The 55,062-nt window shown below is 67.7% G+C and carries 54 protein-coding genes (2 of these 54 running past the window's edge); 33 read left to right on the top strand and 21 right to left on the bottom strand.

The window, feature by feature from the left end; genetic code table 11:
- Positions 1-657, bottom strand: partial view of an ABC transporter ATP-binding protein gene (locus tag ACP26O_RS00510; RefSeq protein ID WP_011655601.1) — the 5' portion only. 123 nt of this gene lie to the left of the window's left edge; the window shows 657 of its 780 coding nt (coding positions 1-657); the start codon lies at positions 655-657; its stop codon lies off the left edge, out of view.
- 422 nt (positions 658-1,079) lie between these two features.
- Positions 1,080-2,765 (bottom strand): GMC family oxidoreductase, encoded by a 1,686-nt coding sequence (locus tag ACP26O_RS00505; protein WP_175665559.1) that lies wholly within the window; start codon positions 2,763-2,765, stop codon positions 1,080-1,082.
- A 173-nt stretch (positions 2,766-2,938) separates the two neighbouring features.
- Between ACP26O_RS00505 and ACP26O_RS00500 the strand changes: the two genes are divergently transcribed.
- Both ACP26O_RS00500 and ACP26O_RS00495 read left to right on the top strand, forming a co-directional pair.
- Positions 2,939-3,838: a LysR family transcriptional regulator gene (locus ACP26O_RS00500; RefSeq protein WP_175661319.1), complete on the top strand. Its 900-nt coding sequence runs from the start codon at positions 2,939-2,941 to the stop codon at positions 3,836-3,838.
- A 195-nt stretch (positions 3,839-4,033) separates the two neighbouring features.
- Positions 4,034-4,567 carry a class IV adenylate cyclase gene (locus ACP26O_RS00495; RefSeq protein WP_006751335.1) on the top strand — a complete coding sequence of 178 codons (534 nt, stop codon included), beginning with the start codon at positions 4,034-4,036 and terminating at the stop codon, positions 4,565-4,567.
- A gap of 54 nt (positions 4,568-4,621) precedes the next feature.
- Here the strand turns inward: ACP26O_RS00495 and ACP26O_RS00490 are convergent, their stop codons facing one another.
- Positions 4,622-5,107 (bottom strand): Lrp/AsnC family transcriptional regulator, encoded by a 486-nt coding sequence (locus ACP26O_RS00490; RefSeq protein ID WP_006408082.1) that lies wholly within the window; start codon positions 5,105-5,107, stop codon positions 4,622-4,624.
- A 106-nt stretch (positions 5,108-5,213) separates the two neighbouring features.
- Here ACP26O_RS00490 and phhA point away from each other — a divergent pair, with 106 nt between their 5' ends.
- Both phhA and ACP26O_RS00480 read left to right on the top strand, forming a co-directional pair.
- A complete protein-coding gene (gene phhA, locus ACP26O_RS00485) occupies positions 5,214-6,140 on the top strand; it encodes a phenylalanine 4-monooxygenase (protein WP_175665560.1) in 927 nt (308 codons plus the stop codon).
- A gap of 178 nt (positions 6,141-6,318) precedes the next feature.
- A complete protein-coding gene (locus tag ACP26O_RS00480) occupies positions 6,319-6,627 on the top strand; it encodes a 4a-hydroxytetrahydrobiopterin dehydratase (protein ID WP_175665561.1) in 309 nt (102 codons plus the stop codon).
- Positions 6,628-6,724: 97 nt separating this feature from the next.
- Here the strand turns inward: ACP26O_RS00480 and ACP26O_RS00475 are convergent, their stop codons facing one another.
- Entirely contained in the window at positions 6,725-6,955 is a 231-nt protein-coding gene (locus ACP26O_RS00475; RefSeq protein WP_041491056.1) for a DUF3717 domain-containing protein, read from the bottom strand.
- Positions 6,956-7,077: 122 nt separating this feature from the next.
- Between ACP26O_RS00475 and ACP26O_RS00470 the strand changes: the two genes are divergently transcribed.
- Entirely contained in the window at positions 7,078-7,770 is a 693-nt protein-coding gene (locus tag ACP26O_RS00470; protein ID WP_006401494.1) for a response regulator, read from the top strand.
- A 116-nt stretch (positions 7,771-7,886) separates the two neighbouring features.
- Positions 7,887-9,371, top strand: coding sequence for a sensor histidine kinase (locus tag ACP26O_RS00465; RefSeq protein WP_105830761.1), 1,485 nt, complete (start codon positions 7,887-7,889; stop codon positions 9,369-9,371).
- Positions 9,372-9,462: 91 nt separating this feature from the next.
- Here ACP26O_RS00465 and ACP26O_RS00460 read toward each other — a convergent pair whose 3' ends face one another.
- From ACP26O_RS00460 to mnmC, 7 genes are all read right to left on the bottom strand, one after another.
- Positions 9,463-9,993 carry an SET domain-containing protein gene (locus ACP26O_RS00460; protein WP_175665562.1) on the bottom strand — a complete coding sequence of 177 codons (531 nt, stop codon included), beginning with the start codon at positions 9,991-9,993 and terminating at the stop codon, positions 9,463-9,465.
- A 180-nt stretch (positions 9,994-10,173) separates the two neighbouring features.
- A complete protein-coding gene (locus tag ACP26O_RS00455; protein ID WP_011655593.1) occupies positions 10,174-11,286 on the bottom strand; it encodes an NADH:flavin oxidoreductase/NADH oxidase in 1,113 nt (370 codons plus the stop codon).
- 215 nt (positions 11,287-11,501) lie between these two features.
- Positions 11,502-12,212, bottom strand: a complete 711-nt coding sequence (locus tag ACP26O_RS00450; RefSeq protein WP_105830794.1) for a glutamine amidotransferase — start codon at positions 12,210-12,212, stop codon at positions 11,502-11,504.
- Between the two features lie 28 nt (positions 12,213-12,240).
- A complete protein-coding gene (locus ACP26O_RS00445; protein ID WP_043173297.1) occupies positions 12,241-12,879 on the bottom strand; it encodes a MarR family winged helix-turn-helix transcriptional regulator in 639 nt (212 codons plus the stop codon).
- A 505-nt stretch (positions 12,880-13,384) separates the two neighbouring features.
- Entirely contained in the window at positions 13,385-14,500 is a 1,116-nt protein-coding gene (locus ACP26O_RS00440; RefSeq protein WP_006751345.1) for a YbdK family carboxylate-amine ligase, read from the bottom strand.
- 14 nt (positions 14,501-14,514) lie between these two features.
- Positions 14,515-15,729, bottom strand: a complete 1,215-nt coding sequence (locus ACP26O_RS00435) for a cation:proton antiporter (RefSeq protein WP_175665563.1) — start codon at positions 15,727-15,729, stop codon at positions 14,515-14,517.
- Positions 15,730-16,404: 675 nt separating this feature from the next.
- Entirely contained in the window at positions 16,405-18,363 is a 1,959-nt protein-coding gene (mnmC, locus tag ACP26O_RS00430; protein WP_175665564.1) for a bifunctional tRNA (5-methylaminomethyl-2-thiouridine)(34)-methyltransferase MnmD/FAD-dependent 5-carboxymethylaminomethyl-2-thiouridine(34) oxidoreductase MnmC, read from the bottom strand.
- 390 nt (positions 18,364-18,753) lie between these two features.
- Here mnmC and ACP26O_RS00425 point away from each other — a divergent pair, with 390 nt between their 5' ends.
- Positions 18,754-19,032, top strand: coding sequence for an HU family DNA-binding protein (locus tag ACP26O_RS00425; protein WP_006401505.1), 279 nt, complete (start codon positions 18,754-18,756; stop codon positions 19,030-19,032).
- 135 nt (positions 19,033-19,167) lie between these two features.
- Here ACP26O_RS00425 and ACP26O_RS00420 read toward each other — a convergent pair whose 3' ends face one another.
- Complete coding sequence (locus ACP26O_RS00420; RefSeq protein ID WP_175665565.1) at positions 19,168-20,478, bottom strand: GTP-binding protein; 1,311 nt, start codon at positions 20,476-20,478, stop codon at positions 19,168-19,170.
- 171 nt (positions 20,479-20,649) lie between these two features.
- On the bottom strand, positions 20,650-21,099 hold the full coding sequence (locus ACP26O_RS00415; RefSeq protein ID WP_126226889.1) for a lytic transglycosylase domain-containing protein: 450 nt from the start codon (positions 21,097-21,099) through the stop codon (positions 20,650-20,652).
- 369 nt (positions 21,100-21,468) lie between these two features.
- Here ACP26O_RS00415 and gspD point away from each other — a divergent pair, with 369 nt between their 5' ends.
- The 3 genes from gspD to gspF are packed head-to-tail and all read left to right on the top strand — an operon-like array spanning position 21,469 to position 26,520.
- A complete protein-coding gene (gene gspD / locus ACP26O_RS00410) occupies positions 21,469-23,802 on the top strand; it encodes a type II secretion system secretin GspD (protein ID WP_175665566.1) in 2,334 nt (777 codons plus the stop codon).
- Entirely contained in the window at positions 23,799-25,298 is a 1,500-nt protein-coding gene (gspE, locus tag ACP26O_RS00405; protein ID WP_175665567.1) for a type II secretion system ATPase GspE, read from the top strand. Before gspD ends, gspE begins: the two co-directional genes overlap by 4 nt.
- Before the next feature lie 4 nt (positions 25,299-25,302).
- Positions 25,303-26,520 carry a type II secretion system inner membrane protein GspF gene (gspF, locus tag ACP26O_RS00400; RefSeq protein WP_011655584.1) on the top strand — a complete coding sequence of 406 codons (1,218 nt, stop codon included), beginning with the start codon at positions 25,303-25,305 and terminating at the stop codon, positions 26,518-26,520.
- Between the two features lie 30 nt (positions 26,521-26,550).
- On the opposite strand, the gene ACP26O_RS00395 is transcribed toward gspF, so the two are convergent.
- Positions 26,551-26,961 (bottom strand): hypothetical protein, encoded by a 411-nt coding sequence (locus ACP26O_RS00395; protein ID WP_006759195.1) that lies wholly within the window; start codon positions 26,959-26,961, stop codon positions 26,551-26,553.
- A gap of 177 nt (positions 26,962-27,138) precedes the next feature.
- Here ACP26O_RS00395 and gspG point away from each other — a divergent pair, with 177 nt between their 5' ends.
- The 8 genes from gspG to ACP26O_RS00355 are packed head-to-tail and all read left to right on the top strand — an operon-like array spanning position 27,139 to position 33,111.
- A complete protein-coding gene (gene gspG / locus ACP26O_RS00390; protein WP_006751354.1) occupies positions 27,139-27,591 on the top strand; it encodes a type II secretion system major pseudopilin GspG in 453 nt (150 codons plus the stop codon).
- Between the two features lie 43 nt (positions 27,592-27,634).
- Positions 27,635-28,183, top strand: coding sequence for a GspH/FimT family pseudopilin (locus tag ACP26O_RS00385; RefSeq protein ID WP_175665568.1), 549 nt, complete (start codon positions 27,635-27,637; stop codon positions 28,181-28,183).
- Positions 28,180-28,587 (top strand): type II secretion system minor pseudopilin GspI, encoded by a 408-nt coding sequence (gspI, locus tag ACP26O_RS00380; protein ID WP_081467163.1) that lies wholly within the window; start codon positions 28,180-28,182, stop codon positions 28,585-28,587. Before ACP26O_RS00385 ends, gspI begins: the two co-directional genes overlap by 4 nt.
- Positions 28,565-29,269 (top strand): PulJ/GspJ family protein, encoded by a 705-nt coding sequence (locus tag ACP26O_RS00375; RefSeq protein ID WP_011655581.1) that lies wholly within the window; start codon positions 28,565-28,567, stop codon positions 29,267-29,269. The genes gspI and ACP26O_RS00375 overlap by 23 nt, the downstream gene beginning before the upstream one ends.
- Positions 29,270-29,271: 2 nt before the next feature.
- Positions 29,272-30,393: a type II secretion system minor pseudopilin GspK gene (gene gspK / locus ACP26O_RS00370; RefSeq protein ID WP_175665569.1), complete on the top strand. Its 1,122-nt coding sequence runs from the start codon at positions 29,272-29,274 to the stop codon at positions 30,391-30,393.
- 24 nt (positions 30,394-30,417) lie between these two features.
- Entirely contained in the window at positions 30,418-31,788 is a 1,371-nt protein-coding gene (gene gspL, locus ACP26O_RS00365) for a type II secretion system protein GspL (RefSeq protein ID WP_175665570.1), read from the top strand.
- On the top strand, positions 31,785-32,291 hold the full coding sequence (gene gspM, locus ACP26O_RS00360) for a type II secretion system protein GspM (RefSeq protein WP_012362733.1): 507 nt from the start codon (positions 31,785-31,787) through the stop codon (positions 32,289-32,291). Before gspL ends, gspM begins: the two co-directional genes overlap by 4 nt.
- Positions 32,292-32,322: 31 nt before the next feature.
- On the top strand, positions 32,323-33,111 hold the full coding sequence (locus tag ACP26O_RS00355; protein ID WP_175657355.1) for a type II secretion system protein N: 789 nt from the start codon (positions 32,323-32,325) through the stop codon (positions 33,109-33,111).
- Between the two features lie 30 nt (positions 33,112-33,141).
- Here the strand turns inward: ACP26O_RS00355 and ACP26O_RS00350 are convergent, their stop codons facing one another.
- Positions 33,142-34,704: an efflux transporter outer membrane subunit gene (locus ACP26O_RS00350; RefSeq protein WP_175665571.1), complete on the bottom strand. Its 1,563-nt coding sequence runs from the start codon at positions 34,702-34,704 to the stop codon at positions 33,142-33,144.
- Positions 34,705-34,986: 282 nt separating this feature from the next.
- Positions 34,987-35,271, bottom strand: a complete 285-nt coding sequence (locus ACP26O_RS00345; protein WP_175665590.1) for a multidrug ABC transporter ATPase — start codon at positions 35,269-35,271, stop codon at positions 34,987-34,989.
- Positions 35,272-35,445: 174 nt separating this feature from the next.
- Between ACP26O_RS00345 and ACP26O_RS00340 the strand changes: the two genes are divergently transcribed.
- Together ACP26O_RS00340 and ACP26O_RS00335 are read left to right on the top strand one after the other, a co-directional pair.
- Positions 35,446-35,934, top strand: a complete 489-nt coding sequence (locus tag ACP26O_RS00340; protein ID WP_006750437.1) for a MarR family winged helix-turn-helix transcriptional regulator — start codon at positions 35,446-35,448, stop codon at positions 35,932-35,934.
- A gap of 175 nt (positions 35,935-36,109) precedes the next feature.
- Positions 36,110-37,672: a DHA2 family efflux MFS transporter permease subunit gene (locus tag ACP26O_RS00335; protein WP_006750436.1), complete on the top strand. Its 1,563-nt coding sequence runs from the start codon at positions 36,110-36,112 to the stop codon at positions 37,670-37,672.
- A gap of 49 nt (positions 37,673-37,721) precedes the next feature.
- Here ACP26O_RS00335 and ACP26O_RS00330 read toward each other — a convergent pair whose 3' ends face one another.
- Complete coding sequence (locus ACP26O_RS00330) at positions 37,722-38,648, bottom strand: LysR family transcriptional regulator (protein WP_012362727.1); 927 nt, start codon at positions 38,646-38,648, stop codon at positions 37,722-37,724.
- A gap of 140 nt (positions 38,649-38,788) precedes the next feature.
- Between ACP26O_RS00330 and ACP26O_RS00325 the strand changes: the two genes are divergently transcribed.
- The 11 genes from ACP26O_RS00325 to ACP26O_RS00275 all read left to right on the top strand — a co-directional run bounded on the left by ACP26O_RS00325 (position 38,789) and on the right by ACP26O_RS00275 (position 50,104).
- Positions 38,789-39,265: a CidA/LrgA family protein gene (locus ACP26O_RS00325; protein WP_175661304.1), complete on the top strand. Its 477-nt coding sequence runs from the start codon at positions 38,789-38,791 to the stop codon at positions 39,263-39,265.
- A gap of 13 nt (positions 39,266-39,278) precedes the next feature.
- Positions 39,279-40,001, top strand: a complete 723-nt coding sequence (locus ACP26O_RS00320; RefSeq protein WP_011655573.1) for an LrgB family protein — start codon at positions 39,279-39,281, stop codon at positions 39,999-40,001.
- Positions 40,002-40,175: 174 nt separating this feature from the next.
- Positions 40,176-40,712: a flagellar basal body-associated protein FliL gene (gene fliL, locus ACP26O_RS00315; protein ID WP_011655572.1), complete on the top strand. Its 537-nt coding sequence runs from the start codon at positions 40,176-40,178 to the stop codon at positions 40,710-40,712.
- Positions 40,713-40,734: 22 nt separating this feature from the next.
- Positions 40,735-41,733, top strand: coding sequence for a flagellar motor switch protein FliM (fliM, locus tag ACP26O_RS00310; RefSeq protein ID WP_011655571.1), 999 nt, complete (start codon positions 40,735-40,737; stop codon positions 41,731-41,733).
- Positions 41,726-42,217 (top strand): flagellar motor switch protein FliN, encoded by a 492-nt coding sequence (gene fliN / locus ACP26O_RS00305; protein WP_175665572.1) that lies wholly within the window; start codon positions 41,726-41,728, stop codon positions 42,215-42,217. Before fliM ends, fliN begins: the two co-directional genes overlap by 8 nt.
- Entirely contained in the window at positions 42,214-42,780 is a 567-nt protein-coding gene (gene fliO, locus ACP26O_RS00300) for a flagellar biosynthetic protein FliO (RefSeq protein WP_175665573.1), read from the top strand. Before fliN ends, fliO begins: the two co-directional genes overlap by 4 nt.
- Before the next feature lie 36 nt (positions 42,781-42,816).
- Complete coding sequence (fliP, locus tag ACP26O_RS00295) at positions 42,817-43,578, top strand: flagellar type III secretion system pore protein FliP (protein ID WP_011655568.1); 762 nt, start codon at positions 42,817-42,819, stop codon at positions 43,576-43,578.
- 16 nt (positions 43,579-43,594) lie between these two features.
- Positions 43,595-43,867, top strand: coding sequence for a flagellar biosynthesis protein FliQ (fliQ, locus tag ACP26O_RS00290; protein ID WP_006750427.1), 273 nt, complete (start codon positions 43,595-43,597; stop codon positions 43,865-43,867).
- Between the two features lie 28 nt (positions 43,868-43,895).
- On the top strand, positions 43,896-44,678 hold the full coding sequence (fliR, locus tag ACP26O_RS00285) for a flagellar biosynthetic protein FliR (RefSeq protein WP_011655567.1): 783 nt from the start codon (positions 43,896-43,898) through the stop codon (positions 44,676-44,678).
- A 372-nt stretch (positions 44,679-45,050) separates the two neighbouring features.
- On the top strand, positions 45,051-47,069 hold the full coding sequence (locus ACP26O_RS00280; protein ID WP_175665574.1) for a site-specific DNA-methyltransferase: 2,019 nt from the start codon (positions 45,051-45,053) through the stop codon (positions 47,067-47,069).
- Entirely contained in the window at positions 47,069-50,104 is a 3,036-nt protein-coding gene (locus ACP26O_RS00275; RefSeq protein ID WP_175665575.1) for a type III restriction-modification system endonuclease, read from the top strand. The genes ACP26O_RS00280 and ACP26O_RS00275 overlap by 1 nt, the downstream gene beginning before the upstream one ends.
- A 225-nt stretch (positions 50,105-50,329) precedes the next feature.
- Here ACP26O_RS00275 and ACP26O_RS00270 read toward each other — a convergent pair whose 3' ends face one another.
- The 4 genes from ACP26O_RS00270 to egtB all read right to left on the bottom strand — a co-directional run bounded on the left by ACP26O_RS00270 (position 50,330) and on the right by egtB (position 53,752).
- Complete coding sequence (locus tag ACP26O_RS00270) at positions 50,330-50,704, bottom strand: hypothetical protein (protein WP_011655559.1); 375 nt, start codon at positions 50,702-50,704, stop codon at positions 50,330-50,332.
- 237 nt (positions 50,705-50,941) lie between these two features.
- Positions 50,942-51,244 carry a hypothetical protein gene (locus ACP26O_RS00265; protein WP_105830777.1) on the bottom strand — a complete coding sequence of 101 codons (303 nt, stop codon included), beginning with the start codon at positions 51,242-51,244 and terminating at the stop codon, positions 50,942-50,944.
- A gap of 284 nt (positions 51,245-51,528) precedes the next feature.
- Positions 51,529-52,542 carry an L-histidine N(alpha)-methyltransferase gene (egtD, locus tag ACP26O_RS00260; protein ID WP_011655557.1) on the bottom strand — a complete coding sequence of 338 codons (1,014 nt, stop codon included), beginning with the start codon at positions 52,540-52,542 and terminating at the stop codon, positions 51,529-51,531.
- A complete protein-coding gene (gene egtB, locus ACP26O_RS00255) occupies positions 52,526-53,752 on the bottom strand; it encodes an ergothioneine biosynthesis protein EgtB (protein WP_175665576.1) in 1,227 nt (408 codons plus the stop codon). Before egtB ends, egtD begins: the two co-directional genes overlap by 17 nt.
- Before the next feature lie 575 nt (positions 53,753-54,327).
- On the opposite strand from egtB, the gene ACP26O_RS00250 reads away from it, so the two are divergent.
- Both ACP26O_RS00250 and ACP26O_RS00245 read left to right on the top strand, forming a co-directional pair.
- Positions 54,328-54,804: a carboxymuconolactone decarboxylase family protein gene (locus tag ACP26O_RS00250; RefSeq protein WP_175665577.1), complete on the top strand. Its 477-nt coding sequence runs from the start codon at positions 54,328-54,330 to the stop codon at positions 54,802-54,804.
- Positions 54,804-55,062, top strand: the beginning of a protein-coding gene (locus tag ACP26O_RS00245) for a sigma-70 family RNA polymerase sigma factor (protein WP_175665578.1). It continues 623 nt past the right edge of the window; 259 of the gene's 882 nt are visible here — the first part of the coding sequence; its start codon is at positions 54,804-54,806; its stop codon lies off the right edge, out of view. The genes ACP26O_RS00250 and ACP26O_RS00245 overlap by 1 nt, the downstream gene beginning before the upstream one ends.

Here is a 55,062-nt window from a genome sequence, read left to right as displayed (position 1 = left end):
GATCGTGTCGGAGATGCCGGCGATCACGTTCATGTTGTGCTCGACCATCAGGATCGTGCGGCCGCTCGCGACCTTCTTGATCAGCGCGGTCACGCGGTCCACATCTTCGTGGCCCATCCCTTGCGTGGGCTCGTCGAGCAGCATCAGTTCGGGTTCCATCGCGAGCGTCGTCGCGATCTCGAGCGCGCGCTTGCGGCCGTATGCGAGCTCGACGGTCGGCACGTGCGCGAAATCGGTGAGGCCGACCTGCGTGAGCAGGTCCATCGCGCGATCGTCGAGCCGCTTCAGCGTGCGCTCGCTGCGCCAGAAATGGAATTCGGTGCCGAGCGAACGCTGCAGGCCGATGCGCACGTTCTGCAGCGCGCTCAGGTGCGGGAATACCGCCGAGATCTGGAATGAACGGATGATGCCGCGGCGCGCGACCTGCGCCGGGCGCTCGTCGGTGATGTCGATGCCGTTGAAGACGATCTGACCGGCCGTCGGTGTCAGGAACTTGGTCAGCAGGTTGAAGCAGGTGGTCTTGCCTGCGCCGTTCGGTCCGATCAACGCATGGATCGCACCGCGGCGCACACGCAGGTTGACACCGTTCACGGCGGTGAAGCCCCTGAATTCCTTCGTCAGTCCGCGTGTTTCGAGAATCGTGTCGCCGAGAATCATGTTCCCTTCCGTACGAAGTCAGGCGAACCACCGGGAAGATTCGCGCAAGCGACCGCGAACAGGTCTGCGGATGAGCGGGCTGTCCCCGGACGCCGTATTACGCATCGAGGGTGGTCTCCCGCGCCGACGCGTCTGCATATTGCGCCACATTGTCGCCCCGTTGGTGCAGTGCAATCATCGGGATTTGCACTTATAGGGCTGGCCGCCATATCCGATGCGGCGCTTCGCGAATTTGCGGCGTGTTTTTTTGACACGCGCATCGTCGGTGCGCGCATGCGCATCGCGCGTGCCTGCGCGAACGCACGCACACTGTGCACGTTTATCTCACCAATCCGGTGCGATCCGCTCGCTTCGGCTTGCTTCGCATAGCGAATCAGCGGGCGACTGGATGACGGCCCGCTGTCGTGGATGTCAGCGTGGTGTCACGCAGCCGTCACCACCGCTTCCGTTCGCGCGTGTGTCGCTTCGTGCGCCGCGCGTCGATCGGCGCGGATCATGTCGCTCGCGCGCTCGGCGATCATCAGCGTCGGCGAATTCGTGTTGCCGGACGTGATGAACGGCATCACCGATGCATCGACGATCCGCAGCCCCGCGACGCCACGCACGCGCAGCCGACTGTCGACGACGGCCCGTTCGTCGTCCGCGCGCCCCATCCGGCACGTGCCGACCGGATGGAAGATCGTGGTGCCGATCGCGCCCGCCGCATCGATCAGTTCGGCTTCGGTCCGATACTGCGTGCCCGGCAGGATCTCCTCCGGACGATAGCGCGCGAGCGCCGGCGCGGATGCGATCCGGCGCGTGAGACGCAGCGCGTTCGCAGCGACATGACGATCGTGGTCGGTCGACAGGTAGTTAGGCGCGATCGACGGCGCGACGCCCGCATCGGGGCTCGCGATGTGCACGCTGCCGCGCGAGCTCGGCCGCAGATGGCAGACGGACGCCGTAAAGGCGTTGAACCCGTGCAGCGGCTCGCCGAAGCGTTCGAGCGACAGCGGCTGCACGTGATATTCGAGATCGGGGCGCGTGAGCGCGGGATCGTCCGGATCGGACTTCGCGAACGCGCCGAGCTGCGACGGCGCCATCGACATCGGCCCGCGCTGCAGCAGCGCATATTCGGCGCCGATCATCAGCTTGCCCCACCAGTGCGCGGACAGCGTGTTGAGCGTGCGCACGCCATCGACGCGAAACGCCATGCGCAACTGCAGGTGATCCTGCAGGTTCTCGCCAACACCAGGCAGATCCTGTACGACGTCGATGCCGAGCGCCTGCAATCGTGCGCCCGCACCGATGCCGGATAGTTCGAGCAGCTGCGGCGAATTCACCGCGCCGGAAGTCAGCAGCACTTCGGCGCGCGCGTGCGCGACGTAGTGGGTGCCGCCGCCGCGATACTCGACGCCGACCGCGCGCCGACCGTCGAAGATCACGCGCTGCGCGTGCGCGCCGGTGATCACGGTCAGGTTCGGGCGCGTCATCGCGGGCCTCAGGAACGCCTTCGACGTATTCCAGCGCACGCCGCGCTTCTGGTTCACCTCGAAATAGCCGACGCCAGTGTTGTCGCCGCGGTTGAAATCGTCGGTCGCGGGGATGCCCGTCTGCTGCGCGGCCTGCGCGAACGATTCGAGGATCTCCCAGCGCAGCCGCTGCTTCTCGACGCGCCAGTAGCCGCCCGCGCCGTGCGCATCGCTCGCGCCCGCGTGGTGGTCTTCGCTGCGCTTGAAGATCGGCAGCACGCTGTCCCACGACCAGCCGGCGTCGCCGGTTTCCTGCGCCCAGCTGTCGTAATCCTCGCGCTGGCCGCGCATGTAGATCATCCCGTTGATCGACGAGCAGCCGCCGAGCACGCGGCCGCGCGGATACGACAGCGCGCGGCCGTTGAGCGCCGCCTCCGGCTGCGTCTTGTACAGCCAGTCGGTGCGCGGATTGCCGATGCAGTACAGATAGCCGACCGGGATGTGGATCCAGTGATAGTCGTCCTTGCCGCCGGCCTCGAGCAGCAGCACGCGGATCTCGGGATCCTCGGTCAGGCGGTTCGCGAGCACGCAGCCCGCGGTGCCCGCGCCGACGATCACGTAATCGAATTCGCCCTCGAGCGTACGTTGAGTACTCACGACATGTCTCCTTACGTCTTCTTCCTTGTTGTACGCCGTGCAGCACACTCGCGCACGTCGTTTTCAGCATGGTGCGCCGCGGGCGACGCGATCGATGAAGCGTACTCGCGCCCCGGCCGTCGATCCAATGAGTTATGCTGAACTGCGTTATAAGCTGCGCTCATATCACGACGATGGATCTCACCCTGCTCCGCGCGTTCGCGACGGTCGCCCGCGAAGGCAACCTGACGCGCGCGGCCGTGCAGCTGCACCTGACGCAGCCGGCGGTCAGCCTGCAGATCAAGCATCTGCAGGAAACGCTCGGCATTACGCTGTTTACACGCACGTCGCGCGGGCTCGCGCTCACGCGCGACGGCCAGACGCTGCTGCCGCACGCGGAGCGCGCGCTCGCCGCGGCCGCCGACGTGCAGCGCGCCGCTGCCGCGCTGCGCCATGAAGTGCGCGGCCGGCTGCGGATCGGCACGATCCTCGATCCGGGCTTCCTGCGGCTCGGCGGCTTCCTGCGCGCGCTGGTCGAAACCCATCCGCAGATCGAGACGGCGCTGCGGCACGGGATGTCGGGCTGGGTACTCGAGCAGGTGCGGGCGCAGGCGCTCGACGTCGGCTACTACATCGGCCGGCCCGGCGAGGACGATCCCCGCGACGACACGCTGTTCCATACCGTCACGCTCACGCATTTCCAGTATCGCGTACTCGCGCCGGCCGGCTGGAAGGAGCGTGTGCAGCGAGCGCACGACTGGCGTGCGCTCGCCGCGCTGCCGTGGATCTGGACGCCGCCCGCGTCCGCCCATCACCGGCTGCTGTCGCGGCGCTTCGCGGCGGCCGGCGCGCAGCCGGTCAAGGTTGCCGAGGTCGATCAGGAGCAGTCGATGCTCGACCTGGTCAAATCCGGGATCGGCTTGACGCTCGCGCGCGACTCGACCGCGCTGGCCGAAGCGCATGCGCATGCGCTGACGATCGTCGAACGCGTGACGGTGCCCACCGAGCTGACGTTCGTGACGCTCGCCGAGCGGCGCGACGAACCGGCGATCGCGGCCGCGCTGCGGCTGATCGAGGCCCAATGGGCGATATGAGGGCGGCTGATGTCGATGCGGCCGCTCGTGCATCGGGCTTCCGAGCCTGATCCGCCGCCTGATTGCCGCCGCGCCCGAATCCACCCGCCCCGCGTCGTGTCGCCGCGTCCCGGTGGCGCGTCACGCCACCATCGCGGGCTTTTTGCTAGATTGTGCGTTCGCAAACCGCGAGATCCATGATTGAAGGAGACCCGCATGGCCCGCAACATCGAGATCAAAGCCCGCGCCCGTGAATTCGACCGGCTGCGCGAACAGGCGGCTACGCTCGCGACCGAAGCACCGCTTTTCTACCGCCAGCAGGATTTCTTCTACGACGTGCCGCGCGGCCGGCTGAAGCTGCGCCGCTTCGAGGACGGCACGCCGGCCGAACTGATCTTCTATCAGCGCGACGACCGCGACGGCCCGAAGGCGTCGTACTACACGCGCAGCCCGGTGACGAACCCGGACGCGATGCACTCGCTGCTCGCGACCGCACTGACCACGCGCGGGATCGTGACGAAGGAACGGCACGTGTACCTCGTCGGCCGCACGCGGATTCACCTCGACCGCGTCGACGGCCTCGGCGACTTCATCGAACTGGAAGTGGTGCTCGGCCCCGACGACGACGAAGCCGGCGGCGAAGCCGAAGCGCATGACGTATTCGCCAAGCTCGGCGTGGCGCAGGACGATCTCGTCGCGGTCGCGTACGTCGACCTGCTGAACGCCGACGCGCAATCCGAAGCGGCCTGATCGGTCCCTATCCGCGGCGGGATCCGGCATCCCGCCCGCGGCCCGGCGGCCGCCTCATGCGGCGCCGGGCGCCAGATGCGCGAGCGGCAGTGCGCCGTTGCGCTTGAAGGTCGTCAGCACGATGTTCGAGCGCACGCTGTCGACGCCCGGCACGCGCATCAGCTTCTTCATCACGAACTGCGACAGCGCGTTGAGATCCGGCGCGACGATCCGCAGCAGATAGTCGGCGTCGCCGACCACCGCATGGCATTCGAGCACCTCGGGCAGCACGTCGATCTGCTGCTGGAACTGCTCGATGATCGAATCGCCGTGGTGCTTGAGCTTCAGGCTCGTGAACGCGGTGACGCCGAGCCCGAGCTTTTCGGGGCGCAACATCACGCGGTAGCCTTCGATCACGCCGGCCGCCTCGAGCCGCTGCAGCCGCCGGCCGATCTGCGACGGCGACAGCGGCACCTCCTCGCCGAGCTGCTGGTGCGTCGCGCGGCCGAAGCGCTGCAGCACGTCGAGAAGCGCGAGATCGAAGTGATCGAGTTCCAGCATGAGCATACTCCGCATTGATTCGTGTTTTGATGCGTGATTATCGCATCAACCCGCGAATTCACGCCATCTTTGCGCCCATTCCGCACGTCGCCCGCTCTACACTTGCATGGTTCCCAACCACAGCGTGCAGAGCCTGATCATGTCCACCGTCGTCACCGCGAAACTGCAGGAGCAGTTCGACGCGGGCCTCGAAACCCGCGCCGATTTCACCATCGACCAGCCGCTCGAACGCTACGGCCAGGTCGACCACGCGGTGTGGCAGCAGCTCTATGCGCGCCAGTCGGCGCTGCTGCGCGGACGCGCATGCGATGCGTTCGTCGCCGGCCTCGGGAAGATCGACCTGCCGGCCGACCGCGTGCCGTCGTTCGCCGACGTGAACCGCCAGTTGAAGCGGGCAACCGGCTGGGAGATCGTCGCGGTGCCGGGCCTCGTGCCCGATCGCGTGTTCTTCGAGCACCTCGCGCACCGGCGGTTTCCGGTCACCTGGTGGATGCGCCGCCCGGACCAGCTCGACTACCTGCAGGAACCCGACTGCTTCCATGACCTGTTCGGCCACGTGCCGCTCCTGATCGAGCCGGTGTTCGCCGACTACATGCAGGCTTATGGCCGCACCGCGCTCGCGGTCGCCGACGACGAAGCGGCGCTCGCGCGGCTGGCGCGCCTCTACTGGTATACGGTGGAATTCGGGCTGATTCGCGACCCGAACGGCACGAACGGGCTGTCGATCTACGGCGCCGGGATCGTGTCGAGCAAGGGCGAGAGCCTGTACAGCCTCGAAAGCGCGGCGCCGAACCGGCTCGGCTTCGATCTGGAGCGCGTGATGCGCACGCAGTACCGGATCGACACGTTCCAGACGACCTATTTCGTGATCGACGATTTCGCGCAGCTGTTCGCGCTCGCCGACGTCGACGGCCGTGCGCTGGCCGACCGGCTGGCCGCGCTGCCGGAGTTCCCGGCCGGCGCGGTGCTCGAGCGCGATCTCGTGCTGCATCGCGGCACGGGCGAAGGCTGGCCGGACGACGCGCGGGCGTAACGCGGCGGGTCACGCCGGCATGATTCGAGCGCCGGCGCCCGCCTGCCTCCGGATGGCCGTCCCCGGATGCCCGTCGCCGGATGCCCGTCGCGCAACTATGAAACAATGACCGGTACCGGCTTTGCCGCGTGGCCTTTGCCCGCGCGCGGGCGCCGCTGGTTACCGAACGAGGTGCAACATGATCCACAAGCTCACATCAGAAGAACGCAAGACCCGGCTCGAAGGGCTGCCGCACTGGACGGCCGTGCCGGGACGCGACGCGATCCAGCGCAGCCTGCGCTTCGCCGATTTCAACGAGGCCTTCGGCTTCATGACGCGTATCGCGATCAAGGCGCAGGAAATGAACCATCATCCGGAATGGTTCAACGTGTACAACCGTGTCGACATCACGCTGTCGACCCACGATGCGCACGGCCTGACCGAGCGCGACATCTCGCTCGCGCAGTTCATCGACCACGTGTGCGCGCACACCGAGCCGGCCTCCTGAGCTTCCCCTGCCGCCGCGCATCCTGCGACGATCGACGCGCGGCGCGTCAACTTTTCATTTTGCTGAACGTTTTCTAGGATGTACTCAGCGAAAGCCTTCAGCTTTCCAAGCCATCCTTAAGGCGCACGTAAGTCTCGTACGCTTTCCGCGCCTTGGGGTCCAAACCTTCCAGTTGCAGCGCGGCTTCGCGCTGTACAATCAGCAGCGCATACGGCTTGGAGAGCGCGCTGGCCTCTTCGCAGAGTTTGAGTTCGTCGCCGCTCGACGGCGAGCGGGCGCGCCAGAAATTGATCGCGGCTTCGAGGTCGTGGATCGAGATATCGGACATGATTGGATGTAATCGTTCGCTGGCCGCCATGCTTGATGTCAGGCGATGCGGCGCCCCTGTGGAAACGGTGTCGTGCTGTCCGCGTGCCTGAACCGCCAACCCATTGTACTTGAGCGAACTTCATGCGACTCCTTCTGATCGAAGACGACCGCCCCATCGCACGCGGTATCCAGAGCAGCCTCGAGCAGGCTGGCTTCACCGTCGACATGGTGCATGACGGCATCTTTGCCGAACAGGCGCTGGCACAGAACCGCCACGAACTCGTGATCCTCGACCTCGGCCTGCCGGGCATCGACGGCATGACGCTGCTCACGCGTTTCCGCCAGACCAACCGCCACACGCCCGTCATCGTGCTGACCGCGCGCGACGAACTGAACGACCGGATCCAGGGCCTGAACTCCGGCGCCGACGACTACATGCTCAAGCCGTTCGAGCCGGCCGAGCTCGAAGCGCGCATCCGCGCGGTGATGCGTCGCAGCGGCCCGCACAGCGACATGCCGCGTCCGGAAGTGTCGCTCGGCGGCGTCCGCCTGTCGGGCGTCGATCGCCGCATCTTCAACGACGACAAGCCGCTCGAACTGTCGCCGCGCGAGTTCGCGGTGCTCGAAATGCTGCTGCTGCGCCACGGCCGCGTCGTCAGCAAGGCCCAGCTGCAGGATCACCTCACGCATTTCGGCGGCGATCTCGGCGACACCGCGATCGAAGTCTACGTGCACCGCGTGCGCAAGAAACTCGAGCAGTGCCGTGTCGAGATCGTCACGGTGCGCGGCTTCGGCTATCTGCTGCAGGAAATCCGCCAGACCGCGAGCGTCTGAGCGGCGCCGCATGCCGGCCGGCCAGGTGCCGCTGGCGCGCCGCCCTGCCCGCGTCGCCGTCCGGCGCACGACCGCGCCGCTCCCCGTGAGCGGCGCTTATCCATTTGCCCGTCGAAATGTCTTCTGATCCGGCTGTCACCACCAGCCTGCGCCGCTCGCTGCTCAGACGCCTCGCCGCGCCGCTGTCGATGCTCGCGCTGATGAGCGGCCTGATTGCCTACTGGCTCGCGTGGCAATACACGCAACACGTGATCGACCGCTCGCTCGCCGATCTCGCGACCGCCATCTCCAAACAGATCCAGATCGCCGGCCCCGACGCGCCGTTCACGGTGCCGCCGCTCGCGCAGGCCATGTTCTCCGATCCGGCCGAGGCGCTGATCTACCGGATCAGCGACGGCGAGGAGGAGCTCGCCGGCGATCCGAAGCTGCCGCTGCGCGGCATCAACGTGCGCCGCATGCATCACGCGTACGTATTCGAGGCCGAGTACGACAACCGCGCGGTGCGGGTCGCGCAGGTGCGCGTCGAGGAAGTCGACGGCGGCCGGCCGATGGTGGTCGAGGTCGCGCAGCCGGTGCGGCACCGCTACCGGATCGCCGCCGAATTCCTCGTCGCGATCATGATGCCGCTGCTGCTGTTGCTGCTGGCGGGCTGGGGCATCGTGTGGCGCGTCGTGAACCAGCAGCTCGGCCCGCTCACGCATCTCGCCGATTCGCTGAACCGGCAGACCCACACGTCGCTGGAGCCGGTCGACGAAACCGACGTGCCGCTCGAAATCCGGCCGCTGACGAGCGCGATGAACGCGCTGCTCGGCCGCCTGAAGACCGCGCTCGACGCGCAGCGCAAGTTCATCGCCGATGCCGCGCACCAGTTGCGCACGCCGCTCACCGCCGTGAAGCTGCATGCCGAGCAGGCCGCCGTCGCGCGCGACCCGCAGCAGACCTACGCCGCGGTGCGCGAACTGCGCGCGGCCGCCGACCGCGCGGTGCGGCTGTCGAACCAGTTGCTGTCGCTCGCACGGGCGGAGCCGGGCGAACAGGCCGCGCGTTTCGTCGACGTCGACCTGGCCGCGATGGCGTTCGAGACGGGTGCCGAGTGGGTGCCGCGCGCGCTCGCGTCGCATGTCGACCTCGGCTTCCAGCGCAGCGACGAACCCGGCGAAGACGAAACGCTGAACGTGCGCGGCAACCCCGTGCTGCTGCGCGAGGTGATCGCGAACCTGCTCGACAATGCGTTGAAATACGTGCCGCTCGCACGGCCTAACGGCGCGCGAATCACGGTGAACGTCGCGCGCGGCGCGCTCGAGGACGGCCAGCCGGCCGCCGAGATCGTCGTCGAGGACAACGGCCCGGGCGTGCCGGCCAGTCAGCAGGCCGACCTGTTCAAGCGCTTTTTCCGCGGCGATGCGCAAAGCGGCAACGGCGTCGAGACGGGCGCGGGGCTGGGGCTCGCGATCGTCCACGACATCATCGCGATGCACGGCGGCACGGTGTCGTACGAGGATGCATCGGAAGGCGGTTCGCGCTTCGTCGTGCGCGTGCCGCTCGCCAAGCGTACCGAGAAGCCGGCGAGCGAAACCCCGGCCGCCGCGCCGACGCATTGAGCCGCGCGGTGCGCGCATCGGGTAGAGAGAAGAACGGCCGCGCGGCGGCCGTCCGATGAAGCCGCCGCGCGCGATGCGCGGCCCGCCCCGGTCACTTCTTCTTTTTCTTGTCCTTCGCGGCGGACTGGGACTTGCCGTCCTTATCCTTCTTCTTCTTTCCCTTCTTGCCGTCGTCGTCCGGTGTGGCAAGCAGCGTGCCGCGGCACGCGTCCGCGCCGCAATGACACGCGTATTCGCGCTTGAGCTTCTTCGTCAGCTTCTCGTCGATCACGAGGCCATAGTCGTAGAACAGCTCTTCTTCCGGCCCGATGTCGCGCAACGCGTGGATGAACACGCGGCCCTTCGTCTCCTCGGCCTCGCAGTTCGGCGCGCACGAATGGTTGATCCAGCGCGCGCTGTTGCCGTCGACCTTGCCGTCGATCACCCCGCCTTCTTCCAGTGCGAAGTAGAACGTATGGTTAGGCTCGCTCGGGTCGTGCGGATGGCGACGCAGCGCTTCCTTCCACGAAATTCGCTCGCCCTTGTATTCCACTACGCGCTCGCCGGCCTTGATCGGCGCCACCGCGAACACGCCCTTGCCGTGTACTCCCGAGCGGCGCACCGCGATCCTGCGTGAACTCATCGAACGAATCCTTGTGAAGACGAATTGAATGGAAGACGGCCGCGCTCACGGCCCAGCGTCGCGCAAAACGAAAACGCGGCACCGGTGGGTGCCGCGTCGGGCCATGCGGCGAATCACCCGCATCCTACACGTTCAAGATTGCTTCGTTCAACATCGTGCGCAATATCACGCGCATGACGCTCAACGCTGGCCGAATGCGATGTCGCCGAACAACGCCTTGTGCTCGCGCGGCTGCGAACGCCAGTACTGCGGCGGCGCCGACACCTGCGCGCCGAGCTCGGCGGCCGCATGCCACGGCCAGCGCGGGTCGTACAGCATCGCACGCGCCATCGCGACGAGATCAGCGTCGCCCGCCTCGATCAGCCGGTTCGCATGCGCGGGATCGTTGATGAGGCCAACCGCGATCGTCGGCATCCCGACCGCGCGCTTCACGGCCTGCGCGAACGGCACCTGGTAGCCGGGCGACAGCGGAATCTTCTGCAGCGGCGACACGCCGCCGGACGACACGTCGATCCAGTCGCAGCCGCGCTGCTTCAGTTCGTGCGCGAACGCGATCGTGTCGTCGAGTTCCCAGCCGCCCTCGACCCAGTCGGTCGCCGACACGCGCACGCCGACCGGCCGGTCCTCCGGAAACGCCGCGCGCACGATCTCGAAGATCTCGAGCGGAAAGCGCATCCGGTTCTCGCGCGAGCCGCCGTATTCGTCGGTACGCTGGTTCGAGATCGGCGACAGGAACTGGTGCAACAGGTAGCCGTGCGCCGCATGCACTTCGATCGCGTCGATGCCGAGGCGCGCGGCACGCTTCGCGGCGGCCGCGAACGCGTCGCGGATCCGGTTCAGGCCGGCCGCATCGAGTGCGAGCGGCGGCGTCTCGCCGTCCTTGTGCGGCAGCGCCGACGGCGCGTGCGGCAACCAGCCGCCATCGGCGACGGACACGAGCTGGCCACCGTTCCACGGAACGTCGCTCGATGCCTTGCGCCCTGCATGCGACAGCTGCATCGCGACGCGGACCGACGAATGCTTGCGGATCGACGCCAGCACGGGCTTGAGCGCCGCTTCGGTCACGTCGTCCCACAGCCCGAGGTCGCCGGCCGTGATGCGCCCGTCGGGTTCGACGGCGGTCGCCTCGATGCAGAGCAGGCCCGCGCCGGACAGCGCGAGATGGCCGAGATGGATCATGTGCCAGTCGGTCGCCTCGCCGCGCTCGGCGGAGTACTGGCACATCGGGGAGATCACGATCCGGTTCGGAAGGGTCACGCCGCGCAGCGTGAACGGAGAAAACAGCGCAGTCATGGGTGCCGCTCGCCAGGAAAGAGAAAGAGCTGACGAGCGTAGCACGCAGGCTGGAAGGCTGCTGGCGGCCGGTTCGGCAGTAAGCCGATGGTCAGGGACAGTCGGCGTGAAGCCGGCGGCAATGGCGACGGTGAGGCAATGCGCACGCGCGATGCCGCGGTGCGCCGGCCGGTTTTGCCGGCGGGCCGCTCACGCGCGGTGCCGCATGCTCGGCATCAAAGCCCGACGCTGTCGAGCCACTCCGCGAACATGCGTCGCGCGGCGGCCTCCAGCGCGGGACCGTGCTGCACGGTGTCGGCGCGCAGCTGGCGCGCGTCGATGCCGGGCGTCGACGCGATTTCGCCGGCGTTACCGATCAGCCAGGGTTCGAAGCGGTCGGCGCGGATTTCAGGATGGCATTGCAGCGCCAGCACGTGCTGCCCCCACGCGAATGCCTGGTGGCGGCATGCCGGTGTGGACGCGAGATGGATCGCGCCGCCCGGCAGGTCGAACGTATCGCCGTGCCAGTGCAGCATCGAAGTGGCCGCGCCGTCGAGATGGCGCATTGGCGACGCACGGCCCGCATCGGTGAGCGTCAGCGGCGCCCAGCCGAGTTCTTTCTGCGCCGCCGGATAGACGCGCGCGCCGAGCGCACGGGCGATGAACTGCGCACCCAGGCAGATGCCGAGGATCGGCAATCCCGCGTCGATGCGCTGGCGCACCAGCGCGGCGAGCGGCGCGATCGACGGATACTGCGCATCGTCGTACACGCTGAGCGGGCCGCCGAGCATCACGAGCAGCGACGGCTGCAGCGCGTCGAGCACCTCGACGCGCGACGATCCGACGTCGACATAGCGCACGCGCCGCCCACGCTCGCCGAGCACCTGCTCGAAGCTGCCGAGGTCCTCGAAATGCACGTGGCGAATCGCCACCACTTCAGCGTTCATCATCGGCCTCCCGGTCGATCGACGGACGTCAGCCGGCGAACACCTTCCAGGTCTTCTTTTGCGTGGCCGCGTCGCCTTCTTCGTGCACCGAACAGTCGAGACGCAGATCGCTGTCGGCCATCGACAGGTCGAGTGCCGCGCAGTAATGCACGGTCTTCTTCGACTGCTTGCCCGGCTGGAAATGCGCACACGTCAGGCACATGCGCTGGGGCGGCGTCGCGCCGGCCACCTGCAGTTCGCGCAGCGTCTTCAGCAGCGCGCGGTACAGCGCGCCCTGCTCGTCCGCGCCGAGCTTGCCGACTGCTTTCGTCAGGAATTCCGGCCATTGCAGCGCCTTCTTGGCCGCGGTACGGCCGCGGGCCGACAGGCGCACGGCGAGCGCGCGGCCATCGTCCAGTGCGCGACGCTTCTCGACGAGCCCCTTCGTTTCGAGCGTGCTGACCGCATCGCTGGTGGTCGCCGCGGTGAGCTGCGTCTCGCGTGCGATCTCGCCGAGCCGCATCGGGCCCTTGCGTTGCAGCAGCAGCACGAGGATCTCGCCCTGCGTCGGCGTGAGACCCGCGCCTTCCGCCCAATCCCATGCCTGGCTTCGCATGGCCGTACTCAATCGCAGCAAGCTGTGGGTCACACGTCCCGAAGCCTGATTCCCGTAAACGCCTTCGCTCATAGTCTTTTCGCTTTGCCGCCGCCCGGATTGCCGAGCAGCCGTAGTGTGGAGATCGAATGTCTATCTCAAAACAGACGCTCATCAAGGAGCGTCGACACGGCCGTCGCGAGGCACACGCGGCGGTCGCGTTCGCGGCGACCGGTGAGACACACGTCGTTCCGGTGTCCGCAAAGCCGACATTCTAAGCGAGAGCGGAAAATCGCACAGCTAAGTTATCCCCTTCATTCTGTGGAAAATCACTGGATAACCGGACTTTTTCGTTGTGCCGGCAATCTCTGCCGGCCCTACGGCGCCACGCGCAAACATTTTCCTGTTCGGATCGGCCACCATGCCGAGGGCACCGATCCACCGGGTTATCCATCCCGCAGAGCGTTGACTTTGAAGCGGAATATTGAGTTATCCACAGATTTTCAGGACGACTGGCGACGTGCCGCGCGCGAATCGGCACCGAACGGCGTTCAGTGAATCGCCGCGCGGTCGAGCCCGTAATCTGCAAAACATTTTTTCATTCGCGCCAGCGCAGGCACTGCTGGCGAACCGTCTCGTTCAGCGATTTTTCCTGCTTGAAAACGGTTCTCAACCACGATGCGTCATTCACGCGCGCCTTCGCGAGCGCGCCGATCTCGTCGAGCGCCGCGCGCGAGCCGAGCGCGGCCGCATGCGGCGCGATCCGGTCGAGCGTGTCGAGGATGTCTTCCGCGATCGTGCGGCGCTCACCTGTCTGAGGATTGACGCAGGTGCCCTCGAGCCCGAAGCGGCACGCTTCGAAACGGTTGAACGTGTAGACGAGATAGTCGTCCTCCGACAGCTTCAGCGGCCGGTCGGTCAGCAGGTAGCGCGCGAGCGTCTGGATGTAGCACGCGATCGCGGCCGCACGATCGACCGACAGCGGCGTGTCCATCACGCGCACCTCGATCGTCCCGTAGCCGGGCTTCGGCCGGATGTCCCAGTAGAAGTCCTTCATCGAGTTGACGACGCCCGTGTTGACCATCTTCGTGAAGTACTCCTCGAAGCTGTCCCAGGTCAGCACGAACGGTGCGCGGCCCGACAGCGGGAACGCGAACACCGAATTCAGGCGTGCCGAATGGAAGCCGGTGTCGACGTTCTGCACGAACGGCGACGACGCGGACAGCGCGATGAAGTGCGGAATGAAGCGCGACATCGAGTGCAGCAGGAACAGCGCGCTGTCCGGATCGGGACAGCCGATGTGCACGTGCTGGCCGAACACGGTGAACTGCTTCGCGAGATAGCCGTACAGCTCGGAGATGTACTGGAAGCGCGGCGCGTCGTAGATCTGCCGGTCGCTCCACTGCTGGAACGCGTGCGTGCCGCCGCCGCACAGCCCGACGTTGAGCTGGTCGGCCGCCTTTACGAGCACGTCGCGGATCGCATGCAGCTCGGACACTGCCTGCTCGTGCGAGTGGCAGATGCCGGTCGACAGCTCGATCATGCTCTCGGTGATTTCCGGCGTGATGTTGCCGGGGAAGGTCTCGCCCTGGATCAGGCGCATCAGGTCGGATGCAGCCTTGGTCAGGTCGTAGTTGTGCGTGTTGACGACCTGGATCTCCAGTTCGACGCCGAACGTGAACGGTTCGGAATTGACGAAGGTTTCGAGTGCCATGGCAGGTTCCGGAATCAGTTTCTGTCGCTGCGTTCGCTGACCGCCGACAGGCAGCGGTAGACGACGAACGGGCTGACGAGCTGCAGGACCACGATCGTGCACATCACGATCGCGCGCAGATGCGGGTCAAAATTAGGATAGAGCTGGTAGGTGTCGTCGACGAGCAGGTACGACAGCGCGGACATCGGTGTCAGCGCGATGCCGAGCGCGACGCCCTGCTTCATCCCGAGCCCGCTCGGCTTCGCGAACACGACGACGCCGGCCAGCTTGGCGACCAGCCGCGTAACGATCAGCACGATCGCGAGCAGCCCGCCGATCGCGATGTCGCCCCACGTGAACGACGTGAGCGTCAGCACGAACAGGATCACCGTCAGCAGCCAGCCGGCCGTGCCGAAATGCTCGGGCCACAGCTGCGGACGCGCTTCGAGGTTCTTCACGATGATGCCCGCGAGCAGCAGCGTGAGCAGCGTCGACAGCTTCAACGCCTGCGCGACCGCGATGGCGAGCATCACGAGGCCGAACAGCGCGACGAACGAATGCTCGTCGCGCATCGTCGAGGTCATGTGGCGGAACAGGTAATTGCATGCACGCGCAACCAGATACGCGACGATGAACGAACCGGCGATCAGGTAGACGGGTTGCAGCACCGTCGCGAAAACGTTCCCGTACGCTTCCTGGTGCAGCCAGCTCGTCACGAGCTTGGTCAGCACGATCGCGTAGACGCTGTTCAGCGCGGTCAGCGTGATGAGGCGCTGCGACACCTGCCCTTCCGCGCGCAGTTCGGTCTTCAACTGGATCACCATCGACGGCGACGTCGCGATCGCGATCGCCGACAGCACGAGCGCGACCATGCCCGACACGCCGAGCGCGAGCATCACGAACAGCACGAGCACGAACGTCAGCGTCGCCTCCGCGAGGCTCGATGCGATGAGCCACGGATTGCGGCGGATCCATTTCAGGTCGAGACGGCTGCCGAGCTCGAACAGCAGCAGCCCGAGCGCGACGTTGATCAGCAGCCGCGAGGTTTCGTCGGTGCTCGCGTCGATCACGCCGAATCCGAACGATCCGGCGATGAGACCGATCACCGCATAACCGGTGATGCGCGGCAGCCGCCATGCGCGATAGCACAGCTCGCCGCACAGGCCGGCCGCAAACAGCGCAAGCCCGGCCCAGAACACGGCATCCGGCACGAGTGGCCAGTTGGGCAGGAATGAGAACGCCGACTTCATCGTGGTGACTTCTCCTTTGGAAGCAACCGCCAGCGACGCGGGGTCAAGCGTCGGAAATGAGATGCGCGCCGGCTGGGTGTCGCCCCGAATGTGATTGTTGTGGTCGACGACGGCAGGACATGGGATCCGCCTCTTCCGCCATCAGGCGGAACTGTCGTTCAGGCTGCCGATCTGGATTGTCGGCCTGGTGTGTGAACGGACTGCGCGGTCTCGAAGACTCAGATTCGAAATCGTGCCGACCGTTCCGTTGAAGCATGTCCGGCGCCAGGGCCGAACGAACGCGAAGGAAACCGATTGTGCCACAGCTTTTTCGCTCCGGAACCGATCGAATCGACTCGCGGCGCTGTGAGGCACCGCAGGTCTTTGGTTTCAAAGGTTTACTTGTATGTATACATAGTAGAAGTTAACAAGGCGCCCACAGTTCTGTGGATAACTTCGGTTTACGCAACAAGATCAAGGGGTTGGCGCCGCCACAACCCGTTGCACAGGCTGTTCGCTCACAGACGTTTGAGTGGGGCAACTTTCGGGCCGTTTCACAGCTGTGCCGAGTTGCCCAGTTTACGTCCACTGTGATTACACACGAAGTGCGCGCGGATTCCTCGCGGTTATCCACAGCCTCGCGTGGATAACTTCGCACAGAAAAATCGAAGCACTGTGAGGACTCGACCGACGAGATCAGCCGATCTGGCGGCCGCGCAGCGCGCGGATCAGGAACCGGGCCGGATCGACGGCGTCGACGAGTTCGCGCTCGAGCGGCAGCGGCTCGCCTTCGAGTTGCGACGCGATCAGCTCGGCGCCGAGCGCCGCCCAGACGAGCCCGCGGGAGCCGTAGCCGAAGGCGCCGTAGAGGCCTGCGGCGCGGGGCAGGTCGCGCGCTTTCGCGCCGCTCAGCGCGCGGGCATTCGCGACGGCCTGCGCTTCGTCGGCGAGCGGGCCGATCACCGGCACGCGGTCGGCGACCACCCAGCGAAACGCGACGCGCCCGCGCAGCGTATCGACGTCCGGCAGCTCGCCGATCAGGCCGGGCAGCAGATGCCGGACGCGCTCGAGGTTTTCGATATGTCCGGCGGTGCGCATCGTCCGATCGACGTCGTCGGGTTCGAACGTCGCGCCAATCAGCAGCGTGCCGTCGTCGAGCGGCACCGCATAGCCGTCGCCGATCGTGGGGCACGGCAGCGGCGCCGTGCTGCCGGGCGGCAGCAGCGTGAGCTGGCCGCGCACCGGTTGCAGCGCGACGTGCCGCAGGCCCGCGAGACGCACCGCGTCGCCCGCGTTCGCGAGCACGACGACCGGCGCTTCGGCGAGCGTCGCGCCTGCCGCATCGACGGCGCGCCACCTGTCGCGATCACGCTCGAGCCGCGCGACTTCGGTGCCGGCCAGCAGTTTCACGCGTGCGCCGGCCGCCGCGATTTGTGCCGCGCACACCCCGGCCGGCCAGACGGCGCCGCCGTGCGGAAACAGCAGGCCGCCGTGTGCGACCGGCAGGTTCAGATGCGCGCGGGCGGCGTCCGTATCGAGCAGCGACACGTAGTCGGACGGTGCGCCGAGCGCGTCGCACGCATCGCGCATCCGCGCGAAATCGTCGGCCGATTCCGCGAGATGGACCATCCCGTGCGTGCTGCGCGCGAATGCATGGCCCGCATCCTCGAGCGCGCGCCAGCGTGCGAGCGCATGCAGGAACCCGCTGCGCGTGAGGCGGCTCGCGACGTTGTCGTCGCGCGTCATCAGCGGATGGAATACACCGGCCGGATTGCCCGATGCCTCGCTCGCGATTCGTTCGTGCCGCTCGATCAGCGTGATGTTCCAGCCGCGCGCGGCGAGCCGTTCGACGACCGCGCAGCCTGCCAGGCCCGCCCCGATCACGATCGCTTCGCGCGCGGCAACCGGCAATGCACGCGGCGGTTCGTGTCGACGCATCCGCCAGCGCGGTGCGTATTCGCCGACGCGCAACGCGGGCTCGCCTGCGCAATCGTCGACGTCGCGACTCGTGAAACCCGTTTGCTCGAGCGCATGTTTCACGGTGTCGTCGTGCGAATGCGTCGCATAGGTCGCACCGTCGGCGGCGATGCGTGCGAGCGCGCGGATCACGTCGGCCGACAGCAGATCGCCGTGCGCGGCCGACGCGACATTGCCGAGATAGAACGCGTCGGCGCGCGCGACGAGCCGTTGCAGCATGTCACGCGCATCGCCGAATGCGAGCGTGAGCACCACGCGCCCCGCGTCGAATTCGAGCCGGTGCAGGCCGGGCACATGCATCGGCCACGCGTCGATCAAAGCGTCGGCGTTTTCCGAGATGGTTGTGTCCGCAACTAGATGAGAAACGGCGCGGCGCAGGTCCTCGCGCGTGAACGGATGCGGTTCGATCGCGACGAAATGCAGCCGCTCGCAGCGTGCCGGGTCGTCGCGCCATGCGGCCCACGTCGCGAGAAAACGGCTGCCCGTGCCGAATCCCGTCTCGACGATCGTGAACGTGCGGCGGCCCTGCCAGCGGGCCGGCAGGCCGGTACCGGCGAGCATTCGGTTCGCGTGCGCGCGAGCGCGCGACGCGTCGCGAGGGAGCTCGCCGTACTCGGGCGAGACGAGAATGCCGTCGTCGCGGCGGGCGAGCGTGGCGGGAACGAGTCGGTCGGGCATGCGAAACAAAAAACGTGGCAGCCAAGCCTGGCAAGGGTTTGCGCGGAGGCGTCCGGCGCGCCGTTGGCAAAATCCAACGGCGTTGCGTGCGGGCGGACGCGGCTGCGTATCCTGTCCGGTTGGCGCAGGTCAAAAAACGGGCAATCGACGATTCATTCGGCGAAATACCGATGAAAATCTTTGAAACCCTTGTCGTTATTGGGTTTGCGCTGCGCTATCATAGCAACGCCGTACCGCGGGGTGGCCGCCGGCCAAGCCGGACGGCACGTCGCGCGGGCCAGGATTCGGCGCTGTGTCGTCGGAGTCTGACTCTCGATGGCACGGTTCGCGCACGTATAATCGGCGCGTTCGCGCTGTTCGTGTCAAACCTAACCTGAAAAAGGAACCTTAATGAACAAACAGGAACTGATCGACGCCGTCGCCGCCCAAACGGGCGCCAGCAAGGCTCAAACCGGCGAAACGCTGGACACGCTGCTCGAAGTCATCAAGAAGGCCGTGTCGAAGGGTGATGCGGTTCAGCTGATCGGCTTCGGCAGCTTCGGTTCGGGCAAGCGCGCAGCACGTACGGGCCGCAACCCGAAGACGGGCGAAACCATCAAGATCCCGGCAGCCAAGACGGTCAAGTTCACGGCTGGCAAGGCGTTCAAGGACGCCGTCAACAAGCGTTGATTCAGCGCCTGTGCCTGGAAAAAAACCCGCCTTTCGGCGGGTTTTTTGTTGGGCGCGCGCGGCATTTTCGCCACAGTCCGCACACCTCTTGCAAGATTTAACGGTTAGCTTTCGCGCGCCGTTTTTTACCGCGTGTTACGCGTGCACGATCTGCGCGTCGGGATCCTCGTCGTCGTGCGCGTCGACATCCCATGCCGGGAACGGATCGTCGAACGTGGTCCATTGCGCGGCACCGAGTGCGAATTCCGCATCGGTGAGCAGGCATGCATCGAGCTTCGCGCGCCATGCGTCGGCATCGAGCCCGATGCCGATCAGCACGAGCTCCTGACGGCGATCGCCCACCGCGCGATCGTCGAGATCCCCCTGCCACTCCGTGCGAATTTCCGCGAGCAGTTCGTCGTCATCCGGCCATTCCGCGCGATCCTGCGCGGCCCACCAGAGGCCTGCCGGGCCATGCCGGCACACGCCGCCCGCCTGCGACAGCGAACCCGCGATGTCGTTGCGCGTCGCGAGCCAGAAGAAGCCCTTGCTGCGCAGCACGCCCGGCCACTCCTGATGCAGCAGCGCCCAGAGTCGTGCCGGATGAAACGGCCGGCGCGCGCGGTAAACAAAATTGCCGATGCCGAATTCGTCGGCTTCGCCGTGCACGTGCGCATGATGCGGATCATGGCACTCGGGATCGTCGCAGTGCGTGTGATCGTCATCCAGCGACGCGAGCCAGCCCGGCGCATTCGCGGCTTCGTCGAAATCGAAGCGGCCGGTGTTCAGCACTTCGTCGAGCGGCACGTTGCCGAATGTCGACACGACCTGGTGCGCACGTGGGTTGAGCCGCGCAAGGATGTGCCGCAGGCGCGCGAGTTCGTCGGCGCCGACGAGGTCGGCCTTGTTGATCACCAGCACGTCGCAGAATTCGATCTGCTCGATCAGCAATTCGACGAGCGTGCGATCGTCTTCGTCCGATGCGGCGATGCCGCGCGTCGCGAGCGCATCGTCGGAACCGTAGTCGCGCAGGAAATTGTAGGCGTCGACCACGGTGACGAGCGTGTCGAGCCGCGCGACGTTCGACAGCGACGCGCCGTCGTCGTCGACGAACGTGAAGGTTTCGGCGATCGGCATCGGCTCCGCGATGCCGGTCGATTCGATCACGATCGCGTCGAAGCGGCCGTCGGCCGCGAGATTGCGAATCTCGACGAGCAGGTCGTCGCGCAGCGTGCAGCAGATGCAGCCGTTCGACATCTCGACGAGGCGTTCCTCGACGTGCGACAGCGCCTGCGCATCGCGCACGAGCGACGCGTCGATGTTGACCGCCGCGAGATCGTTGACGATCACGGCGACTTTCAGGCCCGCGCGGTTCGCGAGAATGTGATTGAGCAGCGTGGTCTTGCCGGCGCCGAGGAAACCGGACAGCACGGTGACGGGCAACGGCTGGTTCATTGCCGGATTCATAACGATTTGCACCAACGGAAAAGATGAAAAAGCGGCCGTGGGGCCCTGGCGGGGCGCGATCGGCCGGGAGCAGTCGCCCGAAGCCAGTCGAAACCGCGGCGTGAGCCCGCATTGTGCATCAAACGCGCACCGGCCGAGCGGCCCGGCGTCAGCCCGCGGCGCGGCGCGACGTTACTGCTCGGGCGGCAGCAGCTTCCACTGCGCCAGGATTGCGGCGATCTGCCGCGCATACTTGTCGCGCAGCGACGGCGTTTCCGAATGATAGGCGCCGACGGCCTGCCATGTATTGCCGTAGCGATTCATTTTCTGACGCAGATGCCACGCGGCGATATAGACGTTCTTGCACGGCTCCATCAGCGTGTCGCGGCCGATGCCGTAGCGCGACAGCGTCGGCAGGTGGATCGAATTGATCTGCATCAGGCCGTAGTCGACCGAGCCGTTCGTATTCTTGTTCAGCGCGGCGGGCCGGTTGCGCGATTCCTGCCACGCGATCGCGCGCAGAATCAGCGGATTGACCTGCTGGTACCGGGCGGCCTCGTCGAAACAATCCGCGCGAGCGTTTCCGCAGGCGAACCACACGCCGGCGGCGATCAACGCGATCGAAGCGAACCGTCTGTTCATGGTGCGGAAAACGAAAAGGAAGTGACGCAAAGATCGGGAAAACCCGTGCCAGTTATTCGTACGGATGGAAACGCGCCGCCCGTATCATACCGGCAGTCCGTTACGTATTGACACTCGAAAGACGGCAGCCCGTTTATACCGCATTTCGGTGTCGGTTCATCCCAAAACGGCGGCGATGGCCGGAATGCCTGGCGGAGGCCGTAATCTTACATATTGCATACGGTATGCCGAAACCATGTCGTATGTGAGACAGTCCTCAGCTCAATGTGATATTTCGGACATGAAAAACTGCTAATGTCGCCTCTTTAGGACTTGGATCCCAGCACTACCGCCGGAAGTGGCCCTGAGCCGGCATCGACCCATTCATCCATGACAAGAAATCGCTTCGTTATGCGGCGCGTCGCCACGACCCTGATCGTCGCCGGCATCATCGTCTCGCAAGCCGCCTACGCTCAGGTCACGCTCAATTTCGTGAATGCGGATATCGACCAGGTCGCGAAGGCGATCGGCGCCGCAACCGGCAAGACCATCATCGTCGACCCCCGCGTGAAGGGGCAGCTCAACCTCGTATCCGAACGGTCCGTGCCGGAAGACCAGGCGCTGAAGACGCTGCAGTCGGCGCTGCGCATGCAGGGCTTCGCGCTCGTGCAGGATCACGGCGTGCTGAAGGTCGTGCCCGAGGCCGACGCGAAACTGCAGGGCGTGCCGACCTATATCGGCAATGCGCCGCGCGCACGCGGCGACCAGGTCATCACGCAGGTGTTCGAGCTGCACAACGAATCGGCGAACAACCTGCTGCCGGTGCTGCGGCCGCTGATCTCGCCGAACAACACGGTCACCGCCTACCCGGCGAACAACACGATCGTCGTCACCGATTACGCGGACAACGTGCGCCGCATCGCGCAGATCATCGCAGGCGTCGACAGCGCCGCGGGTGCGCAGGTGCAGGTCATACCGCTGCGTAACGCGAACGCGATCGACCTCGCCGCGCAGCTGCAGAAGATGCTCGACCCCGGCGCGATCGGCAATAGCGACGCGACGCTGAAGGTGTCGGTCACGGCCGACCCGCGCACCAATTCGCTGATGCTGCGCGCATCGAGCGCATCGCGCCTCGCGGCGGCGAAGCGCATCGTGCAGCAGCTCGACGCGCCGAGCGGCGTGCCCGGCAACATGCACGTCGTGCCGTTGCGCAACGCCGATGCGGTCAAGCTCGCGAAGACGCTGCGCGGGATGCTCGGCAAGGGCGGCAACGACAGCGGCTCGTCGGCGTCGTCCAACGATGCGAACAGCTTCAACCAGAGCGGCGGCTCGTCGGCGAGCGGAAACTTCTCGACCGGCACGTCCGGCACCCCGCCGCTGCCGTCGGGCGGCCTCGGCGGCGGTTCGTCTTCGTCGTCGGCCTACGGCAGCGGTGCGTCGGGCAGCGGTGGCGTCGGCAGCGGCGGCCTGCTCGGCGGCGACAAGGACAAGAGCGACGAAAACCAGCCGGGCGGGATGATCCAGGCCGATGCGGCCACCAACTCGCTGATCATCACCGCGTCCGATCCGGTCTACCGGAACCTGCGCTCGGTGATCGACCAGCTCGACGCGCGGCGTGCGCAGGTCTATATCGAGGCGCTGATCGTCGAGCTGAACTCGACGACGCAAGGCAACCTCGGGATCCAGTGGCAGGTGGCGAGCGGCCAGTTCCTCGGCGGCACGAACCTGGCACCGACGGCCGGAACCGGCCTGGGCAACAGCATCGTCAACCTGACGAGCGGCGGCACGGCCGCCACCACCGGGCTGGCCGCCAATCTCGCGGGCCTGAGCCAGGGCCTCAACATCGGCTGGCTGCACAACATGTTCGGCGTGCAGGGGCTTGGCGCGCTGCTGCAGTATTTCGCGGGCGTGAGCGACGCGAACGTGCTGTCGACGCCGAACCTGATCACGCTCGACAACGAGGAAGCGAAGATCGTCGTCGGCCAGAACGTGCCGATCGCGACCGGTTCGTACTCGAACCTGACGAGCGGCACGACGAGCAACGCGTTCAACACCTACGACCGTCGCGACGTCGGCCTGACGCTGCACGTGAAGCCGCAGATCACCGACGGCGGGATTCTGAAGCTGCAGCTCTACACGGAGGATTCGGCGGTCGTCAGCGGCACCACCAACGCGCAGACCGGCCCGACCTTCACGAAGCGCTCGATCCAGTCGACGATCCTCGCGGACAACGGCGAGATCATCGTGCTCGGCGGCTTGATGCAGGACAACTACCAGGTGTCGAACAGCAAGGTGCCGCTGCTCGGCGACATCCCGTGGATCGGCCAGCTGTTCCGTTCGGAATCGAAGCAGCGCCAGAAGACCAACCTGATGGTGTTCCTGCGCCCGGTGATCATCTCCGATCGCAGCACCGCGCAGGAAGTCACGGCCAACCGCTACGACTACATCCAGGGCGTGACCGGCGCGTACAAGTCGGACAACAACGTGATCCGCGACAAGGACGATCCGGTCGTCCCGCCGATGCCGCTGGGTCCGAGCCAGGGTGGCACGCCGGCCGGCAACCTGTTCGATCTCGACAAGATGCGTCGCCAGCAGTTGCAGCGCCAGGTCGCGCCGGTGCCGGCCCAGCCGCTGCCCGAGGCGACGCCCGCGCAGCCGCAAGGCGTGCCGCAGCAGTCGGTGCCGCAACAGCCGCTGACCGCCACGCCGGGAGCCTCGCAGTGAGCAACGTGCTCGCGTCCTCGACCCACGACGGCGCGCCGGGCGAACGGCAGCCGCCGTCGCCGCTCGCCGCGCGCCTGTTGCCGTACGGCTTCGCGAAGAGCGGCCAGGTGCTGATCGCGCACCAGCTCGACGACACGCTCGAGGTGTGGATCAGCGAGCGCACGAACGATGCGGCGCTCGCCGAAATCGCGCGCAACTTCGGCTCGATTTCCGTGCATCGCGTGCCGGCCGACGAGCTCGCGCAGGCGATCAACCAGGCGTACGCGCGCCAGGACGGCAGCGCCGCGCAGGTCGTCGGCGAGGTCGAAGGCGAAGTCGACCTGTCGCGACTGATGCAGGACATCCCCGAAGTCGAGGATCTGCTCGAATCGGAAGACGACGCGCCGATCATCCGGATGATCAACGCGCTGCTCACGCAAGCGGCGCGCGAACAGGCATCGGACATTCACATCGAGCCGTTCGAGAATGCGTCGGTCGTGCGGTTTCGCGTCGACGGCACGCTGCGCGACGTCGTGCGGCCGAAGAAGGCGCTGCACGGCGCGCTGATCTCGCGGATCAAGATCATGGCGCAGCTCGACATTGCCGAGAAACGCCTGCCGCAGGATGGCCGCATCACGTTGCGCGTCGGCGGCCGGCCGGTCGACGTGCGGGTGTCGACGCTGCCGACCGGGCACGGCGAGCGCGCGGTGCTCCGTCTGCTGGAAAAGGATGCGCAGCGCCTGAACCTCGAAGCGCTCGGGATGGGCCGCGACACGCTCGTCCAGTTCGACAAGCTGATCGGCCGCCCGCACGGGATCGTGCTGGTCACGGGCCCGACCGGCTCGGGCAAGACGACCACGCTGTATGCGTCGATGTCGCGGCTCGAAACGGCGACGACCAACATCATGACCGTCGAGGATCCGATCGAATACGACCTGTCCGGCATCGGCCAGACGCAGGTGAACGAGCGGATCGGGATGACCTTTGCCCGTGCGCTGCGTTCGATCCTGCGTCAGGATCCGGACGTGATCATGATCGGCGAAATCCGTGACCTCGAAACCGCGCAGATCGCGGTGCAGGCATCGCTCACGGGCCACCTCGTGCTCGCGACGCTGCACACCAACGACGCGGCCTCGGCCGTCACGCGTCTGACCGACATGGGCGTCGAGCCGTACCTGCTCGCGTCGTCGCTGCTCGGCGTGCTCGCGCAGCGTCTGGTGCGCCAGCTCTGCCCAGCCTGCAAGGAAGAGCGGCACGAGGACGGCCGCACCGTGTGGCATCCGGTCGGCTGCGACCGGTGCGGGCATTCGGGCTATGCGGGCCGGCGCGGGGTATACGAACTGCTGCTGATCGACGATTCGATCCGCGCGCTGATCCACCGCAACGCGGCCGATGCGGAGATTCTCGCCACGGGGCGCGCACAAGGGATGCGCACGCTGCGCGACGATGCCGAGCGCTGGCTCGCGGCCGGCGCGACGTCGCTCGAGGAAGTGCTGCGCGTGACGGGAGGCGCATAGCGCGATGCCGGCATTCCGTTTCGAAGCCATCGATTCGGCGGGGCGACCGCAGAAAGGCGTGATCGATGCCGACAGTGCGCGCGGCGCGCGCGGCCAGCTGCGCACGCAGGGGCTCACGCCGCTCGTCGTCGAGCCGGCCGCCAGTGCGACCCGCGGCGCGCGTTCGCAGCGCCTCGCGTTCGGCCGCAAGCTGTCGCAGCGCGAACAGGCGATCCTCACGCGCCAGCTCGCGAGCCTGCTGATCGCGGGGCTGCCGCTCGACGAGGCGCTCGGCGTGCTGACCGAGCAGGCCGAACGCGACTACATCCGCGAGCTGATGGCCGCGATCCGTGCAGAAGTGCTCGGCGGCCATTCGCTCGCGAATGCGCTGGGCCAGCATCCGCGCGACTTCCCGGAAATCTACCGCGCGCTCGTCGCGGCGGGCGAGCACACCGGCAAGCTCGGCATCGTGCTGTCGCGCCTCGCCGACTACATCGAACAGAGCAACGCGCTGAAGCAGAAGATCCTGCTGGCGTTCACGTATCCGGGGATCGTCACGCTGATCGCATTCGGCATCGTCACGTTCCTGCTGAGCTATGTCGTGCCGCAGGTCGTCAACGTGTTCGCGAGCACGAAGCAGCAACTGCCCATTCTCACGGTCGTGATGATGGCGCTGTCGGAGTTCGTGCGGCACTGGTGGTGGGCGATCCTGATCACGGTCGCGCTCGTCGTGTGGTTCGTGAAGGCGACGCTGTCGCGCGACGGGCCGCGGCTCGCGTTCGACCGCTGGGTGCTGACCGCGCCGCTCGCGGGCAAGCTCGTGCGCGGCTACAACACGGTGCGCTTCGCAAGCACGCTCGGGATCCTGACCGCGGCCGGCGTGCCGATCCTGCGCGCGCTGCAGGCGGCCGGCGAGACGCTGTCGAACCGCGCGATGCGCGCGAACATCGACGATGCGATCGTGCGCGTGCGCGAAGGCTCCGCGCTGTCGCGCGCGCTGAACAACGTGAAGACATTCCCGCCGGTGCTCGTGCACCTGATCCGTTCCGGCGAAGCGACGGGCGACGTGACGACGATGCTCGACCGCGCGGCGGAAGGCGAGGCGCGCGAGCTCGAGCGGCGCACGATGTTCCTGACGAGCCTGCTCGAGCCGCTGTTGATCCTCGCAATGGGCGGCATCGTGCTCGTGATCGTGCTGGCCGTGATGCTGCCGATCATCGAGCTGAACAACATGGTGCAGTGACGGCCTGACCGCCAGTCAGGCCGCCACCGTTCAACGCATGTAGATCGCGGGGGACGGCGTGTTCGCGGGGAGCTGGACTTCGGCGCGGGCGCCGTTGCGGTCGATGATGATCGAGCGGCTGCGGACTTCGGCGAGCTTCGCGCCGGACGTGAGCTCCGCGCCGAGCGACACGGCGCGCGGCGGCTCGCCACCGATACCGACGATCGCGGCGGCGCCACGACCGAGCGACAGAATGCCGAACAGGTGGATGTCCTGGACGGGATTCTTGTCGAGCTGTCCGCCGAAGAGCGCGGCGGCGTCCTCGGTGCGGATCGGCAACCGCGCGGCGGCGGCGGGCAGCGGCGCTTCGCGGGCCGACAGCGTGACGACCCAGTAGGTGGCCGTCGCGCACAAACCCGCGAAGAGGGCGAGGGAGAGGATCCGGATCGAGAGCGCGTTCATGCGCGCTATTGTACGGATGTATATGAAATTTGCGTTGGGTGAAAGCCCTCGGCAATGCGCGCCTTACAATGCGTGCTCCGCGCCCGGGGAATCGGAAGCTTGCCGTCAGGCAAACGTTCGCGATGCGCCGGGTGCGTCACTCAATCGACGATATTTTTTGGAAAGAGGTAGTCAGTCATGCAAACGTGGATCACTCGCCGTAATGCGGCCGTGCGCCGTCAGCGCGGTTTCACGCTGATCGAGATCATGGTGGTGGTCGCGATCCTCGGGATCCTGGCGGCACTGATCGTGCCGAAGATCATGAGCCGTCCCGACGAGGCGCGCCGTATCGCCGCGAAGCAGGACATCGGCACGATCATGCAGGCGCTCAAGCTGTACCGTCTCGACAACGGCCGCTATCCGACCCAGGAGCAGGGCCTGAACGCGCTGATCCAGAAGCCGTCCACCGATCCGATCCCGAACAACTGGAAGGACGGCGGCTATCTCGAGCGCCTGCCGAACGATCCGTGGGGCAACGGGTACAAGTACCTGAACCCGGGCGTGCACGGCGAGATCGACGTGTTCAGCTACGGCGCCGACGGCAAGGAAGGCGGCGAAAGCAACGATTCCGATATCGGTTCGTGGCAGTAAGTCGGCATCGACCGATCCGACGATCGTCCCCGTTCTTCATTTCATGCTCGCCCTTCGCACGCCCTTGCGCTCCGCTCGCGCTTGCCGCGCTATCCGCGATCGCCGTGTGCGTCGCGGCGCGGCCGTGACCGCGGCACGCACGCGTGCACGCGGCTTCACGCTGCTCGAGATGCTGGTCGTGCTGGTGATCGCGGGCCTGCTGGTATCGCTCGCGTCGCTGTCGCTCACGCGCAATCCGCGCACCGACCTGCGCGAGGAAGCGCAGCGCATCGCGCTGCTGTTCGAGACGGCCGGCGACGAAGCGCAGGTGCGCGCGCGCCCGATCGCGTGGCAGCCGACCGCGCACGGCTTTCGGTTCGACGTGAGTTCGCCCGACGGCTGGCGTACGCTGCGCGACGACCTGCTGCGTCCGCGCGACTGGGACGGTGGCGTCACGGGCGCCGAAATCGATTATCCAGGGTCCGACACGCACGCGAGCACGGTCGTATTCGGCACCGAAAGCGTCGACATGCCGGTGCGCGTGACGCTGCATTCGGCGGTCGGCAGCGCGACGATCGTCGGCACCGGCAACGGCCGGTACGAGGTGCAATGACGATGCGTCGTCGCCTGCCCTTCCCGGCTTCCGGTTCCCGAGGCTTCACGATGATCGAGGTGCTGGTCGCGCTCGCGATCATCGCGGTCGCGCTCGCCGCGTCGATCCGCGCGGTCGGCACGATGGCGAACAATGCATCCGATCTCCACCACCGGCTGCTGGCCGGCTGGAGCGCCGACAACGCGCTCGCGCAGCTGCGGCTCACGCATGCGTGGCCGGAGGTCGGCGAGCAGAGTTTCGATTGTTCGCAAGGCAACGTGCAGATGGTCTGCACGCAGCGCGTGAGCACGACGCCGAACCCGGTGTTCCGGCGCGTGCAGATTTCGGTGAGCATGCCGGGGCACCCCGGCGTGCTCGCGCAAATGGTGACGGTGGTCGCGAATGAAACCAGCCGTCCGCTCTGACGCGCCGATGCGGCGCCGTCCCATGCGTTTCGCTGGCTCGCGCCGCGTGCGCGGCTTCACGCTGATCGAACTGATGATCGCGATCGCGATCCTCGCGGTGGTCGCGATCCTCGCGTGGCGCGGGCTCGACCAGATCATGCGCGGCCGCGACAAGGTCGCGTCCGCGATGGAAGACGAGCGTGTGTTCGCGCAGATGTTCGACCAGATGCGCATCGACGCGCGGCTCGCCGCGACCGACGACGAAGCCGGCCAGCCGGCGATCGGCGTCGCCGGCAATACGCTGCAGATCGTCCGCACACTCGACTTGGCCGGCGCCGCGCCGCGGCTGCAGGTGGTCCGCTACCGGATCGCCGGCGGGCGCGTCGTGCGCTATGCATCGCCGCCGCTCGCCGATGCGAACCGCTTGCGCGACGTGCTGAAGGACAGCGGCGTCGACGGCTGGAGCTGGGTCGCGCTGATGGGCGGCGTCGGTGCGATCGACGCGAAGCTGTACGTGCCGCGCGTCGGCTGGACCACCAACCTGCAGACGGCCAACGACGCGCTGGCGCAGAACAACGATGCGCTGAAGGTGCCGCAGATCGGCAACGCGCCGCCGACACGCGCGGTGACGGGGCTGCAGGTCAGCATCGGCGCGACGTCGCTGCGCGTGCCCGTCACGCGCATCTTCCTCGTCGGGGAATGACGATGCGCGCGCGCCCTCCCCGTTCCCGCTTCGCCGGCCGCCCGCCAGTAAGTACACACGCCCGCCGCGAGCGCGGCGCGGCGATCATCACCGCGCTGCTCGTCGTCGCGCTGTCGGCGATCCTCGTGTCGGGGATGCTGTGGCGCCAGCAGGTGCAGATTCGCCGGATCGAGAACCAGCGCGTGATCGCGCAAGCGCAGTGGGTCGCACGCGGCGCGCTCGACTGGACGCGCATGATCCTGCGCTCCGAGGGCGATACGGCGCCCGGCATCACCTATCTCGGCGGGATCTGGGCCGTGCCGATCGCGAAGACCAAGCTGTCGGACTTCCTCGGCCGGATCGGCGCGCCGAACGACAACGGCGGCGAAGACACCTACCTGTCCGGCTCGATCGAGGACGCGCAGGCGAAGTACAACCTGCGCAATCTCGTGTCGTCGCCGGCGCCCGGCGTGCTGCAGCTCAACGTGATGCAGCTGCAGGCGTTCCAGCGGCTGCTGACGACGCTCGGCTACGACGGCGCGTTCGCGAAACGGATCGCGCTGCAGATGCGCGCGGGCCTGATGCATTCGGCGACGCGCTTCCAGACGCCGACGCTGCCCGGCGCCGGTACGGCCGCGACCGCGCCGGTGGCCGGCGGCGACATGCAGGCCGGCAACTTCACCGACGAGCCGGGGATGTCCGACGGCGAGCGCGGCCCCGCGCCGCTCGTGATGTCGGGCGTCGACAACCTGCTCGACGTCGACGGCGTGACGCCCGAGATGGTCGCGCGGCTGCGCCCGTTCGTCACCGTGCTGCCGACCACGACGCCGGTGAACATGAACACCGCGCCGGCCGAGGTGATCGCGGCGCTGGTGCCGGGGATGAGCGTGTCGTCCGCGCAGGCGCTCGTGTCGCGCCGCGAGACCGTGTTCTTCCGCAACGTCGGCGACGTGCAGCTCGCGCTGCGCGGTGCCGGCGCGCCGAACGTGACGATCGACTCGAGCCTCGTCGACGTCAATTCCAGCTATTTCATCGTGCATGGCCGGATCCAGCACGATCGCGCGGAGGTGGATCGCACCTCGCTCGTGTATCGTGATCCGACCACGCACTCGACGCGGGTCGTGCGCATCCGCGACCAGCTATAACGACGCCATCCGGGAGAGGAGCTCTTGAGCACGCTGATTGTTTCTTTGCCGCCGCGCGAGCCGGCCGTGCCGTTGCAGGAATGGCAGTGGCCCGAGCTGCCGTTCACGCTCGTGGACAAGGCCGGCCAGGTGCAGCGCGCGGGCCACGCCGCGCTCGCGCTGCTGCCGCGCGCGAACGAGACGCGGCTGATCGTCGCCGCGCGCGACGTGCTGCTGCTGGCCGCGACCGTGCCGCCGCTCAAGGGGCCGAAGCTGCGCCAGGCGCTGCCCAACATCGTCGAGGATCAGCTGATCCAGGATCCGCTCGGCTGCCATATCGCGCTCGACCCGGTCGCGCTGCCCGATGGCCGTCGCGTGCTGGCCGTCGTCGACCGCGCGTGGTTCCGTACGATCTGCGACGCGTTCGCCGCGGCCGGCCACCGGCGCCTGAGCGCGGTACCCGCGACGCGCTGCCTGCCGGCGCCGCGCGAGCCGGCGCAAGCGCCGCTCGACGCGCCTGTCGACGGCGAGGCCGCCAAGGCCGACGCGATCACGCTCGCGACCGCACCGGCCGGCCGCCCGACGGCCGTGGCCGCGGTGCTCGGGCTGGCGACCACGGTCGAACCGGCGCTCGTCGAAGCCGGCGCGCTGCCGGTCGCGGCTGGCGCGCCGCGTCTCGAACTCGCGATCGCGCGCGGCGCGCTCGGCGAGGGTTTCGCGGCGCCCGCGTCGCGGGCCGCCGGCACGCTGGCCGCGCTCGCGGGCGGCGGCGACGTCGAACTGTACGAACTCGGCGAGCCGGGCGCGGAGCCGCGGCTCGCGTCGGTCGGCCGCGCCGACGGCCCGCTGCTGCCGGGTGCGCAGCCGCTGCCGTTCGACACGTTCGCGCGGCGTGCGCTCGCCGAGCGCTTCGATCTGTGCCAGTTCGAATTCGAGTCGCAGCCGTGGCGCTTCGACCGCGCGACGATGAAGCGCCTGCGCGTGCCGATCGCCCTCGTCGCGGCAACGCTCGCCGTCGCGGTGATCGGGATGAACCTGCACTGGTGGAAGCTGTCGCGCGAGCGCGATGCGCTGTCCGCGCAGATCACCGAGACGCTCCTGTCCGCCTTCCCGAAGACCACGACGGTGCTCGATCCGCCCGCGCAGATGCAGCGCCAGCTCGATCAGCTGCGCCTCGCGGCGGGCGAGCTGTCGCCGAACGACTTCCTCGCGCTGTCGAGCGGGCTGTCGCGTTCGATGGGCGCGCTGCCGCTGAACGGCATCGCGTCGCTCGATTATCACGACCGGCGGCTCGACGTCGGCTTCAAGCCGGAGGTCAAGGTCGACCCCGATTTCCCGCAGCGTCTCGCGCGCAACGGGCTTGCCGGCGAAGTCGACAGCAGCACCGGCAAATGGACCATCCGGAGCCGCCCATGAAGACCGAACAACTGAACCAGACGCTGGCCCAGTTCTGGGGCGAGCGCTCGCAGCGCGAGCGGACGCTGCTCGGCTGGGGCGGTGCCGTGCTGGCCGTCGCGATCGCATATTCGGTGCTGTGGTCGCCCGCGCAGGAAGGCCGCGCGCGCATCCGGCGCGAGCTGCCGACGATGCGCAGCGAGCTTGCGCAGATGACCGCGCAGGCCAACGAGGCGAAGTCGCTGACCGCCGCCGCGCAAGGCGTCGCGCCGACCGGCCTCGCGCTGAAGGATGCGCTTACCGCGTCGCTGTCCGACCACGGGCTGCAGGGCGCGCAGGTGCAGGTCGTCGGCAACGGCGTGCAGATCCAGTTGAAGAACGTGCCGTTTCCGGTGTGGACGCAGTGGCTCGACGACGCGCGCCGGCAGTTCAAGGTGCAGGTCGGCGAAGCGCACGTGACCGGCCTGAAGGAAGACGGCCAGGTCGACCTGACGGCCGTGATGCAACCCTCGACGCAGAAATGACGCAGTGGATGAAACCAGCGACGGTCGGCCGATGAGGCCAGGGATCAGGCGGCTTGCCGCCGCGGTGCCGTGGGTGGTGGCAGGCGGGCTCGCGACGGCGCTGACGCTCGTCGCGCTCGCGCCGGCCGCGTGGATCGCGCCGCAAGTCGCGCGTGCGACCGGCGCACACGTGAACCTCGTCGATCCGGAAGGCTCGCTGTGGCACGGTTCGGGCACGCTGATGCTCGCGCCGGGCGCGGACCAGAGCGCGGCGACGCTGCTGCCCGGCCGGGTCCAGTGGACCACGCGCTTCTGGCCGCTGCTGACCGGGCGCGTGCAGATGCATATGCGGCAGACCGAGGCGATGCCCGACGCCGTCACGCTCGACGCGACGTGGCGCGGCGCGGTGCTGTCGGCGGGCTCGATGGCCGTGCCGGCGTCGCTGCTCGCGGGGCTCGGCACGCCGTTCAACACGCTCGACCTGCAGGGCGACGTGCGGCTCGGCTGGACCGACTGGCGGATGATCGGCAACAACGCGTTCGGCCAGCTGACGGTGACGATCGATTCGATGAGTTCGCGCGTGTCTCGTGTGAAGCCGCTCGGGTCGTACCGCGCGGTGCTGCAGGCGAAGGGCGCGGACGCCGATCTCGACCTGTCGACGACGCAGGGCCCGCTGTTCCTCGACGGGCACGGCAGCTTCGGCCCCGGCCGCGGATCGTTTAGCGGCACCGCGCACGCGGCGCCCGAGCAGCAGGCGAACCTCGCGGGGCTGCTGAACCTGCTCGGCCGCCCGATCGGCAACAACCAGGTGTCGCTGATCTTCGGCGACGCGATGCGCTGAACGCGCGCGGCGCCGGCTCCTTTTCCCCGATTACTTCTGCGCGAGCGGCGCGGCAGCCGACGGTGCGGTCGCGGCCGACGCTGCCGCACCGGACGCCGGCACGGGTGCGGGTGCCGCCACGTCGCCCGTCTCGCGCGCCATGTCCGACGCATCCCACCCGCCGCCGAGCGCTTTCACGAGCCCGACCGACGACACCATCCGCTGGCCGGCGATCGTCGCGAGCTTCTGCTGCGCGGTAAACGCGGTGGTCTGCGCGCTCAGCACGTTCAGGTAGGCGACCGTGCCCGCCTTGTACTGGTTCGTGACGATCGCGAGCGCTTGCTCGGCGCTGTCGACGGCCTGCCGCTGCACGTCGACTTCCTGCGCGAGGATGCGCTGCGACGCGAGGTTGTCCTCGACGTCCTGGAACGCGGTGAGCACCGCGAGACGATATGCGGCGACGTCCTGGTCATAGGTTGCGCGGGCGGCATCGGTCTGCGCGGCGCGCAGGCCGGCGTCGAACAGCGTCGCCGCGAGCTGCGGGCCGACCGTCCAGAATCGCGCGGGCAGCGTGAACAGTTGCGACCACACCGAACTCTGGAAGCCGCCGGTAGCCGACAGCGTGAGCGTCGGGAAGAACGCGGCGATCGCCACGCCGATCTGCTCGTTCGCGGAAGCCGCGCGGCGTTCGGCCGCCGCGATGTCGGGCCGGCGCTCGAGCAACGCGGACGGCACGTCGACCGGCGTGATCGGCGGTTGCGCCGTGAGCGGGTTCGGCGGCAGCGAGAACGTCGATGCCGGTTCGCCGATCAGCGTCGCGATCGCATGCTCGTACTGCGCGCGCGCGACGCCGTTGTCGATCGCCGCGGCCTGCGCGCTCTGCAGCTGCGTCTGCGCCTGGATCACGTCCGCGCGCGCGGCGACGCCCTGCGCGTACTGGTTCTGCGTGAGCCTCAGCGAGTCGCCGTACGACTTCACGGTGTCGTCGAGCAGCTTCTGCAGCGCATCGGACGTGCGCAGCTGGAAGTAGGTCTGCGCGAGCAGCGCCTGCTGCGACAGCCGCGCATTCGCGAGATCGGCCGCGGCGGCCGCTTCGCCGGCGCGCTGCGCGCTGACGCTGCGGCTCACCTTGCCCCACAGGTCGGGCTCCCAGCTCGCATCGAGGCCGACGCTGTAGCTGTTGCTGATCGACGAACTGCTGCCGAAGCCCGACGCGCTCGACGACGTGGACGTGCGCCCCGAGCGTGCGCGCGAGCCCGACGCGGTCAGGCCGACGGTCGGGAAATATGCGGCGCGCGCTTCGGCGACGAGCGCGCGGGCCTGCCGGTACGCGGCGGCCGATTGCGCGATGGTCTGGTTCGATGCGTTGAGCTTGCCGATCAGCGCGTCGAGCTGCGGATCGTCGTAGACGCTCCACCACGGGCCGCGGTCGGCCCGGTCGGCCGGCTGCGCGACCTTCCAGCCGGCCGGCGCTTCCTTGAAGGCGGCGGGGATCGACGTGTCGGGCCGGTGATAGTCGGGCCCGACGGCGCATCCGGCGAGCAGCACGGCCGTCGCAACGGCGACGGCGGCGCTCAGCGGGCGAAAGGCGCGCGGGAGGGGGGCGTACGGCATCGTGGTTTTCCTGTCTGGGCGCGACGGCCGGCGAGCGGCGCCGCGCGATGCGGTCGTTGTGCCGCTGGCGGACAAATGGTAACTGACGGCGGGAAAGCCGCGCAGCCCTAAGGGTACGGCGCGCGGCGGCACGCATGTGTTACCGGCGCGGCCGGCCGGTTTACCGGCCATTACCATTACGGACTGCTTGCGGACGAAACAGACAGGCGATGCGGCGCGGACCACACCGGGCCGCGACGGGCGCGGCCGGCGTTCAGTCGGGATGGCAAAAGCGGCGTGGCTTCAGTGGCAGCGCACGGGCACTGGAACGGGGGCGGCGGCGGACCGCCATGTCGATGGCTCCGTTCCCGCCGGCTGGCCCGTGCGGCGGGCGGCGTCCTTCGCGTTGCGCTGCCGGCGATGATCGAACCATGCGAACCCGAGCGCCGCGAGCGATCCGCCCGGTACCACCAGCATCGTCACGTACAGCGCGATCTTCCAGCCGCGGTGCGGCCCGGAGAACACATGATGAGCGGTATCGGTCAGGTTGCGGCGCAGCGCGCCGGCGGCATTTTTCAGGAACAGCATCGCGAACATCCTCGGGGGCCCGGCAGCGCGGGCAAAGCGGTCAGAACATAGTCTCCGGCAGTGCAACATGCACGTCGTAACTGGTTGACTGAAATAATATTGACTAAGCAATCATTTTTCAAGATACTGGGCGCGTTTTGACCTGAAACGCACTGTTGCGGCGTGCGCAATCGCATGAACGGCGGCCTCTACGATCCCGACACCATCGCGCTGGAAACGAGCCTCGGTTATTACCTGACCAAGGCCCGGCAGGCGCTCGTCGAGCGAATGGACCGCGCACTCGAGCCGCACGACCTCACCGCGCAGCAGATCGGCGTGATCCTGCTGCTGTCGCGCGGCTATGCGCGCACGCCGTTCGAGCTGTCGCGCAAGATGTCGTATGACAGCGGCTCGATGACGCGGATGCTCGACCGTCTCGAGCGCAAGGGCCTGGTCGCGCGCTCGCGCAGCGAGCAGGACCGCCGGATGATCGAGCTGACGCTGACCGAGCGCGGCGCCGAGGCGGCCCGCGCGTTGCCGTCGCTGATCGCGACCGCGCTGAACGCGCAGCTCGCCGGCTTCTCGGCCGACGAACTCGCGACGCTCACCGGCCTGCTGCAGCGGTTCATCGCCAACGGGCCCGGCGACGCCGGCTGCCCGAAACCTGACGAACCGGACTGCTGAGCGCGGGAGGCCCGATGTCTAGGTTAAGCATTCGCTTATTTCTCTGTCTGGGCAGAAGATGACAAGACACATGCTCCGTCTCTCTCCTCACCCGTTCCACCCGGCCGGGCCGCGCGGTATCGCGCGCCCGTGCGTTGTGCCGGCGCGTCGCGCGCGCCGCGTCTAGGAGATTCCGATGTCCGCTACCACGGCATCCGCCACGCCGCCTGCCGCCCAACCCGCGCCGCTCACCGGCGGCGCGCTCGCGCTCCTCACCGTCGGGCTCGCGCTCGGCACCTTCATGGAAGTGCTCGACACGTCGATCGCGAATGTCGCGGTGCCGACCATTTCGGGCAGCCTCGGCGTCGCGACGAGCGAAGGCACGTGGGTGATCTCGTCGTATTCGGTCGCGTCCGCGATCGCGGTGCCGCTGACCGGCTGGCTCGCGCGGCGGGTCGGCGAGGTGCGCCTGTTCACGCTGTCGGTGCTCGCGTTCACGATCGCGTCGGCGCTGTGCGGCCTCGCGTCGAACTTCGAGACGCTGATCGCGTTCCGGCTGCTGCAGGGCCTCGTGTCGGGCCCGATGGTGCCGCTGTCGCAGACGATCCTGATGCGCAGCTACCCGCCGGCGAAGCGCGGGCTCGCGCTCGGGCTATGGGCGATGACGGTGATCGTCGCGCCGATCTTCGGCCCGTTGCTGGGCGGCTGGATCAGCGACAACTACACGTGGCCGTGGATCTTCTACATCAACCTGCCGATCGGCATTTTCTCGGCGGCCTGCGCGTACTTCCTGCTGCGCGGCCGCGAGACGAAGACGAGCCGGCAGCGGATCGATGCGGTCGGCCTCGCGCTGCTCGTGATCGGCGTGTCGTGCCTGCAGATGATGCTCGACCTCGGCAAGGACCGCGACTGGTTCAACTCGACCTTCATCGTCGCGCTCGCGCTGATCGCGGTCGTGTCGCTCGCGTTCATGCTCGTGTGGGAGGCGACCGAGAAGGAGCCGGTGGTCGACCTGTCGCTGTTCAAGGACCGCAACTTCGCGCTCGGCGCGCTGATCATCTCGTTCGGCTTCATGGCGTTCTTCGGCTCGGTCGTGATCTTCCCGCTGTGGCTGCAGACGGTGATGGGCTACACGGCCGGCAAGGCCGGCCTCGCGACCGCGCCGGTCGGGCTGCTCGCGCTCGTGCTGTCGCCGCTGATCGGGCGCAACATGCACCGGCTCGATCTGCGGATGGTCGCGAGCTTCGCGTTCATCGTGTTCGCGGGCGTGTCGGTCTGGAATTCGACGTTCACGCTCGACGTGCCGTTCAACCACGTGATCCTGCCGCGGCTCGTGCAGGGGATCGGCGTCGCGTGTTTCTTCGTGCCGATGACGACGATCACGCTGTCGAGCATTTCCGACGAGCGGCTCGCGAGCGCGTCGGGGCTGTCGAACTTCCTGCGCACGCTGTCCGGCGCGATCGGCACCGCGGCCAGCTCGACGTTCTGGGAAAACGATGCGATCTACCACCACGCACGGCTGTCGGAATCGGTGAGCGTCTACGCGCAGAACACGACCGACTACCAGGGCGCGCTCGCGCAGCTCGGGATCGTCGGGCAGACGGCCAATGCGCAGCTCAATCAGCTCGTCACGCAGCAGGGCTTCATGATGGCGACCAACGACTTCTTCCACCTGTCGGCCGGCGTGTTCATCGCGCTCGCGGCGCTGGTATGGATCACGAAGCCGCGGAAGGGAGCGGGGCCGGCGATGGGGCATTGAGTGCCCGCCCGATCCAGCACGTCTGATTCCACCGGCCATCGCTCCGGCCTCACTCCCGCGCCCGCAATCCCCCAAAGGCCAGGTCGTCGCCCGACGCGATCGGTAGCGTCGCCCGCGCGACGTCGAGCCAGGCCCGCGCCGCGTGCGACAGGTAGCCCTTCTTCAGCCAGCCGAGCGCGATCGCCCACGTGATCTCCGGCTCGACGATCGGCCGGCACGTGAACTGCCGCGCATCGAGCCGCCGGCAGTACGGCTCCGGCAACAGCGCGATGCCCACGCCCGCGTGCACCAGCGCGGCCATGAAGTCCCAATGACCGCTGCGGCTCACGATCGACGGCGTGAAGCCGGCCTGCCGGCACGCGTCGAGCACCGCATCGTGCAGCGCGAGGCTTTCCGCATAGAACACGAACGACTCGCGCGCGAGATCGGCGAGCGGCACGGCCGCGTCATCCTCCCAGCGTGACTCGCGCGGCGCGACGAGCCATAGCGGCGCGCGCACCATCGGCAGCCGCTCGAACGTGCCGGGATCGACCGGCTCCAGCAGCCCGCCGAGCTCCAGTTCGCCCGACATCAGCGCGGCCTCGATCATCCGCGCGCCCTGCTCGAACAGCTTCAGCTCGATGTTCGGATAGCGCTGCTTGTACGCGGCAATGATCGGCGTGAACAGCGACCCGCCGAGCGGCGGAATGCCGATCGTCAGCTCGCCGCGCCCGAGCGTGCCGAGATCGTTCAGCTCCGACTGCAGCTGCGCCTGCGCGGCGAGCACGTCCTGGCCGCGCTGGAACACGATCCGCCCCGCGTCGGTCAGCACCATCTGCCGGCCGTCGCGCAGCAGCAGCGGTGAGCCGATCTCGTCCTCGAGCGCCTTCACCATCTTGCTGATGGTCGGCTGCGTGACGAACAGCCGGTCGGCGGCCGCGGTGAAGCTCTGCTGACGCACGACCTCGACGAAGTACCGCAGTGCGCGCAATTCCATCGATGACTCCCCAGTTTGGTGCGGCGAACCCAAAGCGAATTCCGAATTGGAATGACAAGGATAGAGACAAGTCATTTTATTTATGGTTAGGGGAAACCCTATACTCACACCATCAACGGAACATCTGTATGGAGCCTGCCATGACCCACCCGACCACCACTGCCGCCGCCCGCCCCGCCGCTGCGGGCACCGTTGCGCGCACGGGCCGGATCGTGCTGCAGGCCGCCGCGCTCGGCGTGCTGTGGATGGCGGTCGACTGGGCCGTGCGCGCGGTCGGGCTGCCGGTGCCGTCCGGCGTGATCGGCCTCGCGGTGCTGCTCGTGCTGCTGTTCTCGGGCCGCGTCGCGCCCGCCTGGGTCAAGGACGGCGCGAACTGGCTGCTGTCCGACATGCTGCTGTTTTTCGTGCCGGCCGCCGTCGCGGCCGTGCAGTACGGCGGGCTGTTCCGCGAGGACGGCTGGCGCATCGCGCTGGTCATGCTCGCCGGCACCGCGTTCGTGATGGTCGCGGTGGCCGTCGCGGTCGACCTCGCCGCGAAGCTCGAACGCCGGCTGGCCGCGCAGCGCGTGTTCGCCCAACGCCGCCGCGCGCGCCTCGCCACCGTGTCCGCCCACTGAGCCGGAGCCCGCGATGCCCGCGCTATTGTCCAGCCTGTCCGTCGACCACGTGAATACGGCGATCTCCGTCGGCTGCTTCGTGCTGACGGTCGTCCTGTATTTCGCGTCGAAGCGGCTCTACGCGTACAAGAAGACGCTGCTGTTCTCGCCGCTCGTGTTCGTGCCGGGCGTGCTGGTGCTGCTCGTGTTGCTGACCGGCATCCCGTATTCGGTCTACTTCCGCGACACGCGCTGGCTGATGTGGCTGCTCGGCCCGGCGACGATCGCGTTCGCGGTGCCGATCTACGAATATCGCGAGCTGATCCGCCGCCACTGGCTGTCGCTGTCGGTCGGCGTCGCGGTCGGGATCGGCGCGGGCGTGTGCGGGTCGCTGCTGCTCGCGAAGCTGCTGCACCTATCGCCCGAACTGCAGCGCTCGCTGATGACGCGCTCGGTGTCGACCCCGTTCGCGCTCGCCGTGTCCGACAAGATCCATGCGCCGAAGGACCTCACCGCCCTCTTCGTGATCGCGACCGGCATCTGCGGGATGCTGCTCGGCGAAATCGTGCTCGCGCTGGTGCCGATGCGCACGCGGCTCGCGCGCGGCGCGCTGTTCGGCGCGGCCGCTCACGGCGTGGGCACCGCGAAGGCGCGCGAGATCGGCAATGAGGAAGGCGTCGTGTCGAGCCTCACGATGATGATCGCGGGCGTCGCGATGGTGCTGATCGCGCCGCTGCTGTCGCTGCTGCCGATCTGACACCGCACGGGGCGGGCGCCGCAGCTCGCCCTCCCAACGCACCGCAGCGGCGTGGGCCAGTCGTCGCCCCGCCATTCCAGCCCTGCCTCGAGCCCGCACCCGCCGACAATCGGCTGAGATAGCCGCAATTCCCCCCTCTTTTCCGCCCATCGGGCTCGGCCCGGATGCCGAACAATGCATGCTACGAGACATCACGCACGCATTCACATGGCCTCCACGACTGCAAACCCGACTGCCGACAAGCCGGCTTCCTCCGGCAAGTTCAAGCGCATCGCGCTCATCGCCGTCATCGCGCTGGGCGCGGCCGCCGCCGCCGCGGGCGGCATGTACGTGTTCCTGAGCAAGGCGGGCGTCGGCCACGCGAGCGCGCCCGCCGAACCGGCGCCGCTCGCCGCGCCGGTGTTCTTCCCGCTCGACCCGCTGACCGTGAACCTGCAGTCCGACGACGGCGTGCAGCATTACCTGCGAGTCGGCCTGTCGCTGAAGCTCACCGACCCGAAGGCGCAGGAGCAGCTGACCGCGCGCATGCCGGAAATCCGCAGCCGGATCCTGCTCGCGCTGTCGAACAAGCATCCCGAGGATCTCGCGACACCGGAAGGCAAGCATTCGCTCGCGAAGGAACTGCGCGAGCTGATCGAGCAGCCGACGCAGCCGGGCAACCAGCGCGCGAAGGTCGACGACGTGCTGTTTACCGAATTCGTCGTCCAGTAACGCGGCCGCAAAAGGAGCGCGCATGGGCCACCAGGAGTTCATGTCCCAGGAGGAGGTCGATGCCCTCCTCAAGGGCGTCACGGGCGAAACCGACACGGTCGACGAGCAGCGCGACCTGTCGAGCGTCCGCCCCTACAACATCGCGACGCAGGAGCGGATCGTCCGCGGCCGGATGCCCGGCCTCGAGATCATCAACGACCGCTTCGCGCGCCTGCTGCGGATCGGCATCTTCAACTTCATGCGGCGCACGGCGGAAATCTCCGTGAGCCAGGTGAAGGTGCAGAAGTACAGCGAGTTCACCCGCAACCTGCCGATCCCGACGAACCTGAACCTGGTGCACGTGAAGCCGCTGCGCGGCACGTCGCTGTTCGTGTTCGACCCGAACCTCGTGTTCTTCGTCGTCGACAACCTGTTCGGCGGCGACGGGCGCTTTCACACGCGCGTCGAGGGCCGCGACTTCACGGCCACCGAGCAGCGGATCATCGGCAAGCTGCTGAACCTCGTGTTCGAGCACTACGCGACCGCGTGGAAGAGCGTGCGGCCGCTGCAGTTCGAATTCGTGCGCTCGGAGATGCACACGCAGTTCGCGAACGTCGCGACGCCGAACGAGATCGTGATCGTCACGCAGTTCTCGATCGAGTTCGGGCCGACGGGCGGCACGCTGCACATCTGCATGCCGTACTCGATGATCGAGCCGATCCGCGACGTGCTGAGCTCGCCGATCCAGGGCGAGGCGCTCGAGGTCGATCGCCGCTGGGTGCGCGTGCTGTCGCAGCAGGTGCAGTCGGCCGAGGTCGAGCTGAGCGCGAATCTCGCGGAGATCCCGTCGACCTTCGAGAAGATCCTGAACCTGCGTGCGGGCGACGTGCTGCCGCTGGAGATCGAGGACACGATCACCGCGAAGGTCGACGGCGTGCCGGTGATGGAATGCGGCTACGGCATTTTCAATGGTCAATATGCGTTGCGCGTGCAGAAGATGATCAGCGCGAGCGACACGATGAAGGAAGGTGGATATGAGTGAGCTGAACCAGACGCCCGAACTCGACGCGCAGGCCCTCGCCGACGCGGCGCTCGCGGAATCGGCGGCGGCCGCGCAGGCGGCACCTGCGGCGGCGCAGGAAGATCAGAGCCTGGACGACTGGGCCGCCGCGCTTGCCGAGCAGAACCTGCAGCCGGTGCAGGCGGGCGCGACCGGCGCCGGCGTGTTCCAGCCGCTGTCGAAGGCCGCGGCCAGCTCGACGCACAACGACATCGAGATGATTCTCGACATCCCGGTCAAGATGACCGTGGAGCTCGGCCGTACCAAGATCGCGATCCGCAACCTGCTGCAGCTCGCGCAGGGGTCGGTCGTCGAGCTCGACGGCATGGCCGGCGAGCCGATGGACGTGCTCGTGAACGGCTGCCTGATCGCGCAGGGCGAGGTCGTGGTCGTCAACGACAAGTTCGGCATCCGGCTGACCGACATCATCACGCCGGCCGAACGCATCCGGAAGCTGAATCGATGAACGCAGTCGCGCCCGGCCGCCGCGTGCGCGTCGCGACTCCGGTGGCGGCTGCCGTCGCCATTGCGGCGTCGCTCGCATGCGTGCCGGCCGGCGCCGCCGATATGAACGCGGTGAACAACGCCGGTTCCATCGCGTCGAGCGTGATGGTCGGCTCGGCCGTCCCGTCGCTCGGCGTCGGCGCGGTGCTGCAGACGCTCGTCGGGCTCGCGGTCGTGATCGGCCTCGTGTTCGGCTGCGCGTGGCTCGCGCGCCGCTTCGGGTTCCAGCCCGCACGGCGCGGCGGCCCGCTGAAGGTCGTGTCGAGCGTCGGGCTCGGCGCGAAGGAAAGCGCGACGATCGTCGAGATCGGCGATACCTGGCTCGTGCTCGGCGTCGCGCCGGGCAACGTGCGGTTGCTGCATACGCTGCCGGCCGGCTCGGCGGTGGCGCCGGCGTCGGCCGACCTTCCCGCCGGCACGCCTTCGGCCGATCGCGGCCAGCCCGGCACGTTCGGCGCGCGGTTTCGCGATGCGCTCGCGGGCGAAGCCGCGAAGCGCTTCGGGCGCGGCAAGGACAACCGCTGACATGGCGTCGCGCCCTCTTTCCGTATCTGCATTCCGATGAAACACGAATTCCTGCGTCGCGCGGCGCGCTTCGCGCCCGCGCTGATCCTCGGCCTCGCCCCCGCGCTCGCCTGCGCGCAGGCGGCCGGCCTGCCCGCGTTCAACACGAGCCCGGGCCCGAACGGCGGCACCACCTATTCGCTGAGCGTGCAGACGATGCTGCTGCTCACGATGCTGTCGTTCCTGCCGGCGATGCTGCTGATGATGACGAGCTTCACGCGCATCATCATCGTGCTGTCGCTGCTGCGCCAGGCGCTCGGCACCGCGACGACGCCGCCGAACCAGGTGCTGGTCGGCCTCGCGATGTTCCTCACCTTTTTCGTGATGTCGCCGGTGCTCGACCGTGCGTACGCCGACGGCTACAAGCCGTTCTCCGACGGCTCGATGCCGATGGAGCAGGCCGTGCGGCGCGGCGTCGCGCCGTTCAAGACCTTCATGCTGAAGCAGACCCGCGAGACCGATCTCGCGCTGTTCGCGAAGATCTCGAAGGCCGCGCCGATGCAGGGCCCCGAAGACGTGCCGCTGTCGCTGCTGGTGCCCGCGTTCGTCACGAGCGAGCTGAAGACCGGCTTCCAGATCGGCTTCACGATCTTCATTCCGTTCCTGATCATCGACATGGTCGTCGCGAGCGTGCTGATGTCGATGGGGATGATGATGGTGTCGCCGTCCACCGTGTCGCTGCCGTTCAAGCTGATGCTGTTCGTGCTGGTCGACGGCTGGCAGCTCCTGATCGGCTCGCTCGCGCAGAGCTTCACGTAAGCGGAGGACACGCGCGATGACGCCCGAACAGGTGATGACGCTGGCGCACCAGGCGATGATGGTCGGCCTGCTGCTCGCCGCCCCGCTGCTGCTGGTCGCGCTCGCGGTCGGCCTCGTCGTGAGCCTGTTCCAGGCCGCGACGCAGATCAACGAATCGACGCTGTCGTTCATCCCGAAGCTGCTCGCGGTGGCCGCGACGCTCGTGATCGCCGGCCCGTGGATGCTGACGACGATGCTCGACTACCTGCGGCAGACGCTGCTGCACGTCGCGACGCTCGGCGCCGGCTGACCGGCGCGCCCGGCTCCGCTCCGCCCCAATGTTTTCGGTTACCTACGCGCAGCTCAACGGCTGGCTGACCGCCTTCCTGTGGCCGTTCGTGCGGATGCTCGCGCTCGTCGCGACGGCGCCCGTGGTCGGCCATGCCGCGGTGCCGGTGCGCGTGAAGATCGGCATCGCCGCGTTCATGGCGCTGGTCGTCGCGCCCACGCTCGGCGCGATGCCGGACGTCACCGTGTTCTCCGCGCCGGGCATCTGGATCGTCGTCACGCAGTTCCTGATCGGCATCGCGCTGGGCTTCACGATGCAGCTCGTGTTCGCGGCCGTCGAGGCGGCCGGCGACTTCATCGGGCTGTCGATGGGGCTCGGCTTCGCGACCTTCTTCGACCCGCATTCGAACGGCGCGACGCCGGTGATGGGGCGCTTCCTGAACGCGATCGCGATGCTCGCGTTCCTCGCGGTGGACGGCCACCTGCAGGTGTTCGCCGCGCTGGCCGCGTCGTTCCAGACGCTGCCGGTGTCGGGCGACCTGCTGCACGCACCCGGCTGGCGCACGCTCGCCGCGTTCGGCGCGACCGTGTTCGAGATGGGGCTGCTGCTCGCGCTGCCGGTGGTCGCGGCCCTGCTGATCGCGAACCTCGCGCTCGGGATCCTGAACCGCGCGGCGCCGCAGATCGGCATCTTCCAGATCGGCTTTCCGGTCACGATGCTGGTCGGGCTGCTGCTCGTGCAACTGATGATCCCGAACCTCGTGCCGTTCGTGTCGCACCTGTTCGACATGGGGCTCGATGCGATGGGGCGGGTGTTGCTGGGGTGGCGCTGAGGCGAATACTCGGCAAGCGTGCGGGATATTCACGCTGTCCCTCTTGCTTTTCGCAGCGTATCTAATCGGGACTCTCACGCCGGCACGCCGGCGCACTGCGCCAACCGTGCCCTTTTTTCATCGTTTTCGGCCCTCGTTTTCAGCTCGCTCGGCAGCCCCCGCCGGACGCCCGCCGGCCACCGCCGCGACAACCCCTCCGAAGCCGCCTGCGGCCCGCGGGACGGGCGATCGCGGCCGATCCACGCACGATCGCCTCGCATCGGTGCTTGACCTGCGCCGACCGACTCGCTAGCGTTTCGGGTTTGCCCGGGCGGCCATTGCCGCCGGTGCCGTGAGTGCGCCCGACGTCCTGGCGCACGCGGCCGGGCTCCGATGGAAAAAACGATGCAGAAACTCGATGCGGAGAGCCCGCAGGCGATGTCGACGGATTTCATCGCCGACAACGTCGCGCGCCTGAAGGCGCTGTTCCCCGAACTCGTGACCGAAGGCCCGGACGGCGCGTCGGTCGACGTCGACGTGCTGAAGGCGCTGGTCGGCGAGCGCACCGTCGGCGCCGCCGACGAGCGCTACGGCTTCCACTGGCACGGCAAGCGCAGCGCGCGCCAGGCCGCGCTCACGCCGTCGACGGGCACGTTGCGCCCCTGCCCCGACGACAGCGTCGCATGGGACGACACGCGCCATCTCGTGATCGAGGGCGACAACCTCGACGTGATGAAGCTGCTGCACAAGAGCTACGCAGGCAAGGTGAAGCTCGTCTACATCGACCCGCCGTACAACACCGGCAGCGATTTCGTCTATCCGGACGACTTCAGCGACAGCATCCGCCACTACCTGGCGATGACGGGCCAGACCGACGGCGGCGTGAAGCGCAGCACCAATACCGAGGCGAACGGCCGGTTCCACACCGACTGGCTGAACATGATGTATCCGCGCCTGAAGCTCGCGCACGCGCTGCTGTCCGACGAAGGGCTGATCGCCGTGCACATCGACGAGCACGAGGTGCATGCGCTCGTGCTGATGCTGCGCGAGATCTTCGGCGAGGAGAACGAGCTCGGCGTGGCCGTGTGGGACAAGCGCAATCCGAAGGGCGACGCGCGCGGCGTCGCGTACCAGCACGAATCGCTGGTGCTGTTCGCGCGCAACGCCGAGACGCTGCTCGAACAGGCGCCGCTGAAGCGCCCGAAGCGCAACGCGCAGCGCATGCTCGACGCCGCGCATGACGCGGTGTACCGCAGCGGCAACGCGAAGGACGCGCAGAAGGCATACCGCGCGTGGATGAAGGCGCAGACCAACCTGTCCGGCGGCGAGGTGATGTACGACCGGCTGTCGGCCGACGGGCGCGTGTACCGCCTCGTGTCGATGGCATGGCCGAACAAGAAGAAGGCGCCGGAAGAGTATTTCACGCCGCTGATCCACCCGGTCACCGGCAAGCCGTGCGCGATGCCGGCCCGCGGCTGGCGCAATCCGCCCGCGACGATGCAGGCGCTGATCGAGCGCGGCCAGATCGAATTCGGCCCGGATGAAACCACGCAGCCGCAGCGGATCTACTACCTCGACGAGAACATGTACGAGAACGTGCCGTCGGTGCTGCCGTTCGCCGGCTCCGACGACGCGCTGCTGAAAACGCTCGGCATCCCGTTCGACCAGCCGAAGCCGGTCGATTTCGCGGCGGCCGTGATCGGCTGGTGCACGCGCGGCGACGACATCGTGCTCGACTGCTTCGCGGGCTCCGGCTCGACCGGCCACGCGGTGATGCAGGTGAACGCGACCGACGGCGGCGCGCGCCGCTACATCCTCGTGCAGCTGCCCGAGACGCTCGACCGGCGCGACAAGACGCAGCTCGCGGCCGCCGATTTCTGCGCGAAGCTGAAGAAGCCGACGACGCTCGCCGAGATCACGAAGGAACGCCTGCGCCGCGCCGCGCAGCAGGTCGCGCGCGACTATCCGGAAAGCTATGGCGACCTCGGTTTCCGCGTGTACCGGCTCGACACGACCAACGTGATCGAATGGGATCCGCGCCGCGACGACTTCGACCACGCGCTGTTCGCGTCCGTCGAGCACGTGAAGACCGGCCGCAGCGAGGACGACCTGCTCGCCGAGCTGACGCTGAAGCTCGGCCTCGATCTGTGCACGCCGGTCGAGCATCACCGGGTCGCCGGCAAGACCGTGCATCTGATCGGCCGCTCGATCATCGCGTGCTTCGATGCGCGCATTTCGCGCGACGACGCGGGCCCGCTCTCGGACGGCATCGTCGAGCTGCTCGACGCGACCGGTGCGACGCGCGACGTCACGTGCCTGTTCCGCGACAGCGGCTTCGTCGACGACGTCGCGAAGCTCAATCTCGCCGCGCTGCTCGAGCAGCACGGCGTGAAGCGCGTGCGGAGCCTGTGATGCGGCTGCATTTCGAAGCGGATCTCGACTACCAGCGCGAGGCGATCGACGCCGTCTGCGACCTGTTTCGCGGCCAGGAATCGTATCGCGGCGACTTCAGCGTGCTCGCGAACGCCGCGCCCGGCACGACGGCCGCCGCGCAAGGCTCGCTCGGCTTCGCGGTGTCGGAGCAAGGCGTCGGCAACCGGCTGTCGCTGACCGACGACGCGCTCGCGCGCAATCTCGCCGACGTGCAACTGCGCGGCGGGCTGCCGCCGTCCGGCCTGCCCGGCTCGCGCGACTTCACCGTCGAGATGGAGACCGGCACCGGCAAGACCTACGTGTACCTGCGCACGATCTTCGAGCTGAACCGCCGCTACGGCTTCACGAAGTTCGTGATCGTCGTGCCGTCGATCGCGATCAAGGAAGGCGTGCACAAGACGCTGTCGATCACCGAGGACCATTTCCGCGCGCTGTATGCGGGCGTGCCGTACGACTACTTCCTGTACGACTCCGCGAAGCTCGGCCAGGTGCGCCACTTCGCGGCGAGCGCGGCGATCCAGATCATGGTGATGACGGTTGCCGCGATCAACAAGAAGGAGATCAACAATCTCTACAAGGACAGCGAAAAGACCGGCGGCGAGAAGCCGATCGACCTGATCCGCGCGACGCGGCCGATCGTGATCGTCGACGAGCCGCAGAGCGTCGACGGCGGGCTCGAGGGGCGCGGGCGCGAAGCGCTCGCCGCGATGGCGCCGCTCTGCACGCTGCGCTATTCGGCGACGCACGTCGACCGTCATCACATGGTGTACCGGCTCGACGCGGTCGATGCGTACGAGCGCAAGCTCGTCAAGCAGATCGAAATCGCGTCGGCGATCGTCGAGGATGCGCACAACAAGCCGTACGTGCGGCTCGTCGGCGTGTCGAACCGGCGCGGCGCGATCAGCGCGCGCATCGAGCTGGACGTCGCGACCGCGGCCGGCGTGAAGCGCCAGATCGTGTCGGCGACCGACGGCGACGATCTCGAACGCCTGACGAAGCGCGCCCTGTATGCGGGGCTGCGCGTCGGCGAAGTCCATGCGGTGAAGGGCGCCGAGTACGTCGAGTTGCGCCATCCGGAAGGCGAGGCGTTCCTGTCGCTCGGCGAGGCGTTCGGCGACATCGACACGCTCGCCGTGCAGCGCGAGATGATCCGCCGCACGATCCGCGAGCATCTCGACAAGGAATTGCGGCTGGCCGAGCGCGGCGTGAAGGTGCTGTCGCTGTTCTTCGTCGATTCGGTCGAACGCTATCGCCGCTACGACGAGAACGGGATGCCCGTGAAGGGCGACTACGCGCTGATCTTCGAAGAGGAATATGCGCGCGCGGCCCGCGTGCCGGCATACCGTGCGCTGTTCGACGGCGTCGACGTCGCGCTCGAGGTCGAGCGCGCGCACAACGGCTACTTCTCGATCGACCGCAAGGGCGGCTGGACCGACACGAGCGAGAGCAGCGCCGCCGCACGCGAGAACGCCGAGCGCGCGTATGGCCTCATCATGCGCGAGAAGGAAGCGCTGCTGTCGTTCGACACGCCGCTGAAATTCATCTTCTCGCACTCTGCGCTGAAGGAAGGCTGGGACAACCCGAACGTGTTCCAGATCTGCACGCTGCGCGACATCCAGACCGAGCGCGAGCGACGCCAGACGCTCGGCCGGGGGCTGCGCCTCGCCGTCGACCAGGACGGCGAGCGTGTGCGCGACCCGGGCGTGAACACGCTGACCGTGATCGCGACCGAGCGCTACGAGTCGTTTGCCGAGAACCTGCAGAAGGAGATCGAGGCCGATACGGGCATCCGCTTCGGGATCGTCGAGGAACACCAGTTCGCGGCGCTGCCGGTGCAGGAAGGCGACGGGCCCGCGCATGCGCTCGGCATCGAGCTGTCGCGCGTGCTGTGGACGCATCTGCACGAGCAGGGCTACGTCGACGCGCAGGGCAAGGTGCTCGATCGGCTGAAGGATGCGCTGCGCCAGAGCGCGCTCGTGCTGCCCGAGGCGTTCGAGACGCTGCGCGCGCCGATCGTCGCAACGCTGCGCAAGCTGTCGGGCCGCTTCGCCGTCCGCAATGCGGACGAGCGGCGCGCGATCGCGTTGCGCCGCGACGCGTCGGGCAAGGCCGTCGTGTTCGGCGACGACTTCCGCGCACTGTGGGACCGTATCCGCCACCGCACCGTGTACAGCGTCGCGTTCGACAACGCGAAGCTCGTGCGCGACTGCACGGCCGCGCTGCGCGACGCGCCGGACATCGCGCGCGCCCGGCTGCAGTGGCGCAAGGCCGAGATCGACATCGGCAAGGCCGGCATCGAGGCGGTCGAGGTGGCCGGCGCGGGCACGGTGCTGATCGACGAAGGCGAGCTGCCGCTGCCCGACCTGCTCACCGAGCTGCAGGACCGCACGCAGCTCACGCGCCGCTCGCTCGCGACGATCCTGGCCGACAGCGGCCGGCTCGACGATTTCCGCGTGAATCCGCAGCAGTTCATCGCGCTGGCCGCCGACGCGATCAACCGCTGCAAGCGGCTCGCGCTGGTCGCGGGCATCGCGTACCGCAGGCTCGGCGAACGCAACGTGCATGCGCTCGAATCGTTCGAGAGCGAGGCGCTGACCGGTTATCTGCGCAACCTGCGTCCCGATGCGCGCAAGTCGATCCACGAGGCCGTCGTGTGCGAGACCGACGCGGAACGTGCGTTCGCCGATGCGCTGGAAGCGCACGACGGCGTGAAGCTGTACGCGAAGCTGCCCGCGTGGTTTCGCGTGCCGACGCCGCTCGGCAGCTATCACCCGGACTGGGCGGTGCTCGCGGAGCAGGATGGCGGCGAGCGGCTGTATTTCGTCGTCGATACACCGAATGCCGATGGCGACGTGACGAGCGAGCATGAGCGCGCGAAGCTCGCGTGCGGTGAAGCGCATTTCCGTGCGCTGGTGGACGGGGAAGATGCCGCGCGATTCGTGCGCGTCAGGCAGGCGGATGCGTTGTTCGAGCCTGCTGCAACCATCGCGCCGCTGGCGAGCGCGGGACGCTGAAACGAAGGGCGGCGATGAGCCGCTCTTTTTTCATGGACCGGGCGGCGACGCCGATGCTCATCGCTTGCGGGAGCTGAGCCGCCTGTCATTCGCATGAAAGCCCATCTGTATTCTCGAGCGTTCGTGTGCGTGGTTACGGCTAGTTGCAAATCGGGGTCGATGCCTGGCGCGGCCGGCATGAAAAAAGGGCGCCGAAGCGCCCTTCCGTGCCATGCAGCGCTGCGCTTACAGCGTGTGGCCGAATGCCTTGCGATGCGCGTGATGCGTGGACGTCGATGCATGCGCGGTATGGCCGTGCGTTTGGCTGTGAGCATGGCCCGGCTGCGTACCCGCACGATCGGCGATCGTGTCGGAACGATCGGCGGCGCGCGCGAGGCCCTTGTCGCGGTCGCCTGACTGGAAGCCGTTCGAGTTGCTGAGCGCTTGGCCGCTCATGTGGCCGCCGGACATGCCGCCCGCGTTGCCGCCGGAGCCGCCTGCCCCATGACCGCCGCCGTTGCCGCCACCACCACCATTGCCGCCGGCCGCCGCATTCGCGGAAACGGCACCGAGTGCGAGCAGCGCGGCTGCCAGCACCGACAGATATCGTTGCGTTTTCATTGTTGGCTCCCTGGAGCGCGTTCGAGTGATTGCATTCTACGAACGCGCGGTTGGCGTGGTGCTCGACGTTGTAAATGATCGTAACGATGCGCGCGAGCGCCAATTCGTCAGATCAATTGGCCCGGTATCGGCCGCATCGGCGAACCGCGCGGCCGGCCGTCATCAAACGGGCGTCATGCGATCACGTTCATGATGTGCCGTCGTCGTGATCGCATTCTCGTGAACCGGTCGCCGGGTTCAGTTCCAGCCACCGCGCCAGCCGCCGCGGTCATGCCAGCGGCGCTCACGCCACTCGTGCTCGCGCCATTCACGGCGGCGCCATTCGTGTTCTCGCCATTCACGCGCACGCCAGTCGTCGTCACGGTAACCCACCGGCGCGTACACGACCGGTGGCGGGGGCGCCACATAGACCGGCTCCGGCGCCGCGTAGACGCCCGGCACGCCGATGCCGACCGACAGGTCGACGTGGGCCGATGCGACGCCCGAAGCTGCCAGCGCCGCTACACCGAGAACTGCACCGAGAATAAGTTTCTTGCTCATCTCGCGACTCCCTGCACGTGTCGTGCTTCATGTGAATACGGTTCGGAGTCTAGGCACCCTGCGCCGACACAGGTGAAACCGGTCTGCGAGAGCGGTAACGGGCGATTACGGGTGGCCGCGAAGCCTTGCGGGACAAGGATGACGAGTGATTCGACACGCCGTTGCAAAGGCGCGTCGAATCGATAAAGGCGGGAATTTTTGCCGGTTCGCGCGCCGGCGACGCGGGCAGCACGCGAACCGCACGCCGTGCGCGCGGTCCGCAACGACTCAACACCCCAACGACTTCAAGCGCGGATATCGTCGACGCTGCGCAGCCAGTGCACGCTGAACAGGTTGTCCGCATCGGTCCACACGGTGTCGGGCTCGAAGCCCGCACGCCGTGCGATCGCATGGAAGCCGTCGATCGTGAACTTGTGCGAGTTCTCCGTGTGGATGCGCTCGCCGGCGTCGAAGCGGAACACATGGCCGCGCACATGCACCGTCTGCGCGATATCGCTGACGAGATGCATCTCGATGCGCTGCCGCTCGCGATCGTAGAACGCGCAGTGCGAGAACGCGTCGAGATCGAAGTCCGCGCCGAGTTCCGCATTCGCGCGGGCGAGCAGATTCAGGTTGAACTGCGCGGTCACGCCCTGCGCGTCGTTGTACGCGTCGTGGAGCGTGCGCTCGTCCTTCACGAGATCCGCGCCGACCAGCAGGCCGCCGCCGCGCAACAGCCGCGCGGCGTCGCGCAGGAACGCGTCGGCTTCCTCCGGCGAGAAGTTGCCGATCGTCGAGCCGGGGAAGAAGCCGATGCGCCGGCGCGGCGTTTCGGTCAGCTCCGCGAGTTGTTCGGCCTTCGTGTAGTCGGCCGCGATCGGCGCGACGTCGAGCCACGGATACGCGGCACGCAGCCGCGCCGCGGCGCCGTGCAGGTAGTCGGCCGAGATGTCGATCGGCACGTAGCGCGCCGGCGCGTTCGCATAGTTGTCCGCGCATGCATCGAGCAGCACGCGGATCTTCTCGAGCGAACCCGCGCCGAATTCGACGATGTCCGCATGCGGGCCGACGCGCCGCACGATTTCCGCCGCGCGGTCGCGCAGGATGCCGAGCTCTGTGCGCGTCGGGTAGTACTCGGGCAGTTCGCAGATGCGGTCGAACAGCGCGGAGCCGGCCGCATCGTAGAAGTATTTCGGCGAAATGCTGCGCGGCGTGCGCGACAGTCCGTCGATCAGGTCGCGCTCGAACGCGCTCGGCCGCGAATCGCGGGCGGGTTGCAGGCCACCGCTCGTGGCCGTCAGATCAGACGTCTCGCGCAAGTCGCACTCCCGTGAATTGCCAGCGCGCGGCCGGCGGAAAGAAATTGCGGTACGTCGGCCGTTCGTGCCCCGGCGGCGTCGCGATGCTGCTGCCACGCAGGACCTGCTGGCCGACCATGAACTTGCCGTTGTATTCGGCAGCCACCCCGGCAAGTGGCCGAAAGCCCGGATACGGCTCGTAGGACGAACGCGTCCACTGCCACACGTGCCCGAGCATCTGCTGCATGCCGTCCGTGCCGAACGCGGCTTCCCATTCGAACTCCGTCGGCAAGCGTGCGCCCGCCCATTCCGCGTAGGCGGCCGCTTCGTAAAAGCTCACATGACACACGGGCGCATCGGGCGCGAGCGGCTCCACGCCGTACAGGCCGAACGCGCGCCATGCATGGACGGTTTTGGCATCGCCGTCGTCGTCGCGAATCCAGTACGGCGGCGCCGACCACCCTTCCCGCTGCACCGTTGCCCAGCCGTCGGACAGCCAGTATTCGGGGCGTTCGTAGCCGCCGTCGGCGATGAAGGCCGCGAATTCCGCATTCGTCACGAGACGGTTCGCGATTTCGCACGGTCGCACGAGCGCCGTGTGACGCGGCCGTTCGTTGTCGAACGAGAACGCGTCGCCGTCGTGGCCGATCTCGACGAGCCCGCCCGGCTGATGCAGCCAGCGCAACGGGCCGGCGTCGCCCGCGGCCAACGCGTGCGTGGCGGCGCCGTCGCGTGGCCGGAAGGCAGGCTTCAACGGGTTGCACGAGAACGCATGCAGCATGTCCGTGACGATCAGCTCCTGATGCTGCTGCTCGTGATGCAGGCCCAGCTCGATCTCGGGCGCGATCGCCGCGAGCAACGCCGGATCGGCATTATCGAGCGCGCGCAGCATCGCTTCGTCGACATACTGCCGGTACGCATGCACGTCATCGAGCGACGGACGCGTGAGCAGCCCGCGCTGCGGCCGCGGATGGCGCGGGCCGAGCGCTTCGTAATAGGAATTGAAGAGGAACTGGAAGGCCGCGTCGAACGGCGCGTAGCCGGGCACGCGACGCATCAGCACGACGGTTTCGAAGAACCAGGTCGTATGCGCGAGATGCCATTTCACCGGACTCGCGTCGGGCATCGACTGCACGGCCTGATCTTCGGCGGATAGCGTCGCGGTGAGCGCGAGGCTATGGGCGCGCACGTCCTGGTAACGGCGCTGAAGCTGGGATGCAAGGAGGCTCATCGGTTTACCGTTCACGTCGCGATTCGCTGCGTTGCGTTGCCGGAAAAAGGAAAGCCTTGCGCTCGAATGCGCGCGGCTGACGTGCGACCTTCGTTGCTGCGTCGTCGGGCAGCCGGCGCGCGCGCCGGGCCGCTGATGCGGCATCACTTCTTCTGCCCGTGCAGAACAGTATGGGCCAGAAATGTGAACGTCGCGAATCGGATTTCGGGCGAAACAAAGGCGAAAGAAAAATGAAAGAATTGACCCCGTCCGGCTCGGCGGCATGACGAACCGTCGACGCCCGTCATCGCGGGGCTCGGCCACTCTAACGCAATGTGCATGCCTGCGCTTGCGCGCTACCGACGCCTCATGACAGCCATGCGGCGCAGATGAAAGGTCGATGGCCCGGCTTCGCCGGAGCAACGGCGTCATGCGGGCGATGTCGGATCCCCATCCGCGCGCGGGTGTCGCGGGCATCGGCGCCACGTTCGACCCCGCATGCTTCCCGGCCTTTGAAAAATTTTTTGCGTCGATGTCACACGCACGGGGTGCTCGCTCGTCATATCACCGGAACCCACACGAAAGGAGAAGGAACCATGACTGCGAAACTCAATCCGTTTGCCGCCGCCCCTGCGCTGATGAAGAGCTGGATGACCGTGTCGGTCGCTGCTGCCGGGAGCCTCGAGCCGACGCTGATCGAGCTGGTCAAGATCCGCGCATCGCAGATCAATGCGTGTGCGAACTGCCTTAACATGCACACCGTCGAGGCGCGCGAGCAAGGCGAGACCGAGCAGCGCATCAACCTGCTGGCCGCCTGGCGCGAAGCGCCCTGCTACACCGACCGCGAACGCGCGGCGCTCGGCTGGACCGAGGCGCTCACGCGGCTGTCGGAGGGCCACGGCGCGCACGAGGCCGCGTATGCGGCGCTGAACGACCACTTCAGCCAGGAGGAACAGGTGAAACTCACGCTGATGATCAACGTGATCAACGGCTGGAACCGGCTTGCCGTCGGCTTCGGGCTGTGGGTCGATCCGGCCGAGGCGAAGGCCGCGGCCGCGAAGATGGTGGCTTGATGACGAGCGTCGATCCGGCCACGGGCAGTGCCGAAGACCGGGCCGACGCAGCGGCGAGCTTCGACCCGCTGCGTCGCACGCTGATTCGCGTCGCGTACCGGATGCTCGGCTCCGTCGCGGACGCCGAGGACATGGTGCAGGAGGCGTTCATCCGCTGGATGGACGTCGATCGCACCGAGGTGCGCGTGCCCGAGGCGTTCCTGCGCCGCATGGTGATGCGCATGTGCCTCGATCAGTTGAAGTCAGCGCGGCACCAGC

It is taken from the genome of Burkholderia sp. R-40 (assembly GCF_049942845.1).
Lineage (GTDB): Bacteria > Pseudomonadota > Gammaproteobacteria > Burkholderiales > Burkholderiaceae > Burkholderia > Burkholderia ambifaria.
This window is presented reverse-complemented; position numbering and strand designations above follow the sequence as displayed.

What these genes read in the sequence shown, in the direction of transcription:
- ACP26O_RS00270 (WP_011655559.1), bottom strand. Translation starts at nt 50,704, where the DNA reads ATGAAAACGCAACGATATCTGTCGGTGCTGGCAGCCGCGCTGCTCGCA.
- fliQ (WP_006750427.1), top strand. Translation starts at nt 43,595, where the DNA reads ATGACGCCCGAACAGGTGATGACGCTGGCGCACCAGGCGATGATGGTC.
- ACP26O_RS00355 (WP_175657355.1), top strand. Translation starts at nt 32,323, where the DNA reads ATGAGGCCAGGGATCAGGCGGCTTGCCGCCGCGGTGCCGTGGGTGGTG.
- phhA (WP_175665560.1), top strand. Translation starts at nt 5,214, where the DNA reads ATGGTTCCCAACCACAGCGTGCAGAGCCTGATCATGTCCACCGTCGTC.
- ACP26O_RS00465 (WP_105830761.1), top strand. Translation starts at nt 7,887, where the DNA reads ATGTCTTCTGATCCGGCTGTCACCACCAGCCTGCGCCGCTCGCTGCTC.
- ACP26O_RS00435 (WP_175665563.1), bottom strand. Translation starts at nt 15,729, where the DNA reads ATGAAGTCGGCGTTCTCATTCCTGCCCAACTGGCCACTCGTGCCGGAT.
- fliR (WP_011655567.1), top strand. Translation starts at nt 43,896, where the DNA reads ATGTTTTCGGTTACCTACGCGCAGCTCAACGGCTGGCTGACCGCCTTC.
- ACP26O_RS00425 (WP_006401505.1), top strand. Translation starts at nt 18,754, where the DNA reads ATGAACAAACAGGAACTGATCGACGCCGTCGCCGCCCAAACGGGCGCC.
- ACP26O_RS00330 (WP_012362727.1), bottom strand. Translation starts at nt 38,648, where the DNA reads ATGGAATTGCGCGCACTGCGGTACTTCGTCGAGGTCGTGCGTCAGCAG.
- ACP26O_RS00320 (WP_011655573.1), top strand. Translation starts at nt 39,279, where the DNA reads ATGCCCGCGCTATTGTCCAGCCTGTCCGTCGACCACGTGAATACGGCG.
- egtB (WP_175665576.1), bottom strand. Translation starts at nt 53,752, where the DNA reads ATGAGCCTCCTTGCATCCCAGCTTCAGCGCCGTTACCAGGACGTGCGC.
- gspI (WP_081467163.1), top strand. Translation starts at nt 28,180, where the DNA reads ATGACGATGCGTCGTCGCCTGCCCTTCCCGGCTTCCGGTTCCCGAGGC.
- ACP26O_RS00250 (WP_175665577.1), top strand. Translation starts at nt 54,328, where the DNA reads ATGACTGCGAAACTCAATCCGTTTGCCGCCGCCCCTGCGCTGATGAAG.
- ACP26O_RS00460 (WP_175665562.1), bottom strand. Translation starts at nt 9,993, where the DNA reads ATGAGTTCACGCAGGATCGCGGTGCGCCGCTCGGGAGTACACGGCAAG.
- ACP26O_RS00445 (WP_043173297.1), bottom strand. Translation starts at nt 12,879, where the DNA reads ATGAGCGAAGGCGTTTACGGGAATCAGGCTTCGGGACGTGTGACCCAC.
- ACP26O_RS00385 (WP_175665568.1), top strand. Translation starts at nt 27,635, where the DNA reads ATGCTCGCCCTTCGCACGCCCTTGCGCTCCGCTCGCGCTTGCCGCGCT.
- fliM (WP_011655571.1), top strand. Translation starts at nt 40,735, where the DNA reads ATGGGCCACCAGGAGTTCATGTCCCAGGAGGAGGTCGATGCCCTCCTC.
- ACP26O_RS00415 (WP_126226889.1), bottom strand. Translation starts at nt 21,099, where the DNA reads ATGAACAGACGGTTCGCTTCGATCGCGTTGATCGCCGCCGGCGTGTGG.
- ACP26O_RS00335 (WP_006750436.1), top strand. Translation starts at nt 36,110, where the DNA reads ATGTCCGCTACCACGGCATCCGCCACGCCGCCTGCCGCCCAACCCGCG.
- fliP (WP_011655568.1), top strand. Translation starts at nt 42,817, where the DNA reads ATGAAACACGAATTCCTGCGTCGCGCGGCGCGCTTCGCGCCCGCGCTG.
- ACP26O_RS00345 (WP_175665590.1), bottom strand. Translation starts at nt 35,271, where the DNA reads ATGCTGTTCCTGAAAAATGCCGCCGGCGCGCTGCGCCGCAACCTGACC.
- ACP26O_RS00475 (WP_041491056.1), bottom strand. Translation starts at nt 6,955, where the DNA reads ATGTCCGATATCTCGATCCACGACCTCGAAGCCGCGATCAATTTCTGG.
- fliN (WP_175665572.1), top strand. Translation starts at nt 41,726, where the DNA reads ATGAGTGAGCTGAACCAGACGCCCGAACTCGACGCGCAGGCCCTCGCC.
- gspG (WP_006751354.1), top strand. Translation starts at nt 27,139, where the DNA reads ATGCAAACGTGGATCACTCGCCGTAATGCGGCCGTGCGCCGTCAGCGC.
- ACP26O_RS00450 (WP_105830794.1), bottom strand. Translation starts at nt 12,212, where the DNA reads ATGAACGCTGAAGTGGTGGCGATTCGCCACGTGCATTTCGAGGACCTC.
- ACP26O_RS00500 (WP_175661319.1), top strand. Translation starts at nt 2,939, where the DNA reads ATGGATCTCACCCTGCTCCGCGCGTTCGCGACGGTCGCCCGCGAAGGC.
- ACP26O_RS00420 (WP_175665565.1), bottom strand. Translation starts at nt 20,478, where the DNA reads ATGAATCCGGCAATGAACCAGCCGTTGCCCGTCACCGTGCTGTCCGGT.
- ACP26O_RS00495 (WP_006751335.1), top strand. Translation starts at nt 4,034, where the DNA reads ATGGCCCGCAACATCGAGATCAAAGCCCGCGCCCGTGAATTCGACCGG.
- ACP26O_RS00395 (WP_006759195.1), bottom strand. Translation starts at nt 26,961, where the DNA reads ATGAACGCGCTCTCGATCCGGATCCTCTCCCTCGCCCTCTTCGCGGGT.
- ACP26O_RS00275 (WP_175665575.1), top strand. Translation starts at nt 47,069, where the DNA reads ATGCGGCTGCATTTCGAAGCGGATCTCGACTACCAGCGCGAGGCGATC.
- gspK (WP_175665569.1), top strand. Translation starts at nt 29,272, where the DNA reads ATGCGCGCGCGCCCTCCCCGTTCCCGCTTCGCCGGCCGCCCGCCAGTA.
- mnmC (WP_175665564.1), bottom strand. Translation starts at nt 18,363, where the DNA reads ATGCCCGACCGACTCGTTCCCGCCACGCTCGCCCGCCGCGACGACGGC.
- ACP26O_RS00375 (WP_011655581.1), top strand. Translation starts at nt 28,565, where the DNA reads ATGAAACCAGCCGTCCGCTCTGACGCGCCGATGCGGCGCCGTCCCATG.
- fliL (WP_011655572.1), top strand. Translation starts at nt 40,176, where the DNA reads ATGCATGCTACGAGACATCACGCACGCATTCACATGGCCTCCACGACT.
- fliO (WP_175665573.1), top strand. Translation starts at nt 42,214, where the DNA reads ATGAACGCAGTCGCGCCCGGCCGCCGCGTGCGCGTCGCGACTCCGGTG.
- ACP26O_RS00455 (WP_011655593.1), bottom strand. Translation starts at nt 11,286, where the DNA reads ATGACTGCGCTGTTTTCTCCGTTCACGCTGCGCGGCGTGACCCTTCCG.
- ACP26O_RS00480 (WP_175665561.1), top strand. Translation starts at nt 6,319, where the DNA reads ATGATCCACAAGCTCACATCAGAAGAACGCAAGACCCGGCTCGAAGGG.
- gspM (WP_012362733.1), top strand. Translation starts at nt 31,785, where the DNA reads ATGAAGACCGAACAACTGAACCAGACGCTGGCCCAGTTCTGGGGCGAG.
- ACP26O_RS00490 (WP_006408082.1), bottom strand. Translation starts at nt 5,107, where the DNA reads ATGCTGGAACTCGATCACTTCGATCTCGCGCTTCTCGACGTGCTGCAG.
- ACP26O_RS00350 (WP_175665571.1), bottom strand. Translation starts at nt 34,704, where the DNA reads ATGCCGTACGCCCCCCTCCCGCGCGCCTTTCGCCCGCTGAGCGCCGCC.
- gspD (WP_175665566.1), top strand. Translation starts at nt 21,469, where the DNA reads ATGACAAGAAATCGCTTCGTTATGCGGCGCGTCGCCACGACCCTGATC.
- ACP26O_RS00280 (WP_175665574.1), top strand. Translation starts at nt 45,051, where the DNA reads ATGGAAAAAACGATGCAGAAACTCGATGCGGAGAGCCCGCAGGCGATG.
- ACP26O_RS00440 (WP_006751345.1), bottom strand. Translation starts at nt 14,500, where the DNA reads ATGGCACTCGAAACCTTCGTCAATTCCGAACCGTTCACGTTCGGCGTC.
- ACP26O_RS00470 (WP_006401494.1), top strand. Translation starts at nt 7,078, where the DNA reads ATGCGACTCCTTCTGATCGAAGACGACCGCCCCATCGCACGCGGTATC.
- ACP26O_RS00325 (WP_175661304.1), top strand. Translation starts at nt 38,789, where the DNA reads ATGACCCACCCGACCACCACTGCCGCCGCCCGCCCCGCCGCTGCGGGC.
- ACP26O_RS00265 (WP_105830777.1), bottom strand. Translation starts at nt 51,244, where the DNA reads ATGAGCAAGAAACTTATTCTCGGTGCAGTTCTCGGTGTAGCGGCGCTG.
- gspF (WP_011655584.1), top strand. Translation starts at nt 25,303, where the DNA reads ATGCCGGCATTCCGTTTCGAAGCCATCGATTCGGCGGGGCGACCGCAG.
- ACP26O_RS00340 (WP_006750437.1), top strand. Translation starts at nt 35,446, where the DNA reads ATGAACGGCGGCCTCTACGATCCCGACACCATCGCGCTGGAAACGAGC.